We start from the raw sequence: 47,786 nt of genomic DNA, 5'->3' as shown, positions 1-47,786 counted from the left end.
ATATAAGATAAAAAATGTCCTATTTTAGGAGAACTTATTAGAATTGATTAAAAAAAATATTTTTCATATAGTAAAAAATAATCTTTTAAAATTTTTTAATTTTTTTTAATAAGCTTTATATGATATAATTATTGATTATAATAATAAAATTTAAAGGATATAAAATGGAGTGCGAATTTCCAAGTGTAAATTCTAATAATGAAGAAATAATTGAAATATTTAATAATACAAAAACAATAGCAATAGCAGGATTATCTCCAAATGAAGAGAAAGCTTCAAATAGAGTTGCTAAATATTTAAAAAATGCAGGTTTTAAAATAGTTCCTATCTATCCTAAAGAAGATGAAATCCTAGGTGAAAAAGTATATAGAAGCTTAGAAGAAATTCCTTTTAAGATTGATATGGTTGATATTTTTAGAAAGCCTGATGCTATAGCTGCTGTTGTTGATGCTGCTATAAAAAGAGGAGATATTGATACTGTATGGACTCAATTAGGTTTAGTAAATAATGAAGCTGCACAAAAAGCAAAAGAAGCAGGTATGAAAGTAGTACAAAATAAGTGTACGAAGATAGAACACGCAAATAATTTTTAATAGAAAAATTTTAAAGGTTTTTTAGTTTTGATGGGTTGTTAAGTACAAGCTTAGCAACACATCCTGACTTATTATCTTTTCTATTTTTTAGAGTAATTTTAGCTCTTAATGCATCTGCTGCATTTTTTGCTAAGAATAAACCAAGTCCTACTCCACTTTGATTACCAACTCTTTTAAATGGAGCGAATAAATCTATATTTTCATCAATACCTTTACCCTCATCAGTTACAGTGATAATGATTTTTTCTTTACCTTTTTTAAGTCTAATAGCTATTGATTTATCCTCAGGAGTAAACTTAATAGCATTTTGTACAAAGTTTTGTAATATTTGATTAAATAGGGTAACTTGTATAGATACTTTTAAATGATTTACATTAGAAAAAAATGTAACGATAATATTTTTTTGGGCACTTAACATTCTATAATCATTTGTTTTTTTCTTCATGAATTCAACTAAATCTAAATCTTGAGTTTGTTCAAATTGTGCACCCTCAGCTCTTCCTATATCTAAAATTGAAGAGATCATAATATTCATATCATCTATTTGTTTAACAGTTAATTTTAAAGTCTCTTCATAAGCTTCTACTTCTCTTTTTTTTCTAAGAGTTACTTCATTTTTTAATTTCATAACTGCAAGTGGAGTTTTTAATTCATGAGCAGCACCAATAAAGAGTTCTTTTTTAAATTTTACATAAGTCTCAATTCTATTTGTAAGGGAATTAATAGAATCTGATAAAGAGTGAAATTCTATAGGTAAATCTTTTTTGTCTATTTGTGTTAATGAATTTTCATCCATATTTGATAGTTTTTTATTAATTTGAATAATAGGTTTTAATAAAGACTTTGAAACTACAAGTGAATAAATAAGCATTAGTAAAAAACCAGGAATAGCTAATATAAATAAATTTTTGAAAATAATAGAATATAAGATTTCTCTTTCAAAGTTGATATTTCTTATAAGTTGAATAAATTTTCTTTTTTCTAAATTGTAAGGATAAAGAAGCTTTATATAATAGTTGTCATTTTTTTTATATGTAAAAAATTTATAACTTTTAAGTTTTGGATTATTTACTAATCCAATGGATAAGTCATCATCTTGAATTGTTTTAAAGTTTTTAAAGTTAAATTCTTTATTTACATGTGAGATTTTATATATTTTTTTTGCGTCTTTTAACATGTTTTTTTGAATATTTTCATAAGTTGTACTTCTTGAATATTCATAAAAAATAAAAGATAATGCAATAATAAAAAGCGAAGTAGCAATAATTAGTTTTGTATAAAACTGTTTATATATGCTCTTCGCTTCCATTTATAACCTAAAGGAAAAATTATTTAGTAGTTTCGTCTTGTGTATCAGGGTAACAGAATCTGTAACCTCTTCTTCTGATTGTTTCAATTGTAGAAATATTTAATGGTTTATCCATTTTTTGTCTAATTTGGTTAATTGCAACTTCAATAACATTTGGAGTTACTAATTCTGGTTCTTCCCAGATTGCGTCTAATAATTGCTCTTTAGATACAATTTGATCTCTATGTCTAGCTAAGTGAGTTAATACTTCAAAAGGTTTACCTTTTAATTCAATTTCTTCACCGTTATACTCAATTTTTTCTTCATCAGGATTAATAGCAAGACCTTCAATTTCAATGATGTTTGTTCCACCAAATCTTAATCTAGCTTCAATTCTTGCTAATAAAATATCAAAATCAAATGGTTTTTTTATAAAGTCATCAGCTCCTGATTTTAAAGCTTCAATTTCAGACTCTTTATCATCTCTTGCAGAGATAATTACTACAGCAGTTCTTGAACTTCTGTTTTTTACAATTTTACATAGCTCAATACCATCACCATCTGGAAGCATCCAATCAGTTAAAACTAAATCATAATTTCTAATATCAATAAAGTATTCAGCATCTTTATAATTTTCAGCAGCGTCTACTTGATAACCAAAATCAGTAAGACCCTCTTGTAATGTTCTATTTAAAGTTATTTCATCTTCAATTATTAAAATTCTCATATATTTGTTATCCCTTAAATTTAAGTTAAGTTTAAATTTTTCGGAATTATATCATAAATATTTTTAAATTTAAAGGTTTTTTAAGGTAAATTTATGAATTTATTAAAAAAGTGTGTTTTTTAGGTATTTAGGCTTTTTATTAATTTTTTATTAACAAAGAAAAGTTACAATACTTTAAATATTTATGAAGGAAAATTATGAAGAAGATTATTTCAAGCGTTGTAGCAACATTAGTATTATCTACAGGATTAAGTGCAGCTGATTATTATGCAACAGTAGATGGAGAAAAAATTACTAAAACTGATGTAGCTATGGTTTTACAAGATCCAAGAATGCAATTTGAAGCTTTACCAAAAAAAGCTCAAGAACAAGTTTTAACTCAAATTATTAATAAAAAACTTCTTGCTAAAAAAGCAATGAAAGAAGGAATTGAGAAAGATAAACAATTTAAAGATGCTTTAGAAAGAATGAAATCTGATTTAGCATTTCAAGTTTGGCAACAAAATCAATTAAGAGCTATGAAAATTTCTGAATCAGAACAAAAGAAATTTTACAATGAAAATAAATCAAAGTTTAAAACACCAGCAACATTAAAAGCTAGACACATTTTAGTTAAAACTGAAAAAGAGGCAAAAGATTTAATTAAACAATTAGATAAAGCTTCAAAAAAAGAAGTAAAATTTATTGAATTAGCAAAAACAAAATCTCAAGGGCCTAGTGGTAAAGATGGCGGAAATTTAGGTGAGTTTAATGCTCAACAAATGGTTCCTGAATTTGCTAAGGCAGCTCAATCTTTAAAGAAAAACACTTATTCTAAAACTCCTGTTAAAACACAATTTGGATATCATATTATCTATTTAAATGATAAAAAGGCGTCTAAGTCATTATCTTTTAATGAAGTAAAGGGTAATATTTCAAGAATGTTATTACAAAATAAATATAACAAAAAAGTTAAAGACATCACTGACGAATTAAGAAAAAAAGCAAAAATTGTAATTAAATAATCTTAATTAATAAAACACAAGGAGAACAAGTTGGGTGTATTAGATATTGTAAAGCCAGGGGTATTAACAGGAAGTGAAGCTAAAAAGCTTTTTGCTTATGCAAAAGAAAATAAGTTTGCTATTCCTGCTGTAAATGTAGTAGGAACTGATTCAGTAAATGCGGTATTAGAAGCAGCAGCTAAAGTAAATTCACCAGTTATTATCCAATTTTCAAATGGTGGAGCTCAATATTTCGCAGGAAAAGGTTTAAAAGTTGATAATGCAGCTATTTTAGGTGGAGTAAGTGGAGCACAGCATGTGCATACTATGGCTGAGGCTTATGGTATTCCAGTTATTTTACATACTGATCATGCAGCAAGAAAACTTTTACCATGGATTGATGGTTTATTAGAAGCAGGTAAAAAACACTTTGAAAAAACTGGTAGACCTTTATATACATCTCACATGTTAGACTTATCAGAAGAATCTTTAGAAGAAAATATTTCTACATGTGTTGATTACTTTAAAGTAATGAATGAACTTGATATGATGATAGAAATTGAACTTGGTATTACAGGTGGGGAAGAAGATGGTGTTGATAACACTGATGTAGATAATGCTTTATTATATACTCAACCTGAAGAAGTTTGTTATGCTTATGAAAAATTAGGTGAAGTTGGACCTAACTTTACAATAGCTGCATCTTTCGGAAATGTACATGGTGTTTATAAGCCAGGAAATGTTGTACTTTCTCCAAAGATTTTAGAGAATTCTCAAAAATTTATTCAAGAAAAACACTCAACTGAAGAAAAAGCAGTTGATTTTGTATTCCATGGTGGGTCTGGTTCTGAACTTTCAGAAATTAGAGAAGCTATTGATTATGGTGTTATAAAAATGAATATTGATACAGATACTCAATGGGCATTTTGGGATGGTGTAAGAGCTTATGAAGCTAAAAATCATGATTATTTACAAGGACAAATTGGTAATCCAGATGGGGAAGATAAACCAAATAAGTCTTATTATGATCCAAGAAAATTCTTAAGAGCAGGACAAGAAAGCTTAATTTCTAGATTAGAAGTAGCTTACAGTGATCTTTGTTCTTTAGACAAAAACTAACAAATCTAAAAACCAGCTTTTGGCTGGTTTTACTCTATAAATTAAAATCTAATTTTATTTTAAAACTATATAATATTTCCTAAAGGAAAGCAGATGAATATAGTTTTAGAAAATCGTAAAAAAAAAGATGATGAAATAGAAATAATCTTACTTAAAAATACAGAAAAACTACCTAATAAAACACAAAAAATATTAGACAAAATAAATTTTAAAAACTCAAATTTTAATACATATTTTGAGATAAGTTCAAAAAAAATATTTGTATATATGAAAAATAAAGATAGAGAATCTATAAAAATAGCACTTAGTAAAGCTCTTAAAGTTACTAAAAAACATATTGATTTTTACATAGGTATAAAAAGTTTAAACAAAGAGTTAAAAATAGAAGATTTAGTTCAAGGTTTTATTTTAGGTTCTTATGAATTTCTAAAGTATAAAAAGAAAGAAAAAAAAGAGAAAAGACTTTGTATAAATATTAAAAATTCTAAAGAACAAACTAAAGACTTACAAAAAAGGCTACAAGATAGTTTATCTTTATGTCAAAGTGTAAATTTTGTAAGAGATATTGTAAATACTCCTGCTCAAGATTTTTATCCAAAAACTATGGCAAATGAAGCTTTAGAAATAGCAAAGAAAAAAAATATGAGTTGTAGTATTTATGGTGAAGATTATATGCAAGAAAACTCTTTAAATGCTATATATGCAGTAGGAAGAGCTTCAAGACATGAAAGTCAATTGATTCATTTATCATATAAAGCATCTAATCACGCAGGTATGAGGACAAAAAATCCAAAAGCCAAGATAGTTTTAGTAGGTAAGGGTGTTACTTATGATACTGGAGGATTGAGTCTTAAAAGAGGTGATGGTATGGTTTCTATGAAATGTGATAAAGCAGGAGCTATATCAATTTTAGGAGTTATGAAATATTTGAGTCAATCAAACTTAGATATTGAAGTTCATGCTATTTTAGGTGCAGTTGAGAATATGATAGGTTCAAATGCTTATAAACCTGATGATGTGATTAAAATAGGAAATAAAACAGTAGAGATTACAAATACAGATGCAGAAGGAAGGTTAGTTCTTGCAGATTGTTTAGTATATGCACAAAAAAATATAAATAATATAGATTATATATTGGATTTAGCAACACTTACAGGTTCTAGTATAGGAGCATTTGGTGGATACACTAGTGCTGTTTTAGGTCATAGTGAAAAGCTAAAAAATAAGATCTCTAAGGCTTCAAAAAGAAGTGGAGAATTAATAGGCTTTTTACCTTTTAATATTTATATGCAAGATATTTTAAAAAGTGGTGTTGCTGATATTTTAAATTCAAGTGCAAATAAAAATGGTGCAGCAATTATTGGAAGTATGTTTTTAGATAATTTTATAGAAAAAAAATATAAGAAGAAATGGCTACACTTTGATATAGCAGGGCCATCTTATAGAAAAGTAAACTGGGGATATAATCCTTATGGTGCAACAGGTGCAGGTGTAAGACTTGTAGTAGAGTTTTTAAAAGATATAAGTGTGAAGAATCAATAAATTATTGATTCTCATACTTAGGGTATAGATTTATAATACTTCTTTCAAACTCTTCTTTAAACATAGAATAATTTTGAACTTCTTTTGGGTGTGCTTGCTCTAAAATTTCAAAAGTATCAAATCCTTGTTTTACTGCATTTTTTAAAGTAGTATCTAAATAGTTTAAATAAAAGATATTTTCATCTAAAACTTTTTTATCATAAGAAGCCTTTCCATGTCCTGCAACTAAAACCTTAAAATCAATAGTTTTTAGTTTTTCCAAGGTCTTTATCCAATCATGAAGATTTGCATGGGGTGTTGCTAAAGCACGATTATTAAAAACTAAATCAGAAGCATAAAGGATTTTTGTTTTTTCATCATAAATTACAATATCACTTTTTGTATGACCATTTAGATATAAAACTTTTAGCTTATATCCATCTAAAACAAGCTCTTTTTTTTCAAGTAAACTATTTGGAGCTTTTACTTTTGTAGTATAAGCAGCTTTTCCCACTAGATTTACTATATTACTTATATATAATTCACCATTGTTTTTTATATCATCTTTTGTATGTTTTGTTGCATAGATTTTTACATCTTTAAAAGCATAATTTCCTAAAAAATGATCAGGATGATGATGTGTATTTATTATATATTTTATGGGTTTGTTTGTGATTTTTTTGATAGCTTTTTTTAGCTGTTGTCCATACTCTACACTTGAACCTGTATCTATTAAAATCACAGAGTTTTTAGTAATTATAAAAGCACTATTTGCAATATCTCCGCCATTTTGTTTTGAAAAATATTCTTCTTTTCCATATACATAATAGCTATTCTCAGTTAGTTTTATAGGTTTTATTTTAAAGTCAAAACTATTTGCATAGCATGAAATAGAAGCTATGATTAATAATAAAAGTTTCATCATAACTCCAATTCAAAGTCATTTCCATCATTATCAAGAAAATTAATTTTATATGATTTACTATTATCTTTTATTTCAAAAATAAATCTTGGATTTTCACTAATAGCTGAGCTTGTTTTTATAGTTGATAAAAGTTCTTTATCATTTTGAATTTTAATAGTATTTATATAAAATTCAACATTTCCAAATATTAGACCAGTTTCCATTGGATGAAAAATAGAAGCTTTAATTCTATTTTTATCCTTTTTTTTAAAAACTTTACCTTTTGTTTTTCCTAAGAATTTAGCAAAATCACTATTTGTTGAAGCTTGACTTGAGACATCACATCCCCCACCATTACTTCTTATATTTTTACTTCCAATATGCCAAATACCTTTACTATCTAATACTAAGGCTCTTAAAGGTGTTTCTTGAGCTACTTTTATATTTATAGAAATTACTGGAAGGATCTTTGTTGTTTGCATATCAATAATTCTGGGAATTGGATTTAAATCTGCAAATAAAATCATTTTTTGTGCATCTTTTATTTTAGAGGCATTTACATAAATTGGAACTTGTACAGGATTATCTGCAAAGTTTGGAACCTTGATTTGTATATTTTTATCATCAAAAATATATTTTTCACTACCTATAGTTTGTTTTATCAAATCATCAAAAGTAGGTGAAAAAATAGGGTTTTTAGCAAAAAGACTTGAACTTAGTAAAAAAGTTGAAATAAAAAAAAGCAATAATCTCATATTAATTCCTTATTGAGTTTTTGAAATTGGAGGCATATATTCAACTCCATATTTTTCAAATATTTTTTTTATAGATCCATCTATGTAAGCTTTATGAAGTACTCCATCTATATGATAACTTAGAGGTCTATACATACTAGAAACTGCCGTAGCTAAGTCCCAATGTGATTTAACATTTGCTAAAGCTTCACTTATGTAATACTTGTTTTTATTATTCTTATAATCTAAAAGATACTCTAATTGTGATTTTAAACCTGCAATAGCATCAACTTTTTTATTTTTAAAATCCTTGATTGCTTTATCAAGTTTAAAATAGTGTTTAACATTTTTACTGATTAATCCTCTAGCAAAACCTGTAATATGTGTATCAGGTAAGGTATCTAATTCGACTGCTATTGTATGATATGCAAAAGTCGCAAGTGTTTCAAATTCGGGAATTATATCTTTATGGGTTGCAATAACCCACTTTTCACTTTGGTAAGGACCTTTAACTGTAACCATTTCATTTTCAAGTTCACCTGTTGATTTATCAGTCATTCTTAAGTAATCATAATCATAAGGAATTCTAAACATAATATCGGCTTTTGTTTTATGGACTAAATTACCTTTCCAAATTGTATTTCTTAAATCATCAGATAAGTTTTCATCAGAACCAGTAACATACCAAATAGGGTTAACATTAAGAGATTTTGCTATAATTTTGCCAAGCTCTATATCAATACCTTTTAATTTGCCATTTTCTTCAAAAGAATAAGGTGGAAAGTTTTCGTAAACTGCAATTACGATATTTCCACTTTCTTGAATATGTTCAATACTTCTTGCATTTGCGAATAAAGTAAGTAAAACTATTAGCACTGTTGATTTAAGTAAATTCATTTCTTACTCTTTTGGTAAAGATTGGATATACGTTCTAATTGCCCACATAGCTTCTTGATTTAATACACCTTCAAATGGAGGCATATAAACATTGCCATTTCTAACTGCACCATTTCTAACTCTTTCCATAAACCACTCATCACCATCCATACCTGCTTCTAAAGCTCTTAAATCTGGAGCAATACCACCTGAAATAGCATCAAGTCCATGACACCTTGCACAGTTTTCACTATATGCATAGGCACCTATTTCAACTGCTTTTTTATTATTAGTTTTATATGGATTCTCATCTAACCATTCTTTTCCTAAAGACTCTAAGCCTTTTGTATCAATTTTTTGAGGTGTAACACTTCCATGTCCAAATGCAAACACTGTTGAAAATAGTGTAGCTAATCCTATTTTTTGAATTTTATTCATCTCTTCTTTCCTTTTATTTTTTAGATTCTGAAATTATAAACAGTTTTTATAGCCTGATTATAGCAATGAAAAATAGGGGTTTTTCGCTAAATTCATGCTATAAAACTCTTATACAATGTTTTAGAGTTTTAGTCTTAAAGGATAAATATGTATAAAGTTTTTTTAGTAATTTTATTTTTAATAATAAAGGTAAGTGCCCAAGAGAAACTTAAGGTTGGAGTTTTAGCTTATGGAACTGTAAATTGGGAATTAAATGTAATAAAATATAATAAATTAGATAAAAAATATGGTTTTGATTTGGAGGTTTTAAAGCTTGCTTCTAAAAATGCTTCATCTGTTGCACTTCAAGCAAACTCTGTAGATATGATAGTTACTGATTGGCTTTGGGTAAATACTCAAAGAGCAAATAAAAAAGATTTTACTTTTTATCCATATTCAAAAGCTACAGGAACAATTTATACAAAACAAAATACTAAAAAAATTTTAGATTTAGAAGGTCAGGAACTTGGAGTTGCAGGTGGACCTTATGATAAAAGTTGGTTACTTTTTCAAGCATACACTAAATATAAATATAAAAAAGACTTAAAAGATTTAATAACTCCTGTTTTTGCTAGTCCTGTAATCTTATATAAAAAAATACTTGATGGTTCTTTAGATTCTGCTATTAATTTTTGGCATTTTAATGCAAAGTTAAAAGCAAAAGGAGTACAGCCTTTAGTTGAAATGAGTGATGTTTTAAAACAATTAGGTGTAAAAGAGAATATTTCACTAATTGGTTGGACGTTTAGACGAGATATTGCTTTAAAAAATAAAAAGCTTTATAACTCATTTATAAAAGCCAGTCATGAAGCAAAAGATATTCTTTTATCAAATGAAAAAGAATGGGATAGAATAAGACCTCTTATGAAAGCAAAAGATGACAAGCTTTTCAAGGCTTTAAAAGAAGGCTTTAAACAAGGAATTATAAAAGAGTTTAATTCTAAAAATATAGAAGATTCAAAAAAAGTATTTGAAATACTTTTAAAAGAAGGTGGTAAAAATTTAGTATCAAATGCAAAAAGTTTAGATGAAAAAACATTTTGGAATTTTCAAAAGTAAGAAGTATAAAAAGTGTTAAGTAAGAATATCAAAATCCTATCAATAGTAGCTTTTTTACTTATATGGGAAGTGACAGCTTTTTTTATAGCAAGTTCTACTTTCCCTTCTATTTCTCAAATAGCTACTAGTTTATATGATCATACTTTTAATTCAGATTTACTTTATAATTTAGGAGTTACTTTATATAGAGTATTTGTTTGTTTTTTTGTAGTTATGTTTTTAGGGATTATTTTTGGTATTTTAATGGGAATATCAAAAAAAATAGATGATATTTTTGATTTTATTTTAATTCTTGGATTAAATATCCCAGCACTTGTAACAATTGTAATTTGTTATATTTGGTTTGGACTTACAGATTTTGCAGCACTTTTAGCTGTGATTTTAAATAAACTTCCAATTGTAATAGTAAATGTAAGAGAAGGTACTAAGGCAATTGATAGAAAATATATGCAATTAGCAAAAGTATATAAAGTATCAAAAAAAGAGACTTTCTTTAAAGTTTTTTTACCTCAAATATATCCTTATATTATGGCTTCTACAAGATTGTGTTTATCACTAATTTGGAAGATTGTATTAGTTGTTGAACTTCTTGGAAGAAGTGATGGAATAGGTTTCAAAATCTCTATGTTCTTTCAATTCTTTGATATTACTTCAATTTTAGCTTACTCTTTTGCTTTTGTTTTAGTAATTCTTTTAATTGAAAAACTATTTTTAAAACCAATAGATTTATATATCAATAAATGGAAATAAAATGTTAGAAATTTGTATTGAAAATAAAAGCTATAAAAATAAAAGAGTTTTAAAAGATATAAATATAAGTCTTAAAGCAAAAGAATTTATCTCAATTATTGGTCCATCAGGTTGTGGAAAAACAACACTTCTAAATATTTTAGCATCACTAGATGACGACTATATTGGGGAAGTTAAAAAAGATAGTGAAGAAATATCTTTTATGTTTCAAGATGATAGATTAATACCTTGGTTAAGTATAAAAGATAATCTTTTATTGGTTTGTAAAGATAAAGATGAGAATAAAATAAAAGAGTTTCTAAAACTAATAGAGTTAGAAGATGTTTTAGAGTTTTATCCCAGTGCTCTATCAGGGGGAATGAAAAGAAGAGTAGCTTTAATAAGAGCTTTTATAAATGAACCAAAACTTATACTTTTAGATGAGCCTTTTATTTCTCTTGATTATCCAACAGCAATGCAGTTGAAAGAAGAGTTTTTAAAACTATGTGAAAAGTTTAATCCCAAAGTAGTTTTAGTAACTCATGATTTAAGTGAAGCACTATACTTTTCAAATAGGATTTTCTTTTTATCTAAAAATCCTGCAACTATAATCTTAGAGTTTGAAAACAATAAAAATAAAAAAGCCAATCAACGAAGAGTTGATGAGATAAAAAATGAGATATTTGAAAAATATCCAAATATATTAAAAGGAGAAATATGAAAAAAATAGTTTTAATCTTAATGCTAGGTCTTACTTTATTCGCAAGTGAAAGTAAAATGCAAGTTTTTCAACCTATGACAAGCACTTGTCCAAAATCATGGTTAGATGATATGAAAAAAATAGCCAATCAAGTTGAAATAGTTCAAATGGTAAATGTAAAAGGTTTGAAATATAGTGTAGGTGTTCCAAGAGAAGTTCAATCATGTAATACAACAATTTTTAAAGATTATGTATTTGAAGGAAATGTTCCAGCAAAAGCTATAAAAGAGTTCTTTAAAAGTATTCCAAAAGATTCAATAGGTCTTTCTTTACCTTCTTATGAAAATGATAAAGAAGTAAAAACAGTATTTTTACTTTTAGATAATGGCACTTACAAAGAGTTTGGGAAATATTAATCCAAACTCTTTAATATTAGATTTTTTAACTTCTCATTTACTTCTTTGTAAATCATATCTTCATCTTTTAAGTTATGATACTTTTTATAAGATATAAAAACTTCATTTTTAAGCTCATAAACAGAAATTCCTAAAGGACAATATGTAATATTTGAAGAGGTTTCTTGAATCATTTTCAAAGTAAAGCTACTTTTACACATAAGTAAATTTATGCCATTTGTTAAAACAGGGTTTTGCTTTAAAGCTTTGGCTACATTTGATGTAGATTTTGCAAGGTTTAGTTCATGAACTATTACAAAGCCTTGGAAGCTGATTTCATCTTTTAGATTTACTAATACTTCTTGAAAACTCTCATCTTCAACTTTAACGCTAAAAAGATTTTCATTCTCTATTATTTTATAGTTTGCACTTAAACTACAAGCTATAAAAAAAAGAAGTATTAGCTTTTTCATTACTTCTTACACTCCATTTCAAATGACGCAATACCTAAAGTATCTAAGTCAGTTTTTGGATGTAGAAATCCAACTTGAGGAGATGTTGATACTAAGGCTCTTGGTTGAACTAGTGCTACAGGCATTCTAATTTGACCATTAAATTCCCTAAATGTTAACTTTCTTCCTTTGTATGCTGCTAGTTCAAAATCCTTTGAATAGATGTAATTTATATTTGTTTTTAGATCAGCTGTTTTTGTATGAGTTAGTGCTGTAACTATTGTTCTAATAGCAACCCAATTTGAATAATCAACTGATTGCATCCATCTTTTTGAAAACTTTTCAAATCTACTTTGCATTTGTGCTGCACCCCATGCTTCAATTACTTTATACCATGTAACAGGTGTTAAGCCTTGCGTTCCAGCAACTGGTCTTGGAAGCCAAGTATTAAAATACATAAACTCTCCAAAATCACCATGGTAATCAGCAAGTAAGATTAAATCATAATCTGAAGCTTGAGTAAATGAAGGAAATTCAGTACTTGCTTTTCTTCTTATATCACTATTATTATCCCAAGTTTTTTCTTTTACAATTTTTGCACCAAATTTTTTAATTGATCTTTTAATATCTTCTTTAATAAGCAAGTCTTTTTCATGCTCACCACTAATTAAAAAGATGTTTTTAAAGTCTCTTTTTACTAAAAATTGAACTAATCCATCATATAGCATGGCATTACTTGATATTGTATGTAAAAGATTGTTATTACAATAGTTTTTTCTAAGATTTGAGTTTTGACTTTTTGCGTTTACAAATAGAGTTTTTGAAGAGAAATTATGTGCTAAAAGCTCTTTTAATAAATCATCTTCAACATTTAAAACAACGTAATTGTTCCCTTCTTTTACAAACTTCTCATAAGCACTAATAAGCTCTTCTTTTTTATAAGAAATAGCTTCAATTAGCTTGTATTTTTGATTTAAAAATTTGGCACTTTTATTGCTATCTTTTATAGCTATTTGAGCACCTTTTAGTCCTAAATCATTAGGGTCTTTTATAATATTTGAAAGTACTGGTGGCTTTTTGATTTTTTCTTCTAAGTATAAAATGTTTACTTCTAAAATATTTGCATTTATAAAAGTAGCAAATATAAATAATAATGGTAATAGTTTCATATATTTTCCTTCTTGATTTTTTTAAGTATACATAAGATTTATAGCTTAAGTTTAGCAAAAAACTATCGCTAAACTCAGGCTATAATCATTTACTACAATTTTAAAACTATTCAACTAAGGAGAAAAAATGAAAAAAATCATAGCACTTTCAATTATGCTATTTTTAACAGCTGAGTTTGCTTTTGGAAATATCAAAGGTTTATTACATTCAAGAACAACATTAGCACCTATTACTATTGGTGCAGGTAAGACTTTGGCAGAGAAGCCATATAATTTAAAAGCAGGTAAGTATTATAAACTTGTATTAAAAAGTGATGGTTCAAGAGAAGTTCCTATTGTAGGTCCTGAATTTTTTAGAAATATTTGGGTAAATCAAGTATCTATTAATGATATTGAAGTAAGACCATTAGGAATTGATAGTTTCGAATTTGATGATGAAGGTGAAATTGAACTTACTTTTATACCTATTAAACCAGGTACTTATACACTAGGTCTTCCATCAGCTAAAAGCGATAGAGAAAGAGCTATTTTTATAGTTAAATAAACAATATATTTATGGGATAAAGCAGTTTTTGCTTTATCTCTATAATTTTCAAAACTTTTCTTATTACAACAAATCTTTGCTAAACTCAAGCTATAAATATAATATACAATGCTTAAATTAATTTAAGGAGTAATTATTATGAGAAGGTTATTTTTAAGCTCGCTATTATTATCAACAAGTTTATTCTCAGATACTATTTTTGTATCAAATGAAAAAGATAATACTATTTCTGTTATTGATTCAAAAACAAATAAAGTTATAAAGACCTATGAAGTTGGACAAAGACCTAGAGGTATTTTACTTAATAAAGATTATTCTAAGTTATATATTTGTGCTAGTGACGATGATACAGTTCAAGCTATGGATACAAAAACGGGAAAAATTTTATATAATCTTCCATCAGGTGAAGATCCAGAACAGTTTGCTTTACATCCAGATGGTAAAGAACTTTATATATCAAATGAGGATGATGGTATTGTAACAGTTGTTGACATAGAAAAAAAAGATGTAATTGCTCAGATTGAAGTTGGTATTGAGCCAGAAGGTATGGCTGTAAGCCCTGATGGAAGTGTTGCTATCAATACTTCTGAAACATCTAATTTTTTACATTGGATTGATACAAAAACAAAAAAGATTGTTCATAATACATTAGTTGATCAAAGACCTAGACATATAGAATTCACAAAAACAGGTGATAAAGTTTGGGCTTCTTCTGAAATTGGTGGTACAGTGATGGTTATTGATACTAAGACTAAAAAAGCACTTTCAAAAATCTCTTTTAAAATTCCAGGTATTTTTAAAGATTTAATTCAACCAGTTGGAATAAAACTGACAAGCAATGGAAAATATGCTTTTGTTGCATTGGGGCCTGCAAATCATGTAGCCGTTATTGATGCAAAAACATATAAAGTAATAAAATACTTATTAGTTGGAAATAGAGTTTGGCAACTTGATTTTGCAGAAAATGAAAAGAAACTTTATACAACAAATGGAGTAAGTGGTGATATTTCTGTCATTGATGTAGAATCATTAAAAGTTAAAAAAACTATTAAAGTTGGAAGGTATCCTTGGGGCTTAGCTGTAGTTCCAAGTAAATAATTATGACTAGTGATATTTTAGAGTTTAAAGATGTAGACTTTTTTTATGGAGATAAAAAAGTATTAAATAATGTATCTTTTAGTATAAAGCAGGGTAGTTTTTCTGTTTTACTAGGATTAAATGGTGCTGGCAAATCTACTATTTTTTCTTTAATCACAAGACTTTTAAAAGTTGAAGTTGGAACTATAAATATAAATCAATATTCAATAAAAAATTATACAAAATCCTTAAAAGATATAGGTATTGTTTTTCAAGAGCCAACTTTGGATTTAGATTTAACTGTACGGCAAAATCTTTATTATTATGGATCTATTAAAGGCTTGAATTTTAAAGATACTATTAAATCCATAGAAAATGAAATAGTAAGACTTGAACTTCAAGATAGTTTAGATATTACGGCAAGAAAATTAAATGGTGGGCATAGAAGAAGGGTTGAAATTTTAAGAGCTTTAATAAATAAACCAAAACTTTTACTTTTAGATGAACCAACTGTTGGACTTGATTTAAAAAGTAGATTTGATATTTTGAATTATGTTAGAGATTTAGTTAAAACAGAGAGTTTGAGTGTTTTATGGATTACACATCTTTTTGATGAAGTAGAAGAAAATGATGATATATCTTTTATAAAAAAAGGTGAAATAGTAGAAACAGGAATTGTAAAAGATATAGTTAAAAAGTATGAAAAAGACAAATTAGTTGATACTTTCAATCAAATAGTAAGGTAAAACATGAATATTTATATAAATTGCATGAAAGGAATTATCTATAAAGAGTTAATTCGATTTGTAAAACAAAAAAGTAGATTCTTTTCAGCTTTAGTACGACCTTTATTATGGTTATTTATCTTTTCAGTTGGCTTTAAAACAGCCTTAGGTTTAGCTATTATTCCACCTTATGAGACATATATTACTTATGAAACATACATAGTTCCTGGACTTGTTGGTATGGTTTTACTTTTTAATGGTATGCAAAGTTCACTTACTATGATATTTGATAGAGAAATGGGAAGTATGAAGATTTTACTATCTTCATATATAAATAGAAATTATTTACTATTTTGTAAGATGTTTGCCACAGCAATTGTATCTACAATTCAAGCAGTAACTTTTTTATTAGTAGCAAAAGTTTATGGAGTAGATATTTCATATTTAGCTATTTTATCAACTATTCCTATTATTATGATTTCTTCAATTATATTAAATGCTTTTGCTTTATTTATTTCTTCTGTAATTAAGCAGTTAGAAAATTTTGCTACTGTTATGAATTTTGTTATATTTCCAATGTTTTTTTTAAGTAGTGCTTTATATCCTTTGTGGAAAATAAAAGATTCTTCCTTAGTTTTATTTAATATATCATCTTATAATCCATTTACTTATATAGTTGAATCTATAAGGTTTTCTTTGTATTTAAAAGTTGATATAAATTCTTTAATAATAGTAGTAATTTCTTTGTTTATAGCCCTAATAATGGCCTTTGTAGGTTTTAAGTCTAAAAAAATAAATCATAGCTAAACTCAGGCTATATTTCTCATGTATACTTCTTTTAAGACAAATTTTCAGGTTTGTTATCAAGATTTAAAAGGAGAGAAGATGAATAAAAATAAATTGCTAACTAGTGCAGTTGCCGTTACACTAGCTGCACTAATTAGTGGATGTGCTATGTCTAGCAACATGGAAAATGATAGCATAACAAAAGTTACAAAACCATCATTTGCACCAGTTACTTATGATGAAATTGTAAATGATGCAAAAACACCTGGTGATGTAGTTTCTTATGGTTTAGGACCAAAAGGTCAAAGATACTCAACATTAACTCAAATAAATAAAGATACAGTTAAAGATTTAGTTCCTGTATGGAATTTTAGTTTTGGAGGAGAGAAACAAAGAGGACAAGAGTCTCAACCTATTGTAAAAGATGGTGTTATGTATGTGACAGGTTCTTACTCTAGACTTTTTGCTATAAATGTTTTAACAGGAGAGGAACTATGGCAGTACGATGCAAGACTTCCTGATGCAATTTTACCTTGTTGTGATGTTATCAACAGAGGTGCTGCAATATATGATGATTTAGTAATTTTTGGAACACTTGATGCGAAACTAGTTGCTCTTGATAGAAAAACTGGAAAAGTAAAATGGAAAAAAAGAATTGCTAAATATAAAGATGGATATTCATTTACAGCTGCTCCACTTATTGTAAAAGATATGTTAATCACTGGTGTTTCTGGTGGTGAGTTTGGTGTTGTTGGTAAAGTAGAAGCTAGAAATCCAAAAACAGGTAAGTTAATATGGACTAGACCGATGGTTGAAGGTCACATGGGATATTTAAATGGAAAAGAAAATGGTATTTCAGGAACATTAAATGCAACATGGGAAGGTGATAATTGGAAACATGGTGGAGGTGCTCCTTGGAATGGTGTGACTTATGACCCTGAAACAGATTTAATTTATGTTCCAACTGGAAACCCTGCACCTTGGAATTCTCATTTAAGAAAAGGTGATAACTTATATACTGCTTCAAGAGTTGCTGTAAACCCTGATACTGGTAAAATTGTATGGCATTATCAAACTACTCCAAATGATGGATGGGATTATGATGGTATGGCAGAATTTATACCATTTGATTACAAAGATAAAAATGGAAATGTTGTAAAAGCAGGTGCTACTGCTGACAAAAATGGATTCTTTTATGTATTAGATAGAGTTACTGGTAAGTACATTAGATCTACTCCTTTCGTTGATAAAATTACTTGGGCTAAAGGAATTGATGAAAATGGTAGACCTATAGTAAATGAAGATAATAGACCTGGAGCTCCTGTAAATGGAAAGAAAGGTAAATCTGTATTCTCAGTACCTTCATTCTTAGGTGGTAAAAACTGGAATCCAATGGCTTACTCTAAAAAAACAGGATTATTCTATGTTCCTGCAAATGAGTGGGGAATGGATATTTGGAATCAACCTGTTTCTTATAAAAAAGGTGCAGCATACTTAGGTGCTGGATTTACAATCAAACCTATTTATGAAGATCATATAGGTGCTATCAAAGCTGTTGATCCTGTAAGTGGAAAAATTAAGTGGATTTATAAAAACAAAGCACCTCTATGGGGTGGAGTTTTAACTACTGCTGGTGGTTTAGTAATTACAGGTAATCCAGAGGGTAAACTTTTAGTATTAGATGATGAAACTGGTAAAGAGTTATACTCATTTAATGTTGGTTCTGGAATCGTTTCTTCTCCTATTACTTGGGAGCAAAATGGTGAGCAATATATTGCTGTAGTATCTGGTTGGGGTGGAGCCGTTCCTTTATGGGGTGGTGAAGTTGCAAAAGCTGTTAAGCTTTTAAACCAAGGTGGTTCAGTACACGTATTCAAATTACATAAGTAATCTGAATATAAAAATCTTACAAAGGAGGTAATTGTTATGAAATGGGAAACACCTATGTTTGTAGATAATAGATTTGGTTTTGAAGTAACAATGTATATTTGTAACGAGTAGAACCTAAGGTGAGTAAACTAGCTTTGTCTAGTTTGCTCTTTTTATAATTAAGTCTAAACTAGACTTAATTATAAAAAGAGTTAAGGGAAGATTATGAAAATAGAAGTTTTAGGATCAGGTGCAGGAGGAGGGCTTCCTCAGTTTAACTGTAACTGTGATAACTGTAAGGGTTATAGAGAAGGTAAAAAAACTATTAAAAGAAGAACACAAAGTTCTATTACTATAAGTGAAGATGGTGAAAACTGGGTTTTATTTAATACTTCACCTGATATTTTAGAGCAAATTCATAATTCCCCCTTTTTACACCCAACACAAAAAAGAGAGACAAAAATAAAAGCTATTGTTTTTAATGATGCTCAAATTGACCATACAACAGGTTTACTTATGTTAAGAGAGGGATGTCCTCATCAAATTTACTGTACAAAAGAAGTAAATGAAGAGTTAAATACATCTTTTCCTACTATGAAAATGCTAAAGCATTGGGATGGTGGAGGAACTGCTTGGCATGAAATTATACCAGATTCAACTACAAAATTTGAAATTCCAGTTATGCCTAATTATGAGTTTTATGCTCATGCACTAATCTCAAATGCTCCTCCATATTCAGCCCACAGAGATAAACCAAGAAAGGGTGATAATATTGGAATAACAGTTGTAAATAAAAATACTGGAAAAAGACTATTTTATTTACCAGGACTTGGTGTTATGGAAGACCATGTATTTGAAGAAATGAGAAATGCAGATGTTCTTTTAATAGAAGGAACACTATGGACAAATGATGAAATGATTAAAGGAAACTTCTCAAATAAACTTGGAACTGATATGGGACATATTCCATTAAGTGGAGAAGAAGGGCTTATCAAAGTTTTAGATAGTTTAGAAAAACCAAGAAAAATACTAATTCATATAAATAATACAAATCCTATTTTAGATGAGAGTAGTGATGAGTATAAGGAGCTTATTTCACACGGAATTGAAGTTTCTTATGATGGTATGAGTATCGAAATATAATTAAGGAGAGAATATTATGACTAAAAAAATTGACCAGTTACTTTCAAAAGAAGAGTTTGAAGCTAAATTAAGATCTATGGGTAAGATGTATCATATTCATCATCCCTTTCATATAAGAATGTATAAAGGTGAATGTACTAAAGAAGAGATTCAAGGATGGGTAGCAAATAGATTTTATTATCAAACAGCAATTCCTATTAAAGATGCTGCAATTATGTCAAATAATCCTCCTTTAGAAGATAGAAGAAAGTGGATAGATAGAATTATTGACCATGATAGTGTTGGTGGAGGAATTGAAGCTTGGCTTGAACTAGGTGAAGCAGTTGGACTAAATAAAGAGGATTTAATATCTCATAGATATGTATTACCATCTGTTAAGTTTGCAGTTGACGCTTATGTAAACTTTGCAAAACAAAGACCTTGGAAAGAGGCTGCAATGTCATCTTTAACTGAGATGTTTGCTCCTGAAATTCATCAACAAAGACTTAATACTTGGCCTGATAATTATCCTTGGATTGAACCAAAAGGTTTAAGATATTTCCAAAAAAGATTAAGTGAAGCAAGAAGAGATGTTCAGCATGGATTATCATTAACATTAGAAGAGTTTAATACAATTGAGCTTCAAAGTAAAGCTTGTGAGATATTACAATTTAAATTAGATATTTTATGGACAATGTGTGATGCTTTATATTTAGCATACGAATTAAAACAACCTCCATACTTTAATATTGAAGGGGTAGAAGATGCACAAAGAAAAATTACTTGTAGTGAATAATCACTTTCAATTACAGTTTGAAAAAGCACAAGACTGTTTTGTATTATTGTACCCAGAAGGTATGGTTCAATTAAATCAAAGTGCCGGTGAAATAATGAATCAATGTGATGGAACAAAAAGTTTTAACCAAATAGTAGAGACTTTAGAAAAAAAGTTTGAAATGTCTGATTTATCAAAAGATATAGAAGCATTTTTTAATGAAGCATTTGAAAGAAAGTGGGTGCAGTATGTCGATTAATGATAAATCAAATAATGAAAAATTAGAAATAAAGCCTCCACTTTGGGTACTTTTGGAGTTAACTCATAAGTGTCCTTTAGAGTGTTCTTACTGTTACAATCAACTTGATTTTGTAAATACAAAAGATGCTATGAGTAAAGATGATTGGTTTAGAGTGATGGATGAGGTTAGAGAACTTGGAGCTGTTCAACTTGGTATTTCAGGTGGTGAGCCTTTACTAAATAAAGATATTGTTGATATTGTTCAAAAAGCAAATGACTTGAAGTTTTATACAAATCTTATTACATCAGGAGTTGGTGCTCCAAAAGGAATAGTAAAAAAATTAAAAGAAGCAGGGCTTAAAACAGTTCAGCTAGGTATTCAATCACATGATGAAAATACTATGACTTTAATTACAAACAATAAGAACTCTTATAAAGAAAAAATTGCTTTTGCAAAAGAAATTAAAGCTGCGGGCTTACAACTTATAGTTAATACTTGTATTACTAGACAGAATATTCATCAAGTAGGGGAAATTATAGAATTTGCCGAAACTTTAGGGGCGAACTATTTAGAAATAGCGAATATCCAATATTATGGTTGGGCTTTAAAAAATATAAATGCACTGCTTCCTTCAAAAGAGCAATTAGATGAAGCAAAAGCAAAAGTAAATGAGTATAGACAAAAAGATGATGCAATGAAAGTATTTTTAGTTGTTCCTGATTATTTTGCAGATAGACCAAAAGCTTGTATGAATGGATGGGGAACTACATTTTTAACTATCAATCCTGATGGGTTTGCACTTCCATGTAATACAGCAAATACTTTACCTTTAGAATTTCCAAGTGTTAAAGAAAACTCTGTAAAAGAAGTATGGTATGACTCAAAAGCTTTTAACTATTTTAGAGGGGATAGTTGGATGAGTGAACCTTGTAGGACTTGTGATGAAAGAGACAAAGACTTTGGCGGATGCAGGTGCCAAGCCTTTGCTCTAACAGGAGAGATGAATGCTGCTGATCCTGTGTGTTCAAAGTCACCTGATCATGCAGTTATTACGCAAAAAATCCAAGATAGCATTACATATAGCAATCAAAAGATTTTTTATAGAAATAGAAAAAATTCTATTTCATTTTTAGAAGTTTGATAGGTTTTATCTATCTTCTTCTTTTTTTTCTAGTTTTTGAAACTCTTTTTGTATTAATTTTAAAACTGTAAGATAAATATTTTTTAATCATATATTCAGATAAATCATACATTTCATCTAAACTTGTTTTAACTTTCCATGTAGGAATTTCTTCTTTTTGTGAAATATTTTTTTTCACAGCGATATTGTTTTCATTGTATATATTTAGTATTTTTTCAATAGGGAAACTATCGATAAAAGTATACGAACAAAAAGATTTTTCAAACTCTTTTTTGTAATTGTAAATCAAACTAAAAGCAAGGAGTTCAGGAATCCAATATGAACCTTTCTTTAGTTGGGAAGAAAAGATTGAGGTTAGGAATTTATAATAAGCTCTCATTGGTTCTAAATTTATTGATATTTTTTTAAGTGTTGAGGACTTATTTTGGTTCTTAAAAACGTATGAAAGTGTTTCACTTGTAACTATATTATTGTCTAAATAGATTTTCAAATTTTTAACATTTTCATGAATAAACTTCATGTCATTTTCACTTTTAGGTAATTGCATTTTTTTGTAATCACTTAATAAGTGATGAACAATAATAAGTAATGTATCTAATTTTAATTTTTGTAAATTTATAGATTCACATTCTTGTAAAACTAAATTCAATTGTTTATTTAAGTTCATATTTTTTCCTAAAAACCTTACTTATATTTTGAATTGTGATTATTGTATGAAAAATTTAAAAATAATTCTTCTTTTTAAGTGCTATTATAATTGTTTATTAGTGCTAATTTTATATTTTATTTATGCTATAATTGATTTTATGAAAAAACAAACTCTTCAAAAAAGAACAAAAATAGCCAATGATATAATGTTTTATATTTATACTCATATTGAGACAAACATCGATATAGAAGAACTTAGTATTGATTTAAATATAAGTAAGTTTCACATGCATAGAATTTTTAAAGAGGCTTTTGGAAAAAATATTTATGAAAGCATTAAATCTATTAGATTACAAAAAGCATCTAATTTATTACTTACAAATAAATATTCAACAATCTCTGATATAGCAAATCAGTGTGGATATTCATCTCAATCTTCTTTTATTAAAACTTTTAAAGAAAGATTTGAAATGACACCAAAACAGTGGAGAAGTGGAGGTTATAAGCAGTATTCAAATAATATTTTACAACAATCTCCAAAAGCTATGGAGTCAAAAGCAAATTTCAATGAAATAACACCAACTATAGTAAAAATGCCTTTTAGAAAAGCATATTACATAAGAAATAGAGGATATAATGTAAATATAAAACAAGCTTGGCAAAAACTACAAGTTTGGATTTTGTCAAATAATATTAAAGAGTACAAAGAAATTGCACTTTTTCATGATAATCCTTCAATTACTCCTTTAAATGACTGTCAGTATATCGCTTGTATTGAAACAAGTGAAAGTGAAGAAGTTCAAAGTGATAGATTACCTGATTTTAAAATAGCTGATGGAGTTTATGCAAGATTTGATATAAAAGGTGTTCATGGGGATGTCTTAAAGTTTATTCATTGGGTTTATCATGAATGGCTTCCAAGAAGTGAATTTGAAACAACAACAAAACCCTCTTATGTGGAGTATAGGAAAAACAATTTTTTAAATGATAATAATGAGTTTGATTTAAGTTTTTTTGTATCCATTAAGTTTTAGAAGTGGGGTTAATTTGGTCTTTCAACCATATAACCACTTCCTCTAATATTTTTGATAAAGTCTTCTTTTAATACTTTTTTTACTCTATTTACTTCTGCTCTTATTGTGGCATTATCAATAAAATCATCATTCCATACATAAGTTCTAAACATATCATATTGAACTACTAAGCTTCTATTATGAGCTAATAGTTCTATTATTTGAAGTTGTCTTTTAGGTAAAATATGTGGTTCATTATTAAAATACAAAGTCATGGTTTCTGCATCAAAACTATAGTTTTTTGATAATCTTTTATGTTTTTGTGGTGCTATATTTGTTTTTAATATTTTGTTTATTCTAAGAGTTAACTCTCTTAAATGAAAAGGTTTTTTTAAGTAATCATGACAGCCAATATTAAAAGCTCTATCAATATCTTCTATATCAATAAGAGCTGATATAAATATAGTAGGTATCATTCTTTTATTTTCATGAAGTTTTTCTAAAACACTTAATCCATCAATATTTGGAACATTAATATCAAGTATTAATAAATCAAACTTTTTTTCATCTAATATATCTAAACACTCATCACCTTTTGTTGTATTTGTGATTGAATGCCCTGTAGATGTTAAATACTCTGTAATCATTTCATTTAACATAATATCATCTTCTAAAAGTAATATTTTCATTTTTCAACTCCTTTAAATGTGTAAGTAAATGAAGCCCAGTTTTCACCTGATTCTAATTTTATACCAACATTTTCTTCACTACAAATTCTTTTTACAAGATTTAAACCTAAGCCAAAACCATCTTTTGATTCTTCTTCTCTATAATACTCTTCAAAAATCTTTTGAGGTTCAAGAATTTGAACAGATCGACTCTCTATTATAAAATCACACTCATTATTTATATAAATTAATTTTACATTTATAGTTTCATTAGGCAAAGTATATTTTATTGCATTAGTAAGATTATTATCAACTATTCTTTGGAGTTTGATTTCATTAAAATTAATTCTTATTTCATCTACATTATGAATAAAATTTAATTTTGATTTGAATTTTAAAGCCGTTTGTGTAAAAAACTCAATTCGGCTTCTAATAAAATCAACTAAGTTAATCTCATGTGTTGCTTTATTTACTTGGTCTTTTTTTACTAAATAACTTAAATCATCATATATACTAAAAACATTTTTCATAGCAACTTCAATATTTGATAAATACTTATTTTTACCATGCTCTATTTCATACATATCAATATTTCCCATAATAATAGAAAGAGGAGTATTTGTCTCATGAATTGCATATTTCAAAAATTGTTTTTGTGATTCTACTAAATTTTGTGCATACTTATTGCCTTCTTCCAATTTTTTTGATTGATGCTTATAATCATGGGAAGACTGTTGTATTAAGTGTGTTAAAGCTTGTAAACTTCTAGCATGTTCACTTATTATATTTTCAGTTTTTTCAATTTTCTTTTTTTCTTCATAAGAAATATCATCATTTTCACTAAGGCCTACTACTGTTAGTGTTTGATTTAGTAATTCATTATATCCTTCGTTATGATAAAACTCTCCATACGTAAAAAATCCAGAAGTATTAGCAATCTTTGAAAATGGTTTTATTTCAATATCTATTAAATCAGGAATATATCTTCTTCTAGCCATACAAGTATAAATAAAAAATGATTCTACCCCTGATACAGAACATTTATTAAATAAGGACTGTAAAGGGTTGTTCATTATAAGTTCAACATTACCAAAGCCTAACTTTACAATATCCCCTTTATTTAAGTTACCTGCGAAACTTAAGCTTCCATCATTATGTTTTTGAATAACAGCTCTTGCTACAGGAATTCCATTTTTTTGAACAATCAAAGGAAACTCAATTCCTGTTGCAGGTAAAGACTTGGCTACATACTCTCCTAAGTACTTTTCATAAAAATCTAAAGGGCTTAATCCAGAGATTTTATATACTCTATTTTCTTTAACTTCTTCAATCTCATGATCTATTCCTATTGGTGACCAGTTAAAATTATAAGCATTACAAATTTTTAGTTCTTTTGAATTTAATGAAACACCTACTGCACCTTTTGTAATAATTTTGTCTTGACATAAAATAAAGGTTTCTTTAAAGGTTGCATTATCAGCAGCCATTCCTCCACTTACAATAACATTATTATTAATAGAACTAATCCCATTTAGAAACTCTTCTCCATTAGTAGTTTCTCCATCTGTAAAAGTAATAAGTAGTTTTGTATCTTTTTTACATAGTTTTTTTGCTAATTCTTTTCCATTTTCAAAGGAGTTCTTATTTTGTACAAAAGCTATTTCAAGTTGAGTTTTTTCAAATATAGATATTGATATTACAATTTTTTTAGTTGTAATAGTTTCATTATTAATCTCTCCATCTGTAGATGAACCAATACAAATGGCTTGAGGTAGCTTTGTTTTTAATTTATCTAATATAGTTTTCATTGCTTCTTTAGATTGGCCACAAAAAATTTGTATTAATATGTTTTTTTCTTTTTTTAAAGTATTAAAATCTATTAACAGTTCTAAAGATTGGTCTTCTATTGTATAGTTAAATGTTTTCATAAAAAAATTGTAGCAGATAAATTAAAAAAAACAAAGAAAAAAAACTCTTTAAAAGTGCGTTTTATTGGGAATTTGTAACAAAAAAGTACATTGCTATACTGAGGCTATACTTAGGCTAAATTCATGCTATATTTATCATGTAAACTTTCATCATGCAGAAAAATTATGCAAAAGCAAATAGTTTTTCAAAACATATAAAATAATAAAAAGGATTAAAAATGATTTACAGTAAGCCGGAATACAAAGCTCAATATGAGAACTTTATTGGTGGAGAATGGGTAGCTCCTAAAAGTGGTGAATATTTTGAAAACGTTTCACCAGTAGATGGAGAACTTTTAACAAGAATTCCAAGATCAAATGAAGAAGATGTAGATGCAGCAGTAGCTGCTGCAAAAAAAGCTTTTGAATCATTTAAACATACTTCTGTAGTAGATAGAAGTAATTTATTAAATAAAATAGCAGATGCAATTGAAGCAAATTTAGAAGCATTAGCAATAGCTGAAACTTTAGATAATGGTAAAACAATTAGAGAAACTTTAAATGCAGATGTTCCTTTAGTAGTTGATCACTTTAGATATTTTGCATCAGTAATTAGAGCTGAGTCTGGAACTGTATCTGATTTAGATGAAAATACAATTTCACAAGAAGTTTATGAGCCTTATGGTGTTGTAGCACAAATTATTCCTTGGAATTTCCCATTATTAATGGCAGCTTGGAAATTAGCACCAGCTTTAGCAGCAGGAAATTGTGTTGTTATGAAACCAGCAAGTGCAACTCCAATGTCAATTTTATTATTAATGGAAACAATATCTGATGTATTACCAGCAGGTACAATTAACATTATTAATGGTGCAGGTGGAAAAATTGGTAAACACTTATCAACTCATCCAGATGTTAAAAAAGTTGGATTTACAGGTGAAACTACTACGGGTCAGTTAATTATGCAATATGCAACTGAAAATATTATTCCTTCAACATTAGAATTAGGTGGTAAATCACCAAATATCTTTATGCCATCAATCATGGATGCAGATGATGAGTTCTTTGATAAAGCAATTGAAGGTTTAGTATTATTCGCATTTAACTCTGGTGAGGTTTGTACTTGTCCATCAAGAGCATTAATTCATGAAGATATCTATGAACCATTTATGGCAAGAGTATTAGAAAGAGTTAAAGCTATCAAATTAGGTGATCCTCTTGATACTGATAATATGATGGGAGCTCAGTGTTCTTTAAATCAAAAAGAAAAAATTACTGAGTACATTAAAATTGGTAAAGAAGAGGGGGCTGAGTGTTTAATTGGTGGAGATGTATTAGAGTCTGAAAAATATCCAAATGGATTCTATATTCAACCAACATTATTTAAAGGTCATAATAAAATGAGAATCTTCCAAGAAGAGATTTTTGGGCCAGTACTTGCAGTAACTACATTTAAAACGGCAGAAGAAGCACTAGAAATTGCTAATGATACTATATACGGATTAGGTTCAGGTGTATGGTCAAGAGATGCTCATGAGTTACACTATTTCTCAAGAGGAATCGAAGCTGGTAGAGTATGGGTAAATTGTTATCACTTATATCCATCACACGCATCATTTGGTGGATACAAAAAATCAGGTATTGGTAGAGAAACTCACATGATGATGTTAAACTCATACAGACATACTAAAAATATTTTAACTTCTTATAGTAAAGATGCTTTAGGATTCTTTTAATAGTTAGATTCAATTAATATACCCCTTGTTTTAGTACAGAAGGTTAACCCCTTTTCCTTCTGTACTTTTTTATTTTTAACTTTCAAAAAGGATAAATTATGTCAATAAAAAGAGTTGATGTTACAAAAGAAGCTTGTGATGTTATAAAAAAACTTCAAGAAGAACATGGTGAATTAGTCTTTAATCAAAGTGGTGGTTGTTGTGATGGAACTGCTCCTATGTGTTATGCTAAAGATGATTTTTATGTACCAAGTAGAAATGTAAAGCTTGGAGAAATTTGCGGTTGTGAATTTTTTATAGATAAAGATCAGTTTGAATATTTTAAACACTCATTTATTACTATTGATGTGAGAGAGGAAAAAGCAGCTTTTGGAAACTCATTTTCATTAGAAATAGATTTAGGTTATCAGTTTATTACAAAATCAAGAATTTTTACTGATGAAGAGTATAATCAATTAAAAAAAGAAGAGGGCAATTAATCCTTCTTCTTTTCATTTTCATTTGTTACTAAGGCTAAGTTTGTGAGATTGTGTTTTTGTAATAAGTCTAAAACTTTCACAACTCTTTGATATTCTACTTTTTTATCTATTCTTACAAGTACAGCTTTTTGTTTATTTTCAATTGCTTTTAGATTATCTTCTAATGATTCAAAAGATACTTCAATTCCTTTTATAGCAAGTTTACTTGAGCTAAGTTCTATAAAAATTTGTTCTTCATCAACTTTTAATTCTTTTGCATTTGAACTTGGTAAATCAAGAATTAAAGCTAGCTCATCTTTTTTAAATACTGAGCTTACTATAAAAAATAAAAGGAGTATAAAAACTACATCAATAATCGGGGTTAAATCTAAACCTAAAGGTTCTCTTCTTTTCATACTATTTAATTGTACTTTTTGCTTTTAACTCTATTGAGTCAATTTGAGAAATAAAATGATTATATGCAATATGATGGGGTATTGCTACAATCAAACCTGCAATTGTTGTAATAAGTGCTATTGAAATACCATTTGAAAATACACTTGGATCTCCTAAGCCATTTTTAGTAATCGCATCAAAAGATTGATAAACTCCTATTACTGTTCCTAAAAGTCCTAAAAGTGGTGCAATTGTTGCTATATTTTTTATATAAGTAAGACCACTTTCTAGTTTTTTCACTTCATATTCTATTTGAGAAAAAATTGAGTTAGAAGAGCTTTTGTCAAGTTTAGTTTCAATTTTTTTAAGCATGGCATTTTTTCTTGGAAGAGTAAATAATTTCCATAGTATTATTGTAAAGCCAATAACATTTAGTGCAATTAATATATAAACAATAATTCCACCTTTTTGTATATAAAAAAGAATATCCATATTTGTCCTCTTCTTGTTTTTTTGTTATTGTACAAAAATTTTATTAATAAATGGTACAATCACAAAATGAATTATAGAAACTCCCCAATAGAAAAAATCACTTTTAATAAAAATAGTTTTTATATAAAAAGAGATGACTTATTACATAAAAACTTTTCAGGTAATAAAGCAAGAAAATTCTACTATTTTTTACAAAAAGATTTAGAAAATATAAAAAAAGTTGTATCTCATGGTTCAGCTCAATCAAATGCTATGTATTCTTTATCTGTTTTAGCAAAAATAAAAGGTTTGCAGTTTGATTATTATGTGGATCATATTGCGTCTTTTTTAAAGCAAAACCCTACTGGAAATTATAAATATGCTTTAGAAAATGGTATGAATATTTATGAAAGCCAAATTCCAAAAAGTTTTGATGAAGAAACACTTTTTATAAAAGAAGGTGGAGCTTTAAAAGAGGCTCAATATGGTTTAGAAATTCTTGCTAATGAGATAATAGTTTGGGCAAAAGAAAATAATATTGAAAATTTAAAAGTTTTTTTACCAAGTGGTACTGGAACAACAGCTTTATATTTACAAAAGTATTTACCTTTTGAAGTATTAACTTGTGCTTGTGTAGGAGATGAAGAATATTTAAGAAAACAGTTTTTCCAATTAGAAGATTCAAATCATCCTACGATATTAAAAAGAACAAAAAAATATCATTTTGGGAAACTTTATAAAGAGTTCTATGAGATTTATCTTGAACTTTTAAGTCAAACAAAGATTGAATTTGATTTATTATATGATTGTTTAGGAATCAAAATATTTGAAGAATATATAAGTAAATATAATAAAACAACTAATAATTATCTTTATATTCATCAAGGTGGAGTTCTTGGTAATGAATCAATGCTTCAAAGATATGAAAATAAATACAAGGCATAATAAAACTTATGATAAAATAGCGACATGTTGCACACAAACGAAAAAACTATATTAAATTTAATAAAATATGCTCCAACATTGATTGTTATATTACTTTTATCAATTGTTAGTTATTTTTATTTTTTAGAAAAAGATTTTCAAAATAAAAATGATATAAAAGAACTTAAAGAACAGTTTATTTTAAAAAGTAAACAAAATATAAAAAATGAAGTTGATTTAGTTTATGAATATATAGCTTATGAAAAAAATAATAGTACTAAAAACTTAAAGCAAAACTTAAAAAAAGAAGTTCAAAAAGCTTATAGGGTTATGAATTATATTTATAATAGATATAAAGATACTAAGACAAAAGAAGAAATCACTGTAAAAATAAAAGATGCTTTAAGAAAATTAACCTTCAATGATGGAAGAGGTTATTTTTATATTTATGATTTAAATGCAGTTAATATTCTTCATCCTTTAAAACCAAATATTGAGGGTAAAAGTCTTATAAATTTCAAAGATGAAAAAGGTAATTTCCCTTCAAGAGAGATTATTAAAGGTTTAGAAAATAGTGATGAGTTTTTTTATGAACTTTATTGGAATAAACCAAAAACTATTGATACTCAATATAAAAAAATCACATATAATTATCTTTTTAAACCTTATGGATGGTTTATTGGTACAGGGGAGTATGTAGATGAGTTTGAGAGTAGATTACAAAAAAGAATATTAGAATATATTCAAAAAATTAATTATAGAAATGACTCTTATGTTTTTATAGTAGATTATAAAGGAAACTACCTATCTCATATAAATAAAAATTATATAGGTTTAAATAGAATAAATTTAAAAGATTCAAACTCTTTTTATATAACTAAAGAATTAATAAAAACTGCTCAAAATGGTGCTGGATATATTTCTTATTTCTCTTCTGTAAGACCAAAAACAGGAAACTCTTATAAAAAAATTACTTATGTAAAAGGCTTTGATTATTGGCAATGGGCAATTGCAACAGGGTTTTATGTTGATGAATTGGACAAAAGTTTAAAAGATATAGAAGATAAAGTAAAAAAAGACAATAAAGAGGATTTAAAAATAATTTTATTATTTGGATTAATGTTGAGCTCTATTTTTATTTTAATTTCAATATTTTTATCTAAGCAATTAAGATTAAGATTTTTGAAACATAAAAAAGAGTTAATAAAGCAAATAAAAGAAAATAATGAAAAAGATTTGATCCTTTCTCAACAATCAAAAATGGCAGCAATGGGTGAAATGATTGGTAATATTACACATCAGTGGAGACAACCTTTAAATGCTATTAAAACACAATCTTCTGGAATTAAATTTAAAAGTGAATTTGGTGTTTTAGAGAAAAAAGATATAAATGAAGGAATGGATAATATCTCAAATACAGTAGAGTATTTATCAACTACAATTGATGATTTTAAAGATTTTTTTAACCCTAAAAAACATCATGTAACTTTTACTATTGAAGAGCTATTCCAAAAAATAGAAAAGCTTTTAGGTAGTCATTTTAAAAATGCAAACATAAATATTGTAAAGAATATTGATAATATTGAAGTTATAGGTTATGAAAATGAACTTTTACAAGTTTTGATAAATATATACAACAATGCAAAAGATGAGTTTGAAAGACAAAATATAAAAGATAGATATATTTTTGTAGAAGCAAAAGAAGAAAATGAGAATATAATAATCAAAATAAAAGATAATGCCAATGGAATACCAAAAGAAGTTATAAAACATATCTTTAAGTCTCATTTTACAACAAAAAAAGATAAAAATGGAACAGGTATAGGGCTTTATATGTCTAAGCAAATAATAAAACGATTTGCCAAAGGTAATATTGAGGCTTATAATGAAACTTTTGAATATAAAGATAGTAGTTATACAGGAGCTTGTTTTAAGCTAACTATCTTAAAGAACTTTTCTTTATGAGAAAATTACAAACTTTTAGATATAATCTTTAACTATGAAAAAGAAGAATATTATATTAATAGGTTTTATGGGTGTTGGTAAGGGTACAGTAGCAAGAGGATTAGTACAATCTTCTGATATGTTTGCTATTGATACAGATGACTTAATTGAGAGTATGGAAAATAGAAAAATTAAAAAGATTTTTGCCCAAGAGGGAGAGCCATACTTTAGAGCATTAGAAAAGAAAACTGCATTATGGTTAGAGCAAAGTGTAAATAACACTATTATCTCAACAGGTGGTGGCTTTTATAAGCAAGAAAATATTAAAAATATTGGTACAGTTGTTTATCTAAAATCTTCATTTCAAGGAATTTTAGACAGAATAAATGCTGCACCAAATGCTGCTAATAAACTTAGAAAAAGACCACTTTTACAAAATTTAGATGAAGCAACAAAACTTTATGATTTAAGAGTACCACAGTATGAAGAAGTTGCTGATATTATTGTAGATGTTGAGAAAAAGCCTTTAGAAAATATTGTAGAAGAGATATTAGGACAAATTTAATGAAAATTATAAATACAAAAGACTCAAACTTCAAAGAAGAGTTTGATGGAATTCTAGCTAGAGCAAAAAGTGATATAAAAGGTGTATCTTCAATCGTTACAGGAATTATTGAAGAAATAGTTGAAGAAGGAAATGAAGCTTTAAAAAGGCACATTGAAAAATTTGATAAATGGGAAGTTAAGGATAATTCTGACTTAATGATTTCTCAAGATGAGATGAAAAAAGCTTATGATAATATCGACGATAAATTAAGAGCTGCTTTACATACAGCTTATGATAGAATCAAAGCTTATCACGAAAAACAACTTCCAAAATCATGGTTAGATTTTGAAGCAAATGGAACTATTTTAGGTCAAAAAGTAAGCCCTGTTGATAGAGCTGGGCTTTATATTCCTGGTGGAAAAGCAGCATATCCAAGTTCACTTCTAATGAACGCAGTTCCTGCAATAGTTGCAGGTGTTGAAGAAATAGTAGTATGTACTCCAACTCCTGATAATGAAGTTAATGAATTATTACTTGCAGCCTGTCATTTATGTGGAGTTTCGAAAGCTTATAAAGTAGGTGGAGCTTCTGCTATTGCTGCTATGGCTTATGGAACTGCAACTATTCCAAAAGTAGATGTTATCACAGGGCCTGGAAATATTTTTGTTGCTACTGCTAAAAAGTTAGTTTTTGGTGAAGTAAATATTGATATGATTGCAGGACCTTCTGAGATTGGAATTTTAGCTGATGAAACTGCTAAACCAAACTATTTAGCAATTGATTTATTATCACAAGCTGAGCATGATGAAATGGCAAGTTCTATTATGATTACAACTGATGAAAATATTGCAAATGAAACATCAGTAGAAGTTGAAAATTACTTAAAAACATTAAGTAGAGAAGAAATAGCTAGAAAATCAATAGAAGATAGAGGTGCAATTATCGTAACTTCAACTATGGAAGAAGCCTTAGAACTTATGAATGAAATAGCTCCTGAACACTTAGAAGTTATGACAAAAAATGCTTTTGAATTACTTCCTTATATTAAACATGCAGGTGCAATTTTCTTAGGTGAGAATACTCCTGAACCTATTGGTGATTATATAGCTGGACCAAATCACACTCTTCCAACAGGAAGTACAGCTAAGTTTTATAGTCCATTAAATGTAGAAAACTTTATGAAAAAAAGCTCGATTATTAACTTTTCAAAAAATGCAATTGATGAGTTAGGTGAAGCTTGTGCCTTACTTGCAGATACAGAAGGTCTAACAGCACATGCTAAATCAGTTAGAGTTAGATTAGAAGATAAATAAAAAGGAAATTATATGTCAATGTTCGGTGATTGGTTTACAGAAGATGAAGATGATATTTTTATGGGAAGTCCTAAATCAAAATTTTTTGATGTAAGTAGAGAAGCTTCTCAAGATATTGTAGAAGAAGAATGGGATAAAATTGTAGAAAAAGTTGCTGCTTTAGAGATGATGTTATCTCAAGGTAAAGATGAAAACTTTGATATTAATGAAGAAATTAAAGAATTTAAACTAAATAATGAAAAAGAACTAGAAGCTATGAAAAAAGGTCTTTACGTAGAGTTTACTGGTGAAATTATTTGTAGATTAGATTCATAAGGTATATTTGTGGAAGAGTTACAACAAGTTAAAGATCAAATAAAAACATTTGTAAAAGAGTGTAATGATGAAAAGAGTTTAGTTCTTTTAGATAAATTAGCAAATGGAAAGATGTTAAGGTCTAAATTAGTTTTAAAAATTGCAGGAGTATCTGAGCAATCAGTTAAATTATGTGCTGTTATTGAAATGATTCATGCAGCATCACTTTTACATGATGATGTAATAGATGAAGCTGATACTAGAAGAGGACAGCCTTCTGTAAATGCTTTATATGATAACAAAACATCTATTATGTTTGGAGATATTTTATACTCTAAAGCTTTTACAGAGTTAACTACAATGCCTTATGAAATAGCCCATACTGTTTCAAGTGCAGTTACACTTTTAAGTATTGGTGAGATGTTAGATGTAGATTTAACAAATAGTTTTAACACTTCTTATGAAAAATATAATGATATGATTTATAAAAAAACTGCTTCATTAATTGAAGCTAGTGCAAAAAGTGCAGCTATTTTAGCAGGCTTATCAAAAGAAAAATATGCCTTATATGGTAAAAATCTCGGTCTAGCCTTTCAAATGATAGATGATATTTTAGATATTACACAAGACAGTACTACTTTAGGAAAACCTGCAATGCTTGATTTTGTTGAAGGTAAGGTAACAATTCCTTATTTATTACTTCATGAGAGACTTGAAGATAAAGCAAAATTAGAATCTTTATATAAAAAAGAGTTGACTAGTGAAGAGAGTTCTTGGATAAAGCAAATGATGAATGAAACAAATGCTCTTGAAGACTCAATAAAATTAGCAAAAAAATTAGGAAATGAAGCTATTGAAGCTGTAAAAGATGAGCCAAATAGTGAAACGCTTATTTTTATTATGAAAGCGATGATTGAAAGAGAGTTTTAAATGAGTTACTTAATAATTAGTTTCTCTCATAAAAATACAGATATTTCTATGAGAGAAAAACTTGCATTTGGAAGTGATGAAGATAAAGATAGATTTCTTCGAACCCTTTTAGATTATGAACATACAAAAGAGGCTGTAGTTTTATCTACTTGTAATAGGGTAGAGATCATTACAAGATCTTCAAATGTAAAAGAAAGTTCGAAAGATATTCTTTTAAAGCTAGCAAAATACTCTTCTTTAGATTTTGACAATTTATATAATAGAGCTGATATATATGATAATAATGGTGCAATACATCACTTGTTTTCTGTGGCATCAGCACTTGATTCTTTAGTTATTGGGGAAACACAAATTGTTGGTCAATTAAAAGATGCTTTTAGATTCTCTCAATCAAAACATTATTGTTCATCAAATGTAACAAGAGCAATGCATTTTGCCTTTAAGTGTGCAGCAGCAGTTAGAAATGCTACGAGTTTAGGTACTGGTTCTGTATCAGTTGCTTCAACAGCAGTTGCTAAAGCAAAAGAACTTGTAGGTAATACTAGTGGAGTTAAAGCTTTAGTTATTGGTGCAGGTGAAATGAGTGAACTTACTATAAAGCATTTGATTTCATCAGGTTTTGATGTTGTTTTAACAAGTAGAAATAAGAAAAAAGCTCAAATCTTAGCCGATACATTTGAAGCAAATGTTGATGTAAAAGATTATTCTAATTTAGTAGAGTTATTAAAAGAATCAAAAGTTATGGTAACTGCAACTGCTGCACCATATCCTATTATTACAGAAGATATTGTAAGTCCTACCTCTTTTGATAGATATTGGTTTGATATAGCAGTACCAAGAGATATAGAGGACATTGAAATACCAAATCTTGATATTTATGCAGTTGATGACTTACAAGATATTGTAAATGAAAATATGAGTTTAAGAGCAGAACAAGCAAAAACTGCATATTCAATAGTAAGTAAAATGTCAATTGAATTTTTTGATTGGTTAAAGTCTTTAGAGATTGAACCAATTATTAAAAGCCTTTATGTAAAAGGTGATAAGGTAATTGATAAGAAAATTGATAATGCAATAAAAAAAGGTTTTATTAACCCCAAAGATGAAGAAAATATTCGAAAACTTTGTCAAACAGTGATTACTGAATATTTACATACACCTTCTAAAAAATTAAAAGATATTTCCAAAAATATGGAGTGTGATGTAGTAGTAGGCACTATTCAAAATATGTTTTCATTAAAAAATGAAACAGCAGTATTTAACAGTCACAAATGTGAACATTTAGAGAAAAATAAAAAATAGGAAACAATTAATGAAATTTAGTAATATGTTTATTCCAACGACAAAAGAAGCTCCAAAAGATGCAACTTTACCATCTCATCAATATTTAGTTAGAGGTGGATTTGTAAGTCAAACTGGTGCAGGTATTTATGATTTTATGCCTCTTGGAAAAATTGTTTTAGAAAAAATTAGAGCAGTTGTAAAAGAAGAAATGGATAAAAGTGGAGCAAATGAAGTTCAATTTGGTTTTGTAACTCCATTATCTTATTGGGATGAATCAGGAAGATCAACTACTATGGGTAATGAACTTTTAAAGTTCAAAGATAGAAAAAATACAGATTATGTTTTATCTCCAACAAATGAAGAAGCAGTTGTAAATATGGTAAAAAATAGAATAACTTCTTATAAAGATTTACCAGTAAATTTATACCAAATAAATACTAAATTTAGAGATGAAGCAAGACCAAGATTTGGTCTTATGAGAGGTAGAGAATTTTTAATGAAAGATGCTTATTCTTTCCATGCTTCAAAAGAGGACTTAGTAAGAGAATTTAATCTTATGGAAGAAACATATAAAAATGTTTATAATAGATTAGGATTAGATTTTAGAGTTGTTGAAGCTGATAGTGGTGCTATTGGTGGAAGTGGTTCAAAAGAGTTCCATGTATTAGCAAACTCAGGTGAAGATACTATAGTTGTTTGTCCTGATTGTGAATATGGAGCAAACATTGAAGCAGCAGTTAGAAAGCCAAATAAAAAAGAATCACTAGAGACTATTGCTCTTGAAAAAGTAGAAACTCCTAATTGTAAAACAATTGAAGAAGTAAGTGAATTTTTAAACGCAGATGCTTATTATTCAATGAAAGCAGTAATGAAAAAAGCAGTTTATGAAGATAGAACAGAAGTAGTTTTATTTTTTGTAAGAGGGTGTGATGAATTAGAAGAAACAAAAGCTTGTAATGCAGTTAATGCTTTAGAATTAGAAGATGCAAATGATGAAGATTTAGTAAAAGCAGGTTTAGTTGCTGGTTACTGTGGAATAGTAGGACTTCCTGAAAATATTCAAGTTGTAATTGATAATGAATTAAAAGATGATAATAATCTTGTTTGTGGAGCAAATGAAGAAAACTATCACTATAAAGGTGTAGATTTAACTTCAATGGAAAATTTAGTATTTGCTGATTTAAATACAGTTCAAGAAGGTGATACTTGTTCATGTTGTGGTGGAAAATTAGAATATACTAAAGGAATTGAAGCAGGACATATTTTCCAATTAGGTTCAAAATATAGTGAAGCAATGGATGCTAAATTTTTAGATGCAAATGGAAAAGCACAGCCTTTTGAGATGGGATGTTATGGTATAGGAGTTTCAAGATTAGTTGCTGCTGTAATTGAACAAAGTCATGATGATAGAGGTTGTATTTGGACTAAAGATACAGCACCATTTTTAGTTGATATTATTGTGTCAAATGCAAAAAAAGATGAAGAACTAGAAATTGGTGAAAAAATCTATGAAGAATTAAAAGTAAATGGAATTGATACTATTTTAGATGATAGAAAAAATGCAAGATTTGGTTTTAAAATGGGTGATTTTGAACTTATTGGTTTTCCTTATGCTGTTGTAATTGGAAAGAAACTAAAAGAGGGTAAAGTTGAAATTGTAAATAGAAAGACTTTAGAAAAAACAGAAATTGAAATCGAAAATGCAGCTTCGAAACTTTTAGAAATTATAGGATAATTTCTAAAGTTGATTGTGTTATAATTTTATAAATTATTATAAGGAAAAAACTTGGAAAATAAAGTAAATGAAATAGCTGATAAATTTAGTTCATATCTTCCAGATAATATCGTAGAAATTGTAGGTTCTTATGCTTTCTCATTATTAATGGCTATATTAATTTTTGTAATTGGTAAATGGTTTGTAAATAGAGTTACAAGTGTTTTTGTTAAATTATTAAGAAAAGTAAAAGGTATGGATGAAACTTTAGTTAGGTTTCTTGAAAATATAGTTTACTATATCTTAATGGTTGTTGTTATTTTAACAGCATTATCAGAATTGGGAGTTGAAACAACTTCATTCTTAGCTATTTTAGGTGCAGCAGGTCTTGCTATTGGTTTAGCTTTAAAAGATTCATTAGGTAACTTTGCTTCTGGTGTTATGATTATTTTATTTAAGCCATTTAGATCAGGTGATTTTGTAACTGCTGCTGGTGTATCGGGAACTGTAACAGAAGTTGGTATATTTAATTCAGTATTTACAACACCTGATAACCAAAAAATCATTGTTCCAAATGGTGCAATTACAAGTGGTTCTATTGTAAATGTAAATGCACATGATACAAGAAGGGTTGATTTAGTAGTTGGTATTGGTTATGATGATGATATCAAGAAAGCAAAAAATGTTTTAAATGATATTATTAATTCAAATGAAAAAGTTTTATTAGAAAAAGGTGTAACAGTAGCAGTATCAGAACTTGCAGACTCTTCTGTAAACTTTGTAGTTAGAGCTTGGGTTAAAACACCTGATTATTGGGCTGTAAAATTTGATTTAACAGAAACTGTTAAATTAAGATTTGATGAAGAAGGAATTTCTATTCCTTATCCTCAACAAGATGTACACCACTACAACAACGATTAATATACCTAAGGTATTAAAACAAATTCTAATTGCACTAAAAGAAGAGGGAATAAAACCTCTTCTTGTTGGTGGCTGTGTTAGAGATTCACTTTTAGAAATTCCCTGTAAAGATTATGATGTAGAACTTTTTGGTATTGATACTTTAGTTGAAGTAGAATCAATACTAAAGCGTTTTGGAAATGTAAAACAAGTAGGTAAATCTTTTGGTGTTTTAACTTTAAAAATTAACTCTTATGATTTTGATTTTGCCCTTGCTAGATTAGAGAAAAAAATAGCATCAGGACACAAAGGTTTTGAAGTAATAAATGATAAAAATCTACAGTATGATAAAGCAAGTTTAAGAAGAGATTTTACTATAAATTCAATTGCTTATGATTTTTTTGAAAAGAAGTTTTTAGACCCAAATAATGGAATCAAAGATTTAGAAAAAAAAGTTTTAAGACATATAAAAGATGATACATTTATAGAAGACCCTTTGCGAGTTTATAGAGCTATCCAGTTTTGCGCAAGGTTTTCTTTGACTTTGGATGAAAAAACGATACAACTTTGTAGAGATATGGTTCAAAGAGATGATTTAAAAGAACTTCCTAAAGAAAGAGTTTATGAAGAGTTTAAAAAACTATTTTTAAAGTCTTCTAAACCTTCAATCGGTTTAAAGCTTTTAGATACTTTAGGTATTTTAAAACATTTTCCTGAACTTGAAGCTTTAAAAGGGTGTATCCAAGATAAAGAGTATCATCCAGAAGGTGATGTTTGGGTACATACTTTAATGACAGTTGATGAGTTGGCAAGGATATTAAAAGAGTCTGAAATAGAAGACGAATATAGAAAGCTATATCTATTTTATGCAATACTTTGTCATGATTTAGGAAAGCCATTTTGTACTCAAACTACAGATAAAGGAAGAGTAACTTCTCATAAACATGAGACATTAGGAATAGAGCCTACAATCAAGTTTTTATCAAGACTTACAAATGAAAAAAAATTTATTGATTTAATTACTCCTTTGGTAAAGCACCATTTAGCACCTTTTCAATTATATTTAGCAGAGTCATCATTAAAAGCGGTAAAAAGATTGTCTTTAAAAGTGAATATTGAAGATTTGTGTTTTATTTGTTTAGCTGATTGTTTAGGACGAGATATAAAAGATAAAGAAAAATGTCCAAAAGCTACTTCTTGGCTTTTAGAAAAAGCAAAAGAGTTAAATATAGAAAACAAAGCTTTAAAACCATTAGTTCAAGGTCGTGATTTAATAGCTTTAGGGTTGACACCTTCAAAAGAGTTTAAGAAAATTTTGGATTATGCAATGGATTTACAAATTGAAGAAGATTTAGATAAAGAATTAATTCTTTCCAAAATTAAAGAATTAGTTTAAGTAAAAATATAGATTATAAAGTTATAATTCCATTATTAAAAAATAAAAGGATATAAATGAAAAAATTATTATTAAGCGCTATTGCTGTTGCAGCTTTAAGTTCATCTGCATTTTCTAATCAAAATACAGGTTGTGGATTAGGTTCAGTTTTAATTAAAGATCAAAGTACAACAGTAATGCAAGTTCTTGCAGCAACTACAAATGGTACTTCTGGGAACCAAACTTTTGGTATTACTTCTGGTACATTAAATTGTGAAGAACCAGCAAGTTTTGCTTCAAATGACAAGTTAAATCAATTTGTTGCTGATAACATGGATGAATTAGCTTTAGATATTTCAGCAGGTAAAGGTGAAACTTTAAATACTGTAGCTAAATTAATGAATGTTCAAGATTCTTCAGCATTTAGTGCAAAATTAAAAGCTAATTTTTCAAACATTTATGCAAGTCAAAATGTTACATCTTCTTCGGTAATTGATTCTATTGCTAAATATATGTAATTTTTTTATAAATAAAGTAACTAAGATAATACTTCTTAGTTCTTTATTTATTTCATTTTCATTTTCTTCTACTTCTATAGTAAATCTTATTGAAAAAAATAAACTTTATGATAATACATATTGGGCAAAGCTACTACATTATAAAAATGGAAAAAGTGAAGTAGATTCTAATAATTTTTTTATTTCTAAAAATGGAAAAACTAATTTAAAAGAAGAATTATTAGAAACTATAAAATCTTTAGAAAATGGAACAAAAAATACTTTATGTAGGTTCCCTTTAAGAGTAAAATGGTTAAAAGAAAAACTGCCTTCTCTTTCAAGTAAAATAAAAGAGTATGAATGTAAAGATTTAGATTTATATCTAAAAGAAATAAATGCAAAATATGCAACACTTATTTTCCCTACTTCCCATATAAACTCTCCAGCTTCTATGTATGGACACACCTTTTTAAGACTTTCAGGAGATGAAAAAACACCCTTATTAGGAAATGCAGTTAATTATGCAGCCCAAACAGAAGAAACAAATGGTTTGATTTTCGCATATAAAGGTTTATTTGGTGGTTATGAAGGTAAGTATTCAATTTTGCCATATTATAAAAAAATAAAAGAATACAATAATTTAGAACAAAGAGATATATGGGAATATAAACTTGATTTAAACCAAGAAGAAGTTGAAAAAATTGCTTTACACTCTTATGAGCTAAAAGATTCTTACTCTTTTTACTATTTCTTTTTAGAAAACTGTTCATATAATCTTCTTTGGTTACTTGAAATAGCTAGAAGTGATTTAGAGTTGGTTAATAATTTTTATTTAAAAGCAGCACCTCTTGATACAATAAAAATTTTAAAAAAATATGATTTAATTAAACAATCAGAATATCGATACTCTAAAATGACAAAAATGAAACATATTTTAAGAAATGAAATTTCAAATAAAAAATATATAAAAAGCTTTATAAAAGAGAATAAAAAACTACCAAATAGTTTAACTCTAAAAGATAAAGCAGCTTATTTAGATTTAAAAATTGAGTATACTCAATATTTAAGAAGTAAAAATAAACTAGATAAAAAAGATTATTTAAAAAAATATTTAAAACTTTTGAAGGAAAGAAGCAATATATCAATTGTTTCTGATTATAAAATTAAAAAAGCAAGCAATCCTCTTTATTCTCATGATTCTGCGAGGTTTAGTTTATCTTATAATAGTGATAAAACCTATGAAATTTCAATCAAACCTGTTTATAGTAATATTTATGATATCTCTTATGGATATTTAGATGGTGCTTATATAGATTTTTTTGATTTAAATTTAAAAAAAGATGACAATAAAGTTTTTATTGATAAATTTAAATTATTAGATATTAGCTCTTTATCAAAAAGAGATGAACTTTTTAAGCCTTTATCTTGGGGTATCGAAATCTCTTATGAAAGATTTAAGAGTCAAGAAGATTATTTAAAAATCAAGCCTAGTTTTGGAATAACTTATGGAAATAAAGATTATTTTTTATATTTGCTAGGACAATCAAAGTTATATAATAAACTAGGAGATAACTTATTTTCCTTAGGTTCAAAAGTTGGATTTGTTGTCAATAAATTTAAGGATATAAAAATAGGCTTATCTTATGAATATGATAAATATTATAAAGATTTTGAAAATAGAAATTTTGAAGTATTTTCAACTTATAAGATAGATGATAATTTATCTTTTAATTTAAAATATATTAATGACAATCTAACGAAACAAAGAGATGTTAGCTCTTTGTCTTTGTTTTATTATTTTTAAAATCTAAATTATTTTAAAATCAGGGTCTTATTATATAGTTTTTACTTCCATTTACAACATGATAAATAGTTACATTATATTTTTTTGCATAATATTTCATAAGTAGTTTTTGTAATGTTGGTTCTATTGATGGAGTAAACCAAGCATTATTTGAAATAGCAATCATATATTTTGTATCACCTAAGTTTTCAAATATTTTATCAGTTGTTGCCTCATAACAAATGGCATTTCTTATTTTTGTTTCATTTATTGTAAAATCAGTAGGATTAGTTGCCTTAGCATAATCTTGAGCACCACCATAAAAAGTATTATTGATTAAATTCACAAAAAACTTTGGTAGAGGAATTTCTTCTCCAAAAGGTACTAAAACAACTTTCTTAGCAATTTGTACTTCACCTTTTGAAAATAAATATGTTGCATTATAAATTTGATTATTTTCAAGATATAAAGCTCCCGTGAAAATATTTATATCTAAAGATAGCTCTTTTAGATACTTAAATAATTCCCTTTGATTATTTAAAACAGTAGGTATTGATGTCTCAGGTAAAACTACTAAATCCTTATTTAAAGAAATAGCATTTTCTATTATATTTAGGTTTTTATCTATAATATTAGCTCTGTTTTCTTTTTTCCATTTTAATTCTTGGGAAAGATTCAATTGTGGCATATAAATATCTAAGTTTGGATTATCAATAATTTTTCCATGGGGCATTTCAAAGGCAATAAAAAGAGGAATTAGTGCAAGTATTTTTAATCTTTTTAATTGTGAAATGATTAATATTGCTGCTAAAATTAGTGCAAAACTCTCTTTAGAAGTATTAAAATATGAATCAATAAATAAAAGTTCAAATTTCATCCAATTAAAACCAAATGGTGTAATAAAAGTAAATGCAAATATGGCAATCACTCTATAGATTATATTATTTATTAGTCCTAACAGTAAAAATAATAAACCATATCCTATCCCAATAACAATTAAAAGCACTGGTATTAGGTATGTAAGCTCATAATATTGAAGGGATATCCCAATCCAATAAAACCAAAAAATTCCTGTAGAAAAACCTGTAATAAAAAGTGATTTTCGTGGAATTGTAACTAAAAAATAAATAGCTAAAAGCCCTAAAACTGTATTTAAAAGTAAATATTCAATATTAAAATGACTTAAGTATATAAAAGCGCTCAATAATATAGATGTAATGAAGCCTTTTATTATAAAGTTTTTGTTAGAATTATCGCGTTTTACTAAAAACATACTAAACTACTTTTGAAAAGGAATTTTGATGGAAGGTTCAAGTGCTGATTTAATAAGCTCATTACTACCCCTTGTTGCATTATTTGCAATTTTTTACTTTTTGATTATAAGACCACAACAAAAACAAGCTAAACAGCATAAAGAAATGGTTAATAATCTTAAAAAAGGTGATAAGATTGTAACAAATGGAGGCTTAATGGTAGAAGTTACTAAAGTAGAAGATGACTACTTTGTAGTAAAAAATAGTGACGGAACTGAAATGAAATTAATCAGAGAGTTCGTAGCTAAACTTATAGAAGACTAAAAATCTTTTTTTAAGACATGTAAGTTTCTTACATGTTTTATCTTTAAAATCAAAAAAACCTTACTAAGGATTAAGATTGAAAATCTTTAATTATAGACTTATTATATTTGCATTAAGTATTATTTTTGGTGTTGTTTTTTCAATTCCTTCACTTATGCAAACAGATAGCGGTAAAAAAATCTCATTAGGACTTGATTTACAAGGTGGATTGCACATGCTTTTAGGTGTTAATACACATGAAGCAGTAACATCAAAAATAAAAACAATTGCAACATCAATTAAATACTTTGCAGAAGATGAAGATTTATTAATTGATGGCTTATCTCTTGATACTGAATCTGTTAAATTTACAGTTTTAGACCCTGATGAATTACCAAGAATGGATGAAATGTTAGCCAAAATAAAAGGTTTACAAATTTCAAAAGTAAATACAGATTATACTGTAAAACTAACAAGTGAAGAAATTGAAAGAACAAAAGACTTATCAGTATCTCAAGCAGTAGAGACTATAAGAAATAGGCTTGATCAGTTTGGCTTAGCAGAACCTACTGTTGTTAGACAAGGTGCTACTGATATTGTTGTTCAGTTACCAGGTATTAAAACAGCAGAAGATGAAAAAGCTGCAAGAGAACTTATCTCAAAACCTGCAAACCTAGAACTTATGGCAGTTGATGAGCAAAGAGCAGATCAAGTATATACTATGAGTGATGCACAAGCAGCTGAATATGGTGATATTATTTTAGAAGATACTAAAAATGCAGCTGTTAAATATCTAGTAAAAGAAATACCGATTTTAAATGGTAGCCAAGTAATAGACGCACAAGTTGCTTTCGATCAATCTAATCAAGCAATTATTAACTTTACACTTAATTCAAGTGGAGCTAGAATCTTTGGTGATTTTACGGGTAAAAACGTAGGAAAAAGATTAGCTGTTGTTTTAGATGGAAAAGTTTATTCAGCTCCAAATATTAGAGAAAGAATTGGTGGTGGAAGTGGTCAAATTTCTGGTGGTTTTACTGTTCAAGAAGCAGGGAATGTAGCTATTGCTTTAAGAAGTGGTGCTTTACCTGCAACTGTAAAATTACTTGAAAAAAGAAGTGTTGGGCCATCTTTAGGTGCTGATTCTATTAAAGCTTCAACTATTGCATTAGTTTCTGGTTTTATAATCGTATTTATTTTTATGATTATTTACTATAGAAGAGCTGGTATTATTGCTAATGTTGCACTTGTAACTAATATATTTATTATCATTTCAGTAATGGCGATGTTTGGAGCAACTCTTACTCTTCCTGGTATGGCAGGTATTGTATTAACTGTAGGTATGGCAGTTGATGCCAATGTAATTATTGGTGAAAGAATTAGAGAACTATTAAAACAAGGTGTATCAGTAGCTAAAGCAATTGAAGATGGTTATTCAAATGCAATGAGAGCTATTTTAGATGCAAATATTACTACTTTATTAGTTGCTGTAATCTTATATGCTTATGGTACAGGTCCTATTAAAGGATTTGCTATTACTATTTCTATTGGTATTTTAGCTTCAATGTTAACAGCTATTTTAGGTACACATGGTATTTATGAAGCTTTAGCTAGTAAAATTTCAAAAGATAAAGACTTAAAAAAATGGTTTGGAGTTAAATAATGGAATTTTTTAAATCAGATAAAATACATAATTTTATGGGTAAAAGACTTCCTTTTTTAGGGATTTCTTCAATTCTTGTTATTGCTTCACTTGTAATACTATTTACTAAAGGGCTTAATTTTGGTATTGACTTTGCTGGTGGTACTTTAGTTCAAGTTCAATATGAGCAAAAAGCTCCTATTGATAAAATCAGAAATGTATTAAATGAAACTAAATATAAAGGCTCATCAATTACAGAATTTGGTAGTCCTCAAGAAGTAGTGATTAGAATTACAGGAACTTCTTCTAATTTAGCAAATGATATTGGCGATGAAATGCACAAAATTTTGGATTCAACAGGAAACTTTGAAGTAAGAAGAGTTGATATGGTTGGGCCAAAAGTTGGTGATGAGTTAAGGGAAAAAGGTCTTATGGCTTTAGGTTTATCTTTACTTATTATTTTAGCTTATGTGTCATTTAGATTTGAGTGGAGATTTGCAGTTGCTTCAATCTTAGCTTTAGCACATGATGTTACTATAGCTCTTGGAGCAATTGCTCTTGTAGGAGTTGAAGTAAACTTAGACATTTTAGCAGCTATTCTTACAATCCTTGGGTATTCACTAAATGATACAATTATTGTATTTGATAGAATTAGAGAGGGTGTACAAACATCTAAAGAAACAGTCCTTGATAAGGTTGTAAATGAGTCAGTAAGTAGAACACTTTCAAGAACAACTCTTACTTCATTAACAACATTCTTTGTTGTTATTACACTTTATTTATTTGGTGGAGAAATCATCAATGGATTCGCATTTACAATGCTTGTTGGTGTAGTAGTTGGTACTTATTCATCTATATTTATTGCAGCATCTTTCTTAGTTCAGTTAAAATTCTCAATAAATGATTTTAGAGCTAAAGAAGCAGAAAAATTAAAAAAACAAAAAGAAAAAGATAAATTAAGAGCTATGTACGAGCAAGGTACAGTTTAGTTCTTTATTATTTGATTCTAAAAGGGAAAGAGTTTTTACTCTTTCCCTTTTTTTATGGCTACATTAAAGCTATTTATGGGCTATAACAAGGCTATAAACTTATTTTATAATGGTTTTAAAATAAAAGATTTGAAAGGAAAAACATGAATTTGATTAGTTATATTTTATTTGTAATTGCATATTTTATTTTTGTTTGGAAGCTAGGCTTTTCCTTTTAATAAAAAAAAGAGTTTATAGAAAGTTTATATAAGCATAAAAAGATAAAATATAGACAATTATTTAAATATTAAAGAGAATTTATGAAATTAAAGATATACCAAATAGACGCATTTACAAATACTGTCTTTAAAGGAAACTCAGCTGCAGTTATTATTTTAGATGAATGGCTTACTGATGAAGTTATGCAGTTAATTGCAATTGAAAATAATCTTTCAGAAACTGCATTTACAAAAAAATGTTATGGAAATAATTATGAAATAAGATGGTTTTCTCCACTAAAAGAAATTGATTTTTGTGGGCATGCAACTTTAGCTACAGCTTTTGTGTTATTTGAAGAGTATAGTTATTTAAAAGAAGTTACTTTTATTGCTAAGGCTGTTGGAGAACTAAAAGTTAAACAATTAGAAAATGAATATATTCAAATGATATTTCCTAATAGAAAACCAAAAAAAATAAATGATATTCCAAAAGAATTAAAAAATGGTCTTTCTATTGAGCCTAAAAATGTTTTTATAAATGAACAGACATATTTTGTAGTTTATGAAAATGAAGATGATGTATATAATGTAGAG

General features: G+C 27.6%; 51 protein-coding genes (1 of these 51 only partly in view). 37 read left to right on the top strand and 14 right to left on the bottom strand.

Features of this window, described 5'->3' with window-relative positions:
• Window positions 1-164: 164 nt before the first annotated feature.
• Window positions 165-593, top strand: a complete 429-nt coding sequence (locus tag ACH5BK_RS11610; protein ID WP_404307562.1) for a CoA-binding protein — start codon at window positions 165-167, stop codon at window positions 591-593.
• Between the two features lie 10 nt (window positions 594-603).
• Here the strand turns inward: ACH5BK_RS11610 and ACH5BK_RS11605 are convergent, their stop codons facing one another.
• Window positions 604-1,902 carry a sensor histidine kinase gene (locus tag ACH5BK_RS11605; RefSeq protein WP_404307560.1) on the bottom strand — a complete coding sequence of 433 codons (1,299 nt, stop codon included), beginning with the start codon at window positions 1,900-1,902 and terminating at the stop codon, window positions 604-606.
• Between the two features lie 19 nt (window positions 1,903-1,921).
• Window positions 1,922-2,608 carry a homeostatic response regulator transcription factor HsrA gene (hsrA, locus tag ACH5BK_RS11600; protein WP_404307558.1) on the bottom strand — a complete coding sequence of 229 codons (687 nt, stop codon included), beginning with the start codon at window positions 2,606-2,608 and terminating at the stop codon, window positions 1,922-1,924.
• A gap of 197 nt (window positions 2,609-2,805) precedes the next feature.
• On the opposite strand from hsrA, the gene ACH5BK_RS11595 reads away from it, so the two are divergent.
• The 3 genes from ACH5BK_RS11595 (at window position 2,806) to ACH5BK_RS11585 (ending at window position 6,252) form a co-directional block, all read left to right on the top strand.
• Window positions 2,806-3,612, top strand: coding sequence for a peptidylprolyl isomerase (locus ACH5BK_RS11595; protein ID WP_404307556.1), 807 nt, complete (start codon window positions 2,806-2,808; stop codon window positions 3,610-3,612).
• Window positions 3,613-3,642: 30 nt separating this feature from the next.
• Window positions 3,643-4,710 (top strand): class II fructose-bisphosphate aldolase, encoded by a 1,068-nt coding sequence (fbaA, locus tag ACH5BK_RS11590; protein ID WP_404307554.1) that lies wholly within the window; start codon window positions 3,643-3,645, stop codon window positions 4,708-4,710.
• A 93-nt stretch (window positions 4,711-4,803) separates the two neighbouring features.
• Window positions 4,804-6,252 carry a leucyl aminopeptidase gene (locus ACH5BK_RS11585; protein ID WP_404307552.1) on the top strand — a complete coding sequence of 483 codons (1,449 nt, stop codon included), beginning with the start codon at window positions 4,804-4,806 and terminating at the stop codon, window positions 6,250-6,252.
• 1 nt (window position 6,253) lies between these two features.
• Here ACH5BK_RS11585 and ACH5BK_RS11580 read toward each other — a convergent pair whose 3' ends face one another.
• Genes ACH5BK_RS11580 through pedF form a run of 4 tightly spaced genes read right to left on the bottom strand, consistent with a single transcriptional unit; the run spans window position 6,254 to window position 9,183 of the window.
• Window positions 6,254-7,153, bottom strand: a complete 900-nt coding sequence (locus ACH5BK_RS11580; RefSeq protein ID WP_404307550.1) for a quinoprotein relay system zinc metallohydrolase 1 — start codon at window positions 7,151-7,153, stop codon at window positions 6,254-6,256.
• Entirely contained in the window at window positions 7,153-7,890 is a 738-nt protein-coding gene (locus ACH5BK_RS11575) for a quinoprotein dehydrogenase-associated SoxYZ-like carrier (RefSeq protein WP_404307548.1), read from the bottom strand. Before ACH5BK_RS11575 ends, ACH5BK_RS11580 begins: the two co-directional genes overlap by 1 nt.
• A gap of 9 nt (window positions 7,891-7,899) precedes the next feature.
• Window positions 7,900-8,766 (bottom strand): substrate-binding periplasmic protein, encoded by an 867-nt coding sequence (locus ACH5BK_RS11570; protein WP_404307546.1) that lies wholly within the window; start codon window positions 8,764-8,766, stop codon window positions 7,900-7,902.
• Window positions 8,767-8,769: 3 nt separating this feature from the next.
• A complete protein-coding gene (gene pedF / locus ACH5BK_RS11565) occupies window positions 8,770-9,183 on the bottom strand; it encodes a cytochrome c-550 PedF (RefSeq protein ID WP_404307544.1) in 414 nt (137 codons plus the stop codon).
• Window positions 9,184-9,330: 147 nt separating this feature from the next.
• On the opposite strand from pedF, the gene ACH5BK_RS11560 reads away from it, so the two are divergent.
• The 4 genes from ACH5BK_RS11560 to ACH5BK_RS11545 are packed head-to-tail and all read left to right on the top strand — an operon-like array spanning window position 9,331 to window position 12,126.
• Window positions 9,331-10,281, top strand: coding sequence for an ABC transporter substrate-binding protein (locus tag ACH5BK_RS11560; RefSeq protein ID WP_404307542.1), 951 nt, complete (start codon window positions 9,331-9,333; stop codon window positions 10,279-10,281).
• Between the two features lie 12 nt (window positions 10,282-10,293).
• Complete coding sequence (locus ACH5BK_RS11555) at window positions 10,294-11,031, top strand: ABC transporter permease (RefSeq protein WP_404307540.1); 738 nt, start codon at window positions 10,294-10,296, stop codon at window positions 11,029-11,031.
• Window position 11,032: 1 nt separating this feature from the next.
• Window positions 11,033-11,731 carry an ABC transporter ATP-binding protein gene (locus tag ACH5BK_RS11550; RefSeq protein ID WP_404307538.1) on the top strand — a complete coding sequence of 233 codons (699 nt, stop codon included), beginning with the start codon at window positions 11,033-11,035 and terminating at the stop codon, window positions 11,729-11,731.
• Window positions 11,728-12,126: a DUF411 domain-containing protein gene (locus tag ACH5BK_RS11545; protein WP_404307536.1), complete on the top strand. Its 399-nt coding sequence runs from the start codon at window positions 11,728-11,730 to the stop codon at window positions 12,124-12,126. The genes ACH5BK_RS11550 and ACH5BK_RS11545 overlap by 4 nt, the downstream gene beginning before the upstream one ends.
• Here the strand turns inward: ACH5BK_RS11545 and ACH5BK_RS11540 are convergent.
• Entirely contained in the window at window positions 12,123-12,578 is a 456-nt protein-coding gene (locus ACH5BK_RS11540) for a hypothetical protein (protein WP_404307534.1), read from the bottom strand. The two genes, ACH5BK_RS11545 and ACH5BK_RS11540, sit on opposite strands and share 4 nt — an antisense overlap.
• On the bottom strand, window positions 12,578-13,726 hold the full coding sequence (locus ACH5BK_RS11535; protein WP_404307532.1) for an ABC transporter substrate-binding protein: 1,149 nt from the start codon (window positions 13,724-13,726) through the stop codon (window positions 12,578-12,580). Before ACH5BK_RS11535 ends, ACH5BK_RS11540 begins: the two co-directional genes overlap by 1 nt.
• Window positions 13,727-13,853: 127 nt before the next feature.
• Here ACH5BK_RS11535 and ACH5BK_RS11530 point away from each other — a divergent pair, with 127 nt between their 5' ends.
• The 10 genes from ACH5BK_RS11530 to pqqE all read left to right on the top strand — a co-directional run bounded on the left by ACH5BK_RS11530 (window position 13,854) and on the right by pqqE (window position 22,006).
• A complete protein-coding gene (locus ACH5BK_RS11530; protein ID WP_404307531.1) occupies window positions 13,854-14,270 on the top strand; it encodes a hypothetical protein in 417 nt (138 codons plus the stop codon).
• 138 nt (window positions 14,271-14,408) lie between these two features.
• Complete coding sequence (locus ACH5BK_RS11525; protein WP_404307529.1) at window positions 14,409-15,368, top strand: YVTN family beta-propeller repeat protein; 960 nt, start codon at window positions 14,409-14,411, stop codon at window positions 15,366-15,368.
• Window positions 15,369-15,370: 2 nt separating this feature from the next.
• Window positions 15,371-16,093 (top strand): ATP-binding cassette domain-containing protein, encoded by a 723-nt coding sequence (locus ACH5BK_RS11520; RefSeq protein WP_404307527.1) that lies wholly within the window; start codon window positions 15,371-15,373, stop codon window positions 16,091-16,093.
• A gap of 3 nt (window positions 16,094-16,096) precedes the next feature.
• The gene (locus tag ACH5BK_RS11515; RefSeq protein WP_404307525.1) at window positions 16,097-16,879 is read left to right on the top strand and encodes an ABC transporter permease; all 783 of its coding nucleotides are present in this window, start codon (window positions 16,097-16,099) and stop codon (window positions 16,877-16,879) included.
• Between the two features lie 78 nt (window positions 16,880-16,957).
• Window positions 16,958-18,748, top strand: a complete 1,791-nt coding sequence (locus ACH5BK_RS11510) for a PQQ-dependent methanol/ethanol family dehydrogenase (protein ID WP_404307523.1) — start codon at window positions 16,958-16,960, stop codon at window positions 18,746-18,748.
• 36 nt (window positions 18,749-18,784) lie between these two features.
• Window positions 18,785-18,859 carry a pyrroloquinoline quinone precursor peptide PqqA gene (gene pqqA / locus ACH5BK_RS11505; RefSeq protein WP_404307570.1) on the top strand — a complete coding sequence of 25 codons (75 nt, stop codon included), beginning with the start codon at window positions 18,785-18,787 and terminating at the stop codon, window positions 18,857-18,859.
• Window positions 18,860-18,952: 93 nt separating this feature from the next.
• Complete coding sequence (gene pqqB / locus ACH5BK_RS11500; protein WP_404307521.1) at window positions 18,953-19,870, top strand: pyrroloquinoline quinone biosynthesis protein PqqB; 918 nt, start codon at window positions 18,953-18,955, stop codon at window positions 19,868-19,870.
• A 16-nt stretch (window positions 19,871-19,886) separates the two neighbouring features.
• Entirely contained in the window at window positions 19,887-20,645 is a 759-nt protein-coding gene (gene pqqC, locus ACH5BK_RS11495) for a pyrroloquinoline-quinone synthase PqqC (RefSeq protein ID WP_404307520.1), read from the top strand.
• Window positions 20,614-20,883: a pyrroloquinoline quinone biosynthesis peptide chaperone PqqD gene (gene pqqD / locus ACH5BK_RS11490; protein ID WP_404307518.1), complete on the top strand. Its 270-nt coding sequence runs from the start codon at window positions 20,614-20,616 to the stop codon at window positions 20,881-20,883. The genes pqqC and pqqD overlap by 32 nt, the downstream gene beginning before the upstream one ends.
• The gene (pqqE, locus tag ACH5BK_RS11485; protein WP_404307516.1) at window positions 20,873-22,006 is read left to right on the top strand and encodes a pyrroloquinoline quinone biosynthesis protein PqqE; all 1,134 of its coding nucleotides are present in this window, start codon (window positions 20,873-20,875) and stop codon (window positions 22,004-22,006) included. The genes pqqD and pqqE overlap by 11 nt, the downstream gene beginning before the upstream one ends.
• Window positions 22,007-22,016: 10 nt before the next feature.
• Here the strand turns inward: pqqE and ACH5BK_RS11480 are convergent, their stop codons facing one another.
• Window positions 22,017-22,673: a hypothetical protein gene (locus ACH5BK_RS11480; protein WP_404307514.1), complete on the bottom strand. Its 657-nt coding sequence runs from the start codon at window positions 22,671-22,673 to the stop codon at window positions 22,017-22,019.
• A gap of 139 nt (window positions 22,674-22,812) precedes the next feature.
• On the opposite strand from ACH5BK_RS11480, the gene ACH5BK_RS11475 reads away from it, so the two are divergent.
• On the top strand, window positions 22,813-23,688 hold the full coding sequence (locus ACH5BK_RS11475) for a GyrI-like domain-containing protein (RefSeq protein ID WP_404307512.1): 876 nt from the start codon (window positions 22,813-22,815) through the stop codon (window positions 23,686-23,688).
• A gap of 8 nt (window positions 23,689-23,696) precedes the next feature.
• On the opposite strand, the gene ACH5BK_RS11470 is transcribed toward ACH5BK_RS11475, so the two are convergent.
• Entirely contained in the window at window positions 23,697-24,356 is a 660-nt protein-coding gene (locus ACH5BK_RS11470; RefSeq protein ID WP_404307510.1) for a response regulator transcription factor, read from the bottom strand.
• The gene (locus tag ACH5BK_RS11465; protein WP_404307508.1) at window positions 24,353-26,263 is read right to left on the bottom strand and encodes an FIST N-terminal domain-containing protein; all 1,911 of its coding nucleotides are present in this window, start codon (window positions 26,261-26,263) and stop codon (window positions 24,353-24,355) included. Before ACH5BK_RS11465 ends, ACH5BK_RS11470 begins: the two co-directional genes overlap by 4 nt.
• Before the next feature lie 218 nt (window positions 26,264-26,481).
• Here ACH5BK_RS11465 and ACH5BK_RS11460 point away from each other — a divergent pair, with 218 nt between their 5' ends.
• Together ACH5BK_RS11460 and ACH5BK_RS11455 are read left to right on the top strand one after the other, a co-directional pair.
• Complete coding sequence (locus tag ACH5BK_RS11460; RefSeq protein WP_404307505.1) at window positions 26,482-27,978, top strand: aldehyde dehydrogenase family protein; 1,497 nt, start codon at window positions 26,482-26,484, stop codon at window positions 27,976-27,978.
• A 98-nt stretch (window positions 27,979-28,076) separates the two neighbouring features.
• On the top strand, window positions 28,077-28,457 hold the full coding sequence (locus ACH5BK_RS11455) for a DUF779 domain-containing protein (RefSeq protein ID WP_404307503.1): 381 nt from the start codon (window positions 28,077-28,079) through the stop codon (window positions 28,455-28,457).
• On the opposite strand, the gene ACH5BK_RS11450 is transcribed toward ACH5BK_RS11455, so the two are convergent.
• Both ACH5BK_RS11450 and ACH5BK_RS11445 read right to left on the bottom strand, forming a co-directional pair.
• Window positions 28,454-28,852, bottom strand: a complete 399-nt coding sequence (locus ACH5BK_RS11450) for an ExbD/TolR family protein (protein WP_404307501.1) — start codon at window positions 28,850-28,852, stop codon at window positions 28,454-28,456. The genes ACH5BK_RS11455 and ACH5BK_RS11450 overlap by 4 nt on opposite strands.
• A gap of 1 nt (window position 28,853) precedes the next feature.
• Complete coding sequence (locus tag ACH5BK_RS11445) at window positions 28,854-29,324, bottom strand: MotA/TolQ/ExbB proton channel family protein (protein ID WP_404307499.1); 471 nt, start codon at window positions 29,322-29,324, stop codon at window positions 28,854-28,856.
• Window positions 29,325-29,390: 66 nt separating this feature from the next.
• Here ACH5BK_RS11445 and ACH5BK_RS11440 point away from each other — a divergent pair, with 66 nt between their 5' ends.
• The 12 genes from ACH5BK_RS11440 to ACH5BK_RS11385 are packed head-to-tail and all read left to right on the top strand — an operon-like array spanning window position 29,391 to window position 42,829.
• The gene (locus tag ACH5BK_RS11440) at window positions 29,391-30,248 is read left to right on the top strand and encodes a 1-aminocyclopropane-1-carboxylate deaminase (RefSeq protein WP_404307497.1); all 858 of its coding nucleotides are present in this window, start codon (window positions 29,391-29,393) and stop codon (window positions 30,246-30,248) included.
• Between the two features lie 24 nt (window positions 30,249-30,272).
• Window positions 30,273-32,192 (top strand): cache domain-containing protein, encoded by a 1,920-nt coding sequence (locus tag ACH5BK_RS11435; RefSeq protein ID WP_404307495.1) that lies wholly within the window; start codon window positions 30,273-30,275, stop codon window positions 32,190-32,192.
• Between the two features lie 34 nt (window positions 32,193-32,226).
• On the top strand, window positions 32,227-32,736 hold the full coding sequence (locus tag ACH5BK_RS11430) for a shikimate kinase (protein WP_404307493.1): 510 nt from the start codon (window positions 32,227-32,229) through the stop codon (window positions 32,734-32,736).
• Window positions 32,736-34,031 (top strand): histidinol dehydrogenase, encoded by a 1,296-nt coding sequence (gene hisD, locus ACH5BK_RS11425; protein ID WP_404307491.1) that lies wholly within the window; start codon window positions 32,736-32,738, stop codon window positions 34,029-34,031. The genes ACH5BK_RS11430 and hisD overlap by 1 nt, the downstream gene beginning before the upstream one ends.
• Before the next feature lie 12 nt (window positions 34,032-34,043).
• Window positions 34,044-34,346, top strand: coding sequence for a DUF2018 family protein (locus ACH5BK_RS11420; RefSeq protein ID WP_404307490.1), 303 nt, complete (start codon window positions 34,044-34,046; stop codon window positions 34,344-34,346).
• Between the two features lie 9 nt (window positions 34,347-34,355).
• Complete coding sequence (locus ACH5BK_RS11415; protein ID WP_404307488.1) at window positions 34,356-35,255, top strand: polyprenyl synthetase family protein; 900 nt, start codon at window positions 34,356-34,358, stop codon at window positions 35,253-35,255.
• The gene (hemA, locus tag ACH5BK_RS11410; RefSeq protein ID WP_404307486.1) at window positions 35,256-36,557 is read left to right on the top strand and encodes a glutamyl-tRNA reductase; all 1,302 of its coding nucleotides are present in this window, start codon (window positions 35,256-35,258) and stop codon (window positions 36,555-36,557) included.
• Window positions 36,558-36,567: 10 nt separating this feature from the next.
• Complete coding sequence (locus ACH5BK_RS11405; RefSeq protein ID WP_404307484.1) at window positions 36,568-38,274, top strand: proline--tRNA ligase; 1,707 nt, start codon at window positions 36,568-36,570, stop codon at window positions 38,272-38,274.
• 51 nt (window positions 38,275-38,325) lie between these two features.
• Window positions 38,326-39,174 (top strand): mechanosensitive ion channel family protein, encoded by an 849-nt coding sequence (locus ACH5BK_RS11400; protein ID WP_404307482.1) that lies wholly within the window; start codon window positions 38,326-38,328, stop codon window positions 39,172-39,174.
• Entirely contained in the window at window positions 39,149-40,549 is a 1,401-nt protein-coding gene (locus ACH5BK_RS11395; RefSeq protein WP_404307480.1) for a CCA tRNA nucleotidyltransferase, read from the top strand. Before ACH5BK_RS11400 ends, ACH5BK_RS11395 begins: the two co-directional genes overlap by 26 nt.
• Window positions 40,550-40,605: 56 nt before the next feature.
• Window positions 40,606-41,046 (top strand): DUF3015 family protein, encoded by a 441-nt coding sequence (locus tag ACH5BK_RS11390; protein ID WP_404307478.1) that lies wholly within the window; start codon window positions 40,606-40,608, stop codon window positions 41,044-41,046.
• A complete protein-coding gene (locus tag ACH5BK_RS11385) occupies window positions 41,030-42,829 on the top strand; it encodes a DUF4105 domain-containing protein (protein ID WP_404307476.1) in 1,800 nt (599 codons plus the stop codon). The genes ACH5BK_RS11390 and ACH5BK_RS11385 overlap by 17 nt, the downstream gene beginning before the upstream one ends.
• 19 nt (window positions 42,830-42,848) lie before the next feature.
• Here the strand turns inward: ACH5BK_RS11385 and ACH5BK_RS11380 are convergent, their stop codons facing one another.
• Window positions 42,849-44,081 carry an apolipoprotein N-acyltransferase gene (locus ACH5BK_RS11380; protein WP_404307474.1) on the bottom strand — a complete coding sequence of 411 codons (1,233 nt, stop codon included), beginning with the start codon at window positions 44,079-44,081 and terminating at the stop codon, window positions 42,849-42,851.
• A gap of 28 nt (window positions 44,082-44,109) precedes the next feature.
• Between ACH5BK_RS11380 and yajC the strand changes: the two genes are divergently transcribed.
• From yajC to ACH5BK_RS11360, 4 genes are all read left to right on the top strand, one after another.
• Window positions 44,110-44,385, top strand: coding sequence for a preprotein translocase subunit YajC (gene yajC, locus ACH5BK_RS11375; RefSeq protein ID WP_404307472.1), 276 nt, complete (start codon window positions 44,110-44,112; stop codon window positions 44,383-44,385).
• A gap of 76 nt (window positions 44,386-44,461) precedes the next feature.
• A complete protein-coding gene (gene secD / locus ACH5BK_RS11370; protein WP_404307470.1) occupies window positions 44,462-46,027 on the top strand; it encodes a protein translocase subunit SecD in 1,566 nt (521 codons plus the stop codon).
• Window positions 46,027-46,995, top strand: a complete 969-nt coding sequence (gene secF, locus ACH5BK_RS11365) for a protein translocase subunit SecF (RefSeq protein ID WP_404307468.1) — start codon at window positions 46,027-46,029, stop codon at window positions 46,993-46,995. The genes secD and secF overlap by 1 nt, the downstream gene beginning before the upstream one ends.
• A gap of 299 nt (window positions 46,996-47,294) precedes the next feature.
• Window positions 47,295-47,786, top strand: the 5' portion of a protein-coding gene (locus tag ACH5BK_RS11360; RefSeq protein WP_404307466.1) for a PhzF family phenazine biosynthesis protein. Its footprint extends 303 nt past the window's final position; only the first 492 of its 795 coding nucleotides appear in the window; the start codon lies at window positions 47,295-47,297; its stop codon lies beyond the right edge, outside the window.

Source organism: Arcobacter sp. YIC-80 (assembly GCF_044841725.1).
Classification (GTDB): domain Bacteria; phylum Campylobacterota; class Campylobacteria; order Campylobacterales; family Arcobacteraceae; genus Arcobacter_B.
The sequence above is the reverse complement of the archived record's forward strand: the minus strand, read 5'-3'. Positions and strand labels throughout refer to the sequence as shown.

Excerpts from the sequence above, each read along its gene's own strand:
- ACH5BK_RS11610 (WP_404307562.1), top strand. The coding sequence starts at position 165 with ATGGAGTGCGAATTTCCAAGTGTAAATTCTAATAATGAAGAAATAATT.
- ACH5BK_RS11605 (WP_404307560.1), bottom strand. The coding sequence starts at position 1,902 with ATGGAAGCGAAGAGCATATATAAACAGTTTTATACAAAACTAATTATT.
- hsrA (WP_404307558.1), bottom strand. The coding sequence starts at position 2,608 with ATGAGAATTTTAATAATTGAAGATGAAATAACTTTAAATAGAACATTA.
- ACH5BK_RS11595 (WP_404307556.1), top strand. The coding sequence starts at position 2,806 with ATGAAGAAGATTATTTCAAGCGTTGTAGCAACATTAGTATTATCTACA.
- ACH5BK_RS11585 (WP_404307552.1), top strand. The coding sequence starts at position 4,804 with ATGAATATAGTTTTAGAAAATCGTAAAAAAAAAGATGATGAAATAGAA.
- ACH5BK_RS11580 (WP_404307550.1), bottom strand. The coding sequence starts at position 7,153 with ATGAAACTTTTATTATTAATCATAGCTTCTATTTCATGCTATGCAAAT.
- ACH5BK_RS11575 (WP_404307548.1), bottom strand. The coding sequence starts at position 7,890 with ATGAGATTATTGCTTTTTTTTATTTCAACTTTTTTACTAAGTTCAAGT.
- ACH5BK_RS11570 (WP_404307546.1), bottom strand. The coding sequence starts at position 8,766 with ATGAATTTACTTAAATCAACAGTGCTAATAGTTTTACTTACTTTATTC.
- pedF (WP_404307544.1), bottom strand. The coding sequence starts at position 9,183 with ATGAATAAAATTCAAAAAATAGGATTAGCTACACTATTTTCAACAGTG.
- ACH5BK_RS11560 (WP_404307542.1), top strand. The coding sequence starts at position 9,331 with ATGTATAAAGTTTTTTTAGTAATTTTATTTTTAATAATAAAGGTAAGT.
- ACH5BK_RS11550 (WP_404307538.1), top strand. The coding sequence starts at position 11,033 with ATGTTAGAAATTTGTATTGAAAATAAAAGCTATAAAAATAAAAGAGTT.
- ACH5BK_RS11545 (WP_404307536.1), top strand. The coding sequence starts at position 11,728 with ATGAAAAAAATAGTTTTAATCTTAATGCTAGGTCTTACTTTATTCGCA.
- ACH5BK_RS11540 (WP_404307534.1), bottom strand. The coding sequence starts at position 12,578 with ATGAAAAAGCTAATACTTCTTTTTTTTATAGCTTGTAGTTTAAGTGCA.
- ACH5BK_RS11535 (WP_404307532.1), bottom strand. The coding sequence starts at position 13,726 with ATGAAACTATTACCATTATTATTTATATTTGCTACTTTTATAAATGCA.
- ACH5BK_RS11530 (WP_404307531.1), top strand. The coding sequence starts at position 13,854 with ATGAAAAAAATCATAGCACTTTCAATTATGCTATTTTTAACAGCTGAG.
- ACH5BK_RS11525 (WP_404307529.1), top strand. The coding sequence starts at position 14,409 with ATGAGAAGGTTATTTTTAAGCTCGCTATTATTATCAACAAGTTTATTC.
- ACH5BK_RS11520 (WP_404307527.1), top strand. The coding sequence starts at position 15,371 with ATGACTAGTGATATTTTAGAGTTTAAAGATGTAGACTTTTTTTATGGA.
- ACH5BK_RS11515 (WP_404307525.1), top strand. The coding sequence starts at position 16,097 with ATGAATATTTATATAAATTGCATGAAAGGAATTATCTATAAAGAGTTA.
- ACH5BK_RS11510 (WP_404307523.1), top strand. The coding sequence starts at position 16,958 with ATGAATAAAAATAAATTGCTAACTAGTGCAGTTGCCGTTACACTAGCT.
- pqqB (WP_404307521.1), top strand. The coding sequence starts at position 18,953 with ATGAAAATAGAAGTTTTAGGATCAGGTGCAGGAGGAGGGCTTCCTCAG.
- pqqC (WP_404307520.1), top strand. The coding sequence starts at position 19,887 with ATGACTAAAAAAATTGACCAGTTACTTTCAAAAGAAGAGTTTGAAGCT.
- pqqD (WP_404307518.1), top strand. The coding sequence starts at position 20,614 with ATGCACAAAGAAAAATTACTTGTAGTGAATAATCACTTTCAATTACAG.
- pqqE (WP_404307516.1), top strand. The coding sequence starts at position 20,873 with ATGTCGATTAATGATAAATCAAATAATGAAAAATTAGAAATAAAGCCT.
- ACH5BK_RS11480 (WP_404307514.1), bottom strand. The coding sequence starts at position 22,673 with ATGAACTTAAATAAACAATTGAATTTAGTTTTACAAGAATGTGAATCT.
- ACH5BK_RS11475 (WP_404307512.1), top strand. The coding sequence starts at position 22,813 with ATGAAAAAACAAACTCTTCAAAAAAGAACAAAAATAGCCAATGATATA.
- ACH5BK_RS11470 (WP_404307510.1), bottom strand. The coding sequence starts at position 24,356 with ATGAAAATATTACTTTTAGAAGATGATATTATGTTAAATGAAATGATT.
- ACH5BK_RS11465 (WP_404307508.1), bottom strand. The coding sequence starts at position 26,263 with ATGAAAACATTTAACTATACAATAGAAGACCAATCTTTAGAACTGTTA.
- ACH5BK_RS11460 (WP_404307505.1), top strand. The coding sequence starts at position 26,482 with ATGATTTACAGTAAGCCGGAATACAAAGCTCAATATGAGAACTTTATT.
- ACH5BK_RS11455 (WP_404307503.1), top strand. The coding sequence starts at position 28,077 with ATGTCAATAAAAAGAGTTGATGTTACAAAAGAAGCTTGTGATGTTATA.
- ACH5BK_RS11450 (WP_404307501.1), bottom strand. The coding sequence starts at position 28,852 with ATGAAAAGAAGAGAACCTTTAGGTTTAGATTTAACCCCGATTATTGAT.
- ACH5BK_RS11445 (WP_404307499.1), bottom strand. The coding sequence starts at position 29,324 with ATGGATATTCTTTTTTATATACAAAAAGGTGGAATTATTGTTTATATA.
- ACH5BK_RS11440 (WP_404307497.1), top strand. The coding sequence starts at position 29,391 with ATGAATTATAGAAACTCCCCAATAGAAAAAATCACTTTTAATAAAAAT.
- ACH5BK_RS11435 (WP_404307495.1), top strand. The coding sequence starts at position 30,273 with ATGTTGCACACAAACGAAAAAACTATATTAAATTTAATAAAATATGCT.
- ACH5BK_RS11430 (WP_404307493.1), top strand. The coding sequence starts at position 32,227 with ATGAAAAAGAAGAATATTATATTAATAGGTTTTATGGGTGTTGGTAAG.
- hisD (WP_404307491.1), top strand. The coding sequence starts at position 32,736 with ATGAAAATTATAAATACAAAAGACTCAAACTTCAAAGAAGAGTTTGAT.
- ACH5BK_RS11420 (WP_404307490.1), top strand. The coding sequence starts at position 34,044 with ATGTCAATGTTCGGTGATTGGTTTACAGAAGATGAAGATGATATTTTT.
- hemA (WP_404307486.1), top strand. The coding sequence starts at position 35,256 with ATGAGTTACTTAATAATTAGTTTCTCTCATAAAAATACAGATATTTCT.
- ACH5BK_RS11405 (WP_404307484.1), top strand. The coding sequence starts at position 36,568 with ATGAAATTTAGTAATATGTTTATTCCAACGACAAAAGAAGCTCCAAAA.
- ACH5BK_RS11395 (WP_404307480.1), top strand. The coding sequence starts at position 39,149 with ATGTACACCACTACAACAACGATTAATATACCTAAGGTATTAAAACAA.
- ACH5BK_RS11390 (WP_404307478.1), top strand. The coding sequence starts at position 40,606 with ATGAAAAAATTATTATTAAGCGCTATTGCTGTTGCAGCTTTAAGTTCA.
- ACH5BK_RS11380 (WP_404307474.1), bottom strand. The coding sequence starts at position 44,081 with ATGTTTTTAGTAAAACGCGATAATTCTAACAAAAACTTTATAATAAAA.
- yajC (WP_404307472.1), top strand. The coding sequence starts at position 44,110 with ATGGAAGGTTCAAGTGCTGATTTAATAAGCTCATTACTACCCCTTGTT.
- secF (WP_404307468.1), top strand. The coding sequence starts at position 46,027 with ATGGAATTTTTTAAATCAGATAAAATACATAATTTTATGGGTAAAAGA.